Origin of the sequence: Azospirillum oleiclasticum (assembly GCF_013423485.1) — a bacterium.
Lineage (GTDB): Bacteria > Pseudomonadota > Alphaproteobacteria > Azospirillales > Azospirillaceae > Azospirillum > Azospirillum oleiclasticum.
The window spans coordinates 1-56,350 of sequence record NZ_JABFFR010000009.1; the positions used below are offsets into that span (position 1 = coordinate 1).

The 56,350-nt window shown below is 69.3% G+C and carries 49 protein-coding genes, 3 tRNA genes and 1 pseudogene (1 of these 53 cut by a window edge); 27 read left to right on the forward strand and 26 right to left on the reverse strand.

The window, feature by feature from the left end; all coding sequences use genetic code 11:
• The 3 genes from HL658_RS11995 to HL658_RS12005 all read right to left on the reverse strand — a co-directional run.
• Positions 1–348: GTP-binding protein (locus HL658_RS11995; protein WP_180282216.1), on the reverse strand; the 348-nt coding region annotated here is incomplete at its 3' end.
• Positions 349–430: 82 nt separating this feature from the next.
• Positions 431–504: transfer RNA gene (locus HL658_RS12000), tRNA-Gly, on the reverse strand.
• A gap of 60 nt (positions 505–564) precedes the next feature.
• A tRNA-Tyr gene (locus HL658_RS12005) sits at positions 565–650 on the reverse strand.
• Positions 651–789: 139 nt separating this feature from the next.
• Here HL658_RS12005 and rlmB point away from each other — a divergent pair.
• Both rlmB and HL658_RS12015 read left to right on the forward strand, forming a co-directional pair.
• A complete protein-coding gene (gene rlmB, locus HL658_RS12010; RefSeq protein WP_180282217.1) occupies positions 790–1,656 on the forward strand; it encodes a 23S rRNA (guanosine(2251)-2'-O)-methyltransferase RlmB in 867 nt (288 codons plus the stop codon).
• A 79-nt stretch (positions 1,657–1,735) separates the two neighbouring features.
• Entirely contained in the window at positions 1,736–2,755 is a 1,020-nt protein-coding gene (locus HL658_RS12015; RefSeq protein ID WP_180282218.1) for an extracellular catalytic domain type 1 short-chain-length polyhydroxyalkanoate depolymerase, read from the forward strand.
• Between the two features lie 15 nt (positions 2,756–2,770).
• On the opposite strand, the gene HL658_RS12020 is transcribed toward HL658_RS12015, so the two are convergent.
• The 3 genes from HL658_RS12020 to HL658_RS12030 form a co-directional block, all read right to left on the reverse strand.
• Positions 2,771–4,648: a potassium transporter Kup gene (locus HL658_RS12020; RefSeq protein ID WP_343055074.1), complete on the reverse strand. Its 1,878-nt coding sequence runs from the start codon at positions 4,646–4,648 to the stop codon at positions 2,771–2,773.
• 148 nt (positions 4,649–4,796) lie between these two features.
• Positions 4,797–5,204, reverse strand: a complete 408-nt coding sequence (locus HL658_RS12025; protein ID WP_180282219.1) for a PIN domain-containing protein — start codon at positions 5,202–5,204, stop codon at positions 4,797–4,799.
• Complete coding sequence (locus HL658_RS12030) at positions 5,194–5,424, reverse strand: AbrB/MazE/SpoVT family DNA-binding domain-containing protein (RefSeq protein WP_180282220.1); 231 nt, start codon at positions 5,422–5,424, stop codon at positions 5,194–5,196. The genes HL658_RS12025 and HL658_RS12030 overlap by 11 nt, the downstream gene beginning before the upstream one ends.
• A gap of 770 nt (positions 5,425–6,194) precedes the next feature.
• On the opposite strand from HL658_RS12030, the gene HL658_RS12035 reads away from it, so the two are divergent.
• A complete protein-coding gene (locus HL658_RS12035; RefSeq protein WP_180282221.1) occupies positions 6,195–6,383 on the forward strand; it encodes a hypothetical protein in 189 nt (62 codons plus the stop codon).
• Between the two features lie 374 nt (positions 6,384–6,757).
• The gene (locus HL658_RS12040) at positions 6,758–7,072 is read left to right on the forward strand and encodes a hypothetical protein (protein ID WP_180282222.1); all 315 of its coding nucleotides are present in this window, start codon (positions 6,758–6,760) and stop codon (positions 7,070–7,072) included.
• Between the two features lie 28 nt (positions 7,073–7,100).
• Here the strand turns inward: HL658_RS12040 and HL658_RS12045 are convergent, their stop codons facing one another.
• The 3 genes from HL658_RS12045 to HL658_RS12055 form a co-directional block, all read right to left on the reverse strand.
• A complete protein-coding gene (locus HL658_RS12045) occupies positions 7,101–7,451 on the reverse strand; it encodes a hypothetical protein (RefSeq protein ID WP_180282223.1) in 351 nt (116 codons plus the stop codon).
• On the reverse strand, positions 7,448–9,646 hold the full coding sequence (locus HL658_RS12050; RefSeq protein ID WP_180282224.1) for a DotA/TraY family protein: 2,199 nt from the start codon (positions 9,644–9,646) through the stop codon (positions 7,448–7,450). Before HL658_RS12050 ends, HL658_RS12045 begins: the two co-directional genes overlap by 4 nt.
• 322 nt (positions 9,647–9,968) lie before the next feature.
• Positions 9,969–10,280 carry a hypothetical protein gene (locus HL658_RS12055; RefSeq protein WP_180282225.1) on the reverse strand — a complete coding sequence of 104 codons (312 nt, stop codon included), beginning with the start codon at positions 10,278–10,280 and terminating at the stop codon, positions 9,969–9,971.
• A gap of 253 nt (positions 10,281–10,533) precedes the next feature.
• Here HL658_RS12055 and HL658_RS12060 point away from each other — a divergent pair, with 253 nt between their 5' ends.
• Together HL658_RS12060 and HL658_RS12065 are read left to right on the forward strand one after the other, a co-directional pair.
• The gene (locus HL658_RS12060; protein WP_180282226.1) at positions 10,534–12,216 is read left to right on the forward strand and encodes a MobA/MobL family protein; all 1,683 of its coding nucleotides are present in this window, start codon (positions 10,534–10,536) and stop codon (positions 12,214–12,216) included.
• 321 nt (positions 12,217–12,537) lie between these two features.
• Positions 12,538–14,877 carry a replication endonuclease gene (locus HL658_RS12065; protein WP_180282227.1) on the forward strand — a complete coding sequence of 780 codons (2,340 nt, stop codon included), beginning with the start codon at positions 12,538–12,540 and terminating at the stop codon, positions 14,875–14,877.
• A 544-nt stretch (positions 14,878–15,421) separates the two neighbouring features.
• Here the strand turns inward: HL658_RS12065 and HL658_RS37990 are convergent.
• The 6 genes and pseudogenes from HL658_RS37990 to HL658_RS12100 all read right to left on the reverse strand — a co-directional run bounded on the left by HL658_RS37990 (position 15,422) and on the right by HL658_RS12100 (position 22,858).
• Positions 15,422–17,023, reverse strand: coding sequence for a DUF6538 domain-containing protein (locus tag HL658_RS37990; protein ID WP_343055075.1), 1,602 nt, complete (start codon positions 17,021–17,023; stop codon positions 15,422–15,424).
• Between the two features lie 107 nt (positions 17,024–17,130).
• Positions 17,131–17,206: transfer RNA gene (locus HL658_RS12075), tRNA-Ile, on the reverse strand.
• A gap of 94 nt (positions 17,207–17,300) precedes the next feature.
• Complete coding sequence (gene rpoD / locus HL658_RS12080) at positions 17,301–19,268, reverse strand: RNA polymerase sigma factor RpoD (protein WP_180282229.1); 1,968 nt, start codon at positions 19,266–19,268, stop codon at positions 17,301–17,303.
• A 167-nt stretch (positions 19,269–19,435) separates the two neighbouring features.
• The gene (gene dnaG / locus HL658_RS12085; RefSeq protein WP_425485333.1) at positions 19,436–21,631 is read right to left on the reverse strand and encodes a DNA primase; all 2,196 of its coding nucleotides are present in this window, start codon (positions 21,629–21,631) and stop codon (positions 19,436–19,438) included.
• A 495-nt stretch (positions 21,632–22,126) separates the two neighbouring features.
• Positions 22,127–22,303, reverse strand: a pseudogene (locus HL658_RS38145) (CHC2 zinc finger domain-containing protein); the annotation flags it as partial.
• A 93-nt stretch (positions 22,304–22,396) separates the two neighbouring features.
• Positions 22,397–22,858 carry a GatB/YqeY domain-containing protein gene (locus HL658_RS12100; protein WP_180282230.1) on the reverse strand — a complete coding sequence of 154 codons (462 nt, stop codon included), beginning with the start codon at positions 22,856–22,858 and terminating at the stop codon, positions 22,397–22,399.
• 301 nt (positions 22,859–23,159) lie between these two features.
• On the opposite strand from HL658_RS12100, the gene carA reads away from it, so the two are divergent.
• Positions 23,160–24,347, forward strand: coding sequence for a glutamine-hydrolyzing carbamoyl-phosphate synthase small subunit (gene carA / locus HL658_RS12105; RefSeq protein WP_180282231.1), 1,188 nt, complete (start codon positions 23,160–23,162; stop codon positions 24,345–24,347).
• Positions 24,348–24,366: 19 nt separating this feature from the next.
• Here the strand turns inward: carA and HL658_RS12110 are convergent, their stop codons facing one another.
• Positions 24,367–24,669: a hypothetical protein gene (locus HL658_RS12110; RefSeq protein ID WP_180282232.1), complete on the reverse strand. Its 303-nt coding sequence runs from the start codon at positions 24,667–24,669 to the stop codon at positions 24,367–24,369.
• Between the two features lie 131 nt (positions 24,670–24,800).
• Between HL658_RS12110 and HL658_RS12115 the strand changes: the two genes are divergently transcribed.
• Positions 24,801–25,052 (forward strand): HNH endonuclease, encoded by a 252-nt coding sequence (locus HL658_RS12115; protein ID WP_343055076.1) that lies wholly within the window; start codon positions 24,801–24,803, stop codon positions 25,050–25,052.
• A 30-nt stretch (positions 25,053–25,082) separates the two neighbouring features.
• On the opposite strand, the gene HL658_RS12120 is transcribed toward HL658_RS12115, so the two are convergent.
• Entirely contained in the window at positions 25,083–25,883 is an 801-nt protein-coding gene (locus HL658_RS12120) for a hypothetical protein (RefSeq protein ID WP_180282234.1), read from the reverse strand.
• Between the two features lie 458 nt (positions 25,884–26,341).
• Here HL658_RS12120 and moaA point away from each other — a divergent pair, with 458 nt between their 5' ends.
• From moaA to HL658_RS12135, 3 genes are all read left to right on the forward strand, one after another.
• Positions 26,342–27,421: a GTP 3',8-cyclase MoaA gene (gene moaA / locus HL658_RS12125; RefSeq protein ID WP_180282235.1), complete on the forward strand. Its 1,080-nt coding sequence runs from the start codon at positions 26,342–26,344 to the stop codon at positions 27,419–27,421.
• A gap of 86 nt (positions 27,422–27,507) precedes the next feature.
• Complete coding sequence (locus HL658_RS12130) at positions 27,508–28,605, forward strand: Rpn family recombination-promoting nuclease/putative transposase (protein WP_180282236.1); 1,098 nt, start codon at positions 27,508–27,510, stop codon at positions 28,603–28,605.
• 55 nt (positions 28,606–28,660) lie between these two features.
• Positions 28,661–29,467 carry an NAD kinase gene (locus tag HL658_RS12135; protein WP_180282237.1) on the forward strand — a complete coding sequence of 269 codons (807 nt, stop codon included), beginning with the start codon at positions 28,661–28,663 and terminating at the stop codon, positions 29,465–29,467.
• A 7-nt stretch (positions 29,468–29,474) separates the two neighbouring features.
• On the opposite strand, the gene HL658_RS12140 is transcribed toward HL658_RS12135, so the two are convergent.
• Entirely contained in the window at positions 29,475–30,338 is an 864-nt protein-coding gene (locus tag HL658_RS12140; protein ID WP_180282238.1) for an N-formylglutamate amidohydrolase, read from the reverse strand.
• Between the two features lie 342 nt (positions 30,339–30,680).
• Here HL658_RS12140 and HL658_RS12145 point away from each other — a divergent pair, with 342 nt between their 5' ends.
• Both HL658_RS12145 and HL658_RS12150 read left to right on the forward strand, forming a co-directional pair.
• Complete coding sequence (locus HL658_RS12145) at positions 30,681–31,550, forward strand: M14 family metallopeptidase (RefSeq protein WP_343055077.1); 870 nt, start codon at positions 30,681–30,683, stop codon at positions 31,548–31,550.
• Entirely contained in the window at positions 31,547–32,638 is a 1,092-nt protein-coding gene (locus HL658_RS12150; protein WP_180282240.1) for an AbrB family transcriptional regulator, read from the forward strand. The genes HL658_RS12145 and HL658_RS12150 overlap by 4 nt, the downstream gene beginning before the upstream one ends.
• Before the next feature lie 33 nt (positions 32,639–32,671).
• Here HL658_RS12150 and HL658_RS12155 read toward each other — a convergent pair whose 3' ends face one another.
• Complete coding sequence (locus tag HL658_RS12155) at positions 32,672–33,187, reverse strand: CreA family protein (protein ID WP_180282241.1); 516 nt, start codon at positions 33,185–33,187, stop codon at positions 32,672–32,674.
• A gap of 99 nt (positions 33,188–33,286) precedes the next feature.
• On the opposite strand from HL658_RS12155, the gene HL658_RS12160 reads away from it, so the two are divergent.
• The 3 genes from HL658_RS12160 to HL658_RS12170 all read left to right on the forward strand — a co-directional run bounded on the left by HL658_RS12160 (position 33,287) and on the right by HL658_RS12170 (position 35,952).
• Positions 33,287–34,411, forward strand: a complete 1,125-nt coding sequence (locus HL658_RS12160) for an AI-2E family transporter (RefSeq protein WP_180282242.1) — start codon at positions 33,287–33,289, stop codon at positions 34,409–34,411.
• Between the two features lie 66 nt (positions 34,412–34,477).
• Positions 34,478–35,479, forward strand: a complete 1,002-nt coding sequence (locus HL658_RS12165; RefSeq protein WP_180282243.1) for an SPFH domain-containing protein — start codon at positions 34,478–34,480, stop codon at positions 35,477–35,479.
• A gap of 17 nt (positions 35,480–35,496) precedes the next feature.
• Positions 35,497–35,952, forward strand: a complete 456-nt coding sequence (locus HL658_RS12170; RefSeq protein WP_180282244.1) for an NfeD family protein — start codon at positions 35,497–35,499, stop codon at positions 35,950–35,952.
• A 7-nt stretch (positions 35,953–35,959) separates the two neighbouring features.
• Here the strand turns inward: HL658_RS12170 and HL658_RS12175 are convergent, their stop codons facing one another.
• Both HL658_RS12175 and HL658_RS12180 read right to left on the reverse strand, forming a co-directional pair.
• On the reverse strand, positions 35,960–36,376 hold the full coding sequence (locus HL658_RS12175) for an HRDC domain-containing protein (protein WP_180282245.1): 417 nt from the start codon (positions 36,374–36,376) through the stop codon (positions 35,960–35,962).
• Positions 36,377–36,463: 87 nt separating this feature from the next.
• On the reverse strand, positions 36,464–36,781 hold the full coding sequence (locus HL658_RS12180) for a hypothetical protein (RefSeq protein WP_180282246.1): 318 nt from the start codon (positions 36,779–36,781) through the stop codon (positions 36,464–36,466).
• A gap of 255 nt (positions 36,782–37,036) precedes the next feature.
• On the opposite strand from HL658_RS12180, the gene HL658_RS12185 reads away from it, so the two are divergent.
• From HL658_RS12185 to HL658_RS12195, 3 genes are all read left to right on the forward strand, one after another.
• Positions 37,037–37,342: an STAS domain-containing protein gene (locus tag HL658_RS12185; protein WP_180282247.1), complete on the forward strand. Its 306-nt coding sequence runs from the start codon at positions 37,037–37,039 to the stop codon at positions 37,340–37,342.
• Between the two features lie 12 nt (positions 37,343–37,354).
• On the forward strand, positions 37,355–38,554 hold the full coding sequence (locus HL658_RS12190) for a PP2C family protein-serine/threonine phosphatase (RefSeq protein WP_180282248.1): 1,200 nt from the start codon (positions 37,355–37,357) through the stop codon (positions 38,552–38,554).
• Between the two features lie 96 nt (positions 38,555–38,650).
• Positions 38,651–38,863 carry a hypothetical protein gene (locus HL658_RS12195; RefSeq protein WP_180282249.1) on the forward strand — a complete coding sequence of 71 codons (213 nt, stop codon included), beginning with the start codon at positions 38,651–38,653 and terminating at the stop codon, positions 38,861–38,863.
• Between the two features lie 71 nt (positions 38,864–38,934).
• Here HL658_RS12195 and hrpB read toward each other — a convergent pair whose 3' ends face one another.
• On the reverse strand, positions 38,935–41,484 hold the full coding sequence (gene hrpB, locus HL658_RS12200) for an ATP-dependent helicase HrpB (RefSeq protein ID WP_180282250.1): 2,550 nt from the start codon (positions 41,482–41,484) through the stop codon (positions 38,935–38,937).
• A gap of 120 nt (positions 41,485–41,604) precedes the next feature.
• Here hrpB and HL658_RS12205 point away from each other — a divergent pair, with 120 nt between their 5' ends.
• Genes HL658_RS12205 through HL658_RS12215 form a run of 3 tightly spaced genes read left to right on the forward strand, consistent with a single transcriptional unit; the run spans position 41,605 to position 43,923 of the window.
• Positions 41,605–42,222, forward strand: coding sequence for a glutathione S-transferase family protein (locus HL658_RS12205; protein WP_180282251.1), 618 nt, complete (start codon positions 41,605–41,607; stop codon positions 42,220–42,222).
• 42 nt (positions 42,223–42,264) lie between these two features.
• Positions 42,265–43,440 (forward strand): M20 aminoacylase family protein, encoded by a 1,176-nt coding sequence (locus HL658_RS12210; RefSeq protein ID WP_180282252.1) that lies wholly within the window; start codon positions 42,265–42,267, stop codon positions 43,438–43,440.
• A gap of 6 nt (positions 43,441–43,446) precedes the next feature.
• Complete coding sequence (locus HL658_RS12215) at positions 43,447–43,923, forward strand: protease complex subunit PrcB family protein (protein WP_180282253.1); 477 nt, start codon at positions 43,447–43,449, stop codon at positions 43,921–43,923.
• Between the two features lie 29 nt (positions 43,924–43,952).
• Here the strand turns inward: HL658_RS12215 and HL658_RS12220 are convergent, their stop codons facing one another.
• The 3 genes from HL658_RS12220 to HL658_RS12230 are packed head-to-tail and all read right to left on the reverse strand — an operon-like array spanning position 43,953 to position 47,497.
• Positions 43,953–44,831, reverse strand: a complete 879-nt coding sequence (locus HL658_RS12220) for an ABC transporter permease (RefSeq protein WP_180282254.1) — start codon at positions 44,829–44,831, stop codon at positions 43,953–43,955.
• Between the two features lie 10 nt (positions 44,832–44,841).
• The gene (locus tag HL658_RS12225; protein ID WP_180282255.1) at positions 44,842–45,807 is read right to left on the reverse strand and encodes an ABC transporter permease; all 966 of its coding nucleotides are present in this window, start codon (positions 45,805–45,807) and stop codon (positions 44,842–44,844) included.
• Between the two features lie 16 nt (positions 45,808–45,823).
• Positions 45,824–47,497 carry a peptide ABC transporter substrate-binding protein gene (locus HL658_RS12230; RefSeq protein WP_343055078.1) on the reverse strand — a complete coding sequence of 558 codons (1,674 nt, stop codon included), beginning with the start codon at positions 47,495–47,497 and terminating at the stop codon, positions 45,824–45,826.
• 167 nt (positions 47,498–47,664) lie between these two features.
• On the opposite strand from HL658_RS12230, the gene HL658_RS12235 reads away from it, so the two are divergent.
• The 3 genes from HL658_RS12235 (at position 47,665) to HL658_RS12245 (ending at position 51,958) form a co-directional block, all read left to right on the forward strand.
• Positions 47,665–49,110 (forward strand): DHA2 family efflux MFS transporter permease subunit, encoded by a 1,446-nt coding sequence (locus HL658_RS12235; RefSeq protein WP_180282256.1) that lies wholly within the window; start codon positions 47,665–47,667, stop codon positions 49,108–49,110.
• A 101-nt stretch (positions 49,111–49,211) separates the two neighbouring features.
• On the forward strand, positions 49,212–50,894 hold the full coding sequence (locus HL658_RS12240) for a thiamine pyrophosphate-binding protein (RefSeq protein WP_180282257.1): 1,683 nt from the start codon (positions 49,212–49,214) through the stop codon (positions 50,892–50,894).
• Positions 50,895–51,067: 173 nt separating this feature from the next.
• Positions 51,068–51,958, forward strand: a complete 891-nt coding sequence (locus HL658_RS12245; protein ID WP_180282258.1) for a LysR family transcriptional regulator — start codon at positions 51,068–51,070, stop codon at positions 51,956–51,958.
• 367 nt (positions 51,959–52,325) lie between these two features.
• Here the strand turns inward: HL658_RS12245 and HL658_RS12250 are convergent, their stop codons facing one another.
• Complete coding sequence (locus HL658_RS12250) at positions 52,326–52,499, reverse strand: hypothetical protein (protein WP_180282259.1); 174 nt, start codon at positions 52,497–52,499, stop codon at positions 52,326–52,328.
• 173 nt (positions 52,500–52,672) lie between these two features.
• Here HL658_RS12250 and HL658_RS12255 point away from each other — a divergent pair, with 173 nt between their 5' ends.
• Both HL658_RS12255 and HL658_RS12260 read left to right on the forward strand, forming a co-directional pair.
• The gene (locus HL658_RS12255; protein WP_180282260.1) at positions 52,673–53,314 is read left to right on the forward strand and encodes a hypothetical protein; all 642 of its coding nucleotides are present in this window, start codon (positions 52,673–52,675) and stop codon (positions 53,312–53,314) included.
• A 253-nt stretch (positions 53,315–53,567) separates the two neighbouring features.
• A protein-coding gene (locus HL658_RS12260; protein WP_180282261.1) for an autotransporter domain-containing protein crosses the window boundary here: on the forward strand, positions 53,568–56,350 show its 5' portion. It continues 133 nt past the right edge of the window; the window shows 2,783 of its 2,916 coding nt (coding positions 1–2,783); it begins with the start codon at positions 53,568–53,570; its stop codon lies beyond the right edge, outside the window.

Consider the following 56,350-nt stretch of genomic DNA (forward strand, 5'->3'; position numbering starts at 1 on the left):
CGTCTGCGGCATCGGGCCGTCCGCCGCCGACACAACCAGGATCGCGCCGTCCATCTGCGCCGCACCCGTGATCATGTTCTTCACGTAGTCGGCGTGGCCGGGGCAATCCACGTGCGCGTAGTGACGGTTCTTCGTCTCGTACTCGACGTGCGCCGTCGAGATCGTGATCCCGCGCGCCTTCTCTTCCGGCGCCTTGTCGATCTGGTCGTACGCCGTGAAGGTCGCCCCGCCCGTCTCCGCCAGAATCTTCGTGATCGCAGCCGTCAGAGACGTCTTACCGTGGTCAACGTGACCGATGGTGCCGATGTTGCAGTGCGGCTTGTTCCGCTCGAACTTTGCCTTCGCCATTGCAGTATCTTTCGTCCCCGGCGTTCGCAACGCACAATTAGGGCCGGACGGGAGACGTCTCGACCCAGGGGCGCGCGCGGGATGGAGCGGGTGAAGGGAATCGAACCCTCGTCATAAGCTTGGAAGGCTTCTGCTCTACCATTGAGCTACACCCGCCTCGCTCGTCCCGCCGGCGCGGCCACCCGGATCAGACGATCCCGGCAAGCCGACAGATGATGGTGGAAGGGGTAGGATTCGAACCTACGTACTCCGGAGAGGGCAGATTTACAGTCTGCTGCCATTAACCACTCGGCCACCCTTCCAAGGTGCCGCGCCGTGTTTCCCCGGCGCGGAGTTCGGCACTATGAGAATTTTTCGCCCCTTGTCAACGCCCCTGATGTGGGCTTGAACATTTTTCGGCGGCACCCGCCGCAGCCCCCCTCCCCCACCCGTCCGGACCCCATGGCACAGCCCCTGAAGCGCCCCCATCCTCCCGCCCGCCAAGGCCGGGATTCCGCCCCTCCGGCACGGGAGGGGGGGCGTGGCGACGGCGGCCGGCGCGGCGGCCAGGGTGGCGGCGGGGCGGCGCCGGGGATGCTCTACGGCGTGCACCCGGTGACCGCGGCGTGGCTGAATCCGGAGCGTCGATGCCGCCGGCTTCTGGTGACGGCGGCCGGCCGCGAATCGGTGGCCGGCGCCCTGGCCGAGGCGCGCAGCCGCGGTTTGGACCGGCCGCAACCCACCCCCGTCGAGCGCGCGGATCTCGACCGGCTGCTGCCGCCGGGGGCGGTGCACCAGGGCGTGGCGCTGGACGCCGCGCCGCTGCCCGAGCTCGGAGTCGACGATGTGATCCGGGTCGCCGAGTCGGCCGCCCTGCCCGCCTGCGTGGTCGTGCTGGACCAGGTGACGGACCCGCACAACGTCGGCGCCATCCTGCGCTCCGCCTCCGCCTTCGGCGCCCTGGCCGTGGTGGTGACGGAGCGGCACGCGCCGGAGGTGACCGGCGTGCTCGCCAAGAGCGCCTCGGGCGCGCTGGAGTCGGTGCCGCTGTTGCGGGTCACCAACCTCGCCCGCGCGCTGGAGGAGTTGCAGCAGGGCGGCTTCTGGTGCGTTGGGTTCGACGAATCGGGGGCGCGGCGGGTGGCGGAGCTGGACCTGTCCGGCCGCACGGCGCTGGTCATGGGGGCGGAGGGCGCGGGGCTGCGGCGGCTGACGCGCGAGCGCTGCGACGAGATCGTCCGGCTGCCCACCGGCGGCCCGGTCGGCAGCCTGAACGTGTCCAACGCCGCGGCCGTGGCGCTCTACGAGGTGGCCCGGCGACGGGACTGACGGCTGCTTTGACCGTTGTCTTTTCGCGGTTGCGGGACGACACTCCGGCGCGTCGAATTCGGCTTTTTGGAGGCGGATCATGCGCGCTGTGGTGGTTGGTCTGTGCGCGGCGTTCGCCGCGACCTGGAGCGGTGGCGCCGCAGCGCAGAGCCTGACCGCGGTGCCCGACTTCGGACGGGCCTGGGGCGAGAATCCCGGCAATCTGCTGATGCACGAGTATGTGCCGCCCGACGCGGCCGGGGCGGTGCCGGTGGTGGTGGTCCTCCACGGCTGCAAGCAGAACGCCCGGCTCTACGCCGAGGGCAGCGGCTGGCTGGCGCTCGCCGCCGCCGGAAAGTTCGCGCTGGTGGCGCCGGAGCAGAAGGCCGTCAACAACAGCAGCCTCTGCTTCAACTGGTTCTATTCGGGCGACAACGGCATCCTGCCGGGGGAGCAGACCTCGATCGCCAACATGGTCGAGCATCTCGGCCGACGCGTGCCCATCGACCGCAAGCGGCTGTACGTCACCGGCCTATCGGCGGGCGGCGGCATGGCGGCGGTCATGCTGGCCGTGTACCCGAACTGGTTCGCTGGCGGGTCGCTGGTCGCCGGCGTGCCCTACCGCTGCGCGGCGGGTGCGACCTCGTTGTTTCCCGGCGGCGACGTGACCAACGCCTTCGCCTGCATGCAGGGCCGGGTCAACCGCAAGCCGCAGGACTGGGGCAAGCTGGTGCGCGACATCGCCGCCCAGCGGCTGCGCCACAGCTACGACGGTCCCTGGCCGACGGTGGCGATCTGGCATGGCACGACCGACCCGACCGTCGCCCCCACGGTCTCCGGCGAGCTGACCGAGCAGTGGACGAATGTGCATGGGGTGCCGGCCAAGCCGGTCCGGGTGGAGCCGGTGCCGGCGGGCACGGTGCCGTTGACGCGCGAGACCTACGCCGGGACCGACGGGCGCGCCGTCGTGGTGCGCTACCTGCTGGAAGGCTTCCCCCACGCCACCCCGATCGACCCGGCGCCGTCGGCCGCCCGCTGCGGCACCCCCAGCGAGCACATCCGCGACGCCGACCTCTGCGCCGCGCTGGTCACCGCGAAGGACTGGGGGCTGGTGCCGTAACCGGCACCGCCTCCCTCAAATCTCGACGTTCGCCCCCAGCTCCACCACCCGGTTCATCGGCAGGTGGAAGAAGTCGGTCGAGGTGGCGGCGTTGGTGACCATCCAGGCGAACAGCTCCTCCCGCCAGGGCGCCATGCCCGAGCGGCCGGTCGGCCGCGCGATCACCCGGGTGACGAAGTAGGAGGTGCGCATCGGCTCGTAGAAGAAGCCCAGCGCCTGCTCCTTGGCGTTCGCCAGGGCGCGCGGGATGTCCGGCGCCTCCATGAAGCCGTAGCGCAGCACCACCCGCACCACCCCGTCGCGCACCGGCCAGGAGGCGGCGCGCTCGGCGACCGGCACCACCGGGTCGTTCTCCACCGACACGGTCAGCAGCACCAGCCGCTCGTGCAGGATCTGGTTGTGCTTCAGGTTGTGCAGCAGAGCCACCGGCGTGCCGCGGGCGTTGCCCGACAGGAACACCGCGGTCCCGCGCGCCCGCGGCAGCGAATCCGCGCTGTCCAGCACCGTTTCGATGGGGATGGCGTCGTGCTCCATCGCCTCGCGCAGGCGCTGCCGGCCGCGCTTCCAGGTGGTGAGCACCGCGAACAGCACGGCCCCCATCACCAGCGGGAACCAGCCGCCATGCGGGATCTTCACCGCGTTGGCCAGGAAGAAGGCCAGGTCCACCACCAGGAAGACGCTGACCAGCCCCCACACCAGCCGGCTGTTCCAGCCCCACAGCCGGCGCATGACGATGCCGGCCATCACCGCGGTGATCACCATGGTGCCGGTGACCGCGATTCCGTAGGCGGCGGCGAGGTTGCTGGATGTGCCGAAGCCCGCAACCAGCAGAACCACCGCCACCGCCAGCGCCCAGTTGACGAAGGGAAGGTAGATCTGGCCGCGCTCGCTTTCCGAGGTGTGCAGGACGTGCAGCCGCGGCAGGTAGCCGAGTTGCACCGCCTGGTGCGTCACCGAGAAGGCGCCGGAGATCACCGCCTGCGACGCGATGACGGTGGCGAAGGTGGCGAGCACCACCATGGGCATGGCGGTCCAGGCGGGAGCCATCAGGAAGAGCGGGTTCTCCACCGCCGCCGGCTGGGCCAGCAGCAGCGCCCCCTGGCCGAAGTAGTTCATCAGCAGCGCGGGCCAGACGATCAGGCTCCAGGCGAGACGGATCGGTCCGCGCCCGAAATGCCCCATGTCGGCGTAGAGCGCCTCCGCCCCCGTCACCGCCAGCACCACCGAGCCCAGCGCCAGGAAGCCGTTCACCTTCTCCGCCATGAAGAACCGCACCGCGTGGTGCGGGCTGATCGCCCACAGCACCGACGGGTCCTGCGCGATCTGCCGCACCCCCAGCACGGCCAGCACCACGAACCAGACCACCATCACCGGCCCGAAGACGGTGCCGACCGCCGCCGTGCCCGACCGCTGGATGGCGAACAGCACGACCAGGATCACCAGCGTCAGCGGCCCGATCAGGAAGGCGTAGTCGGGGGCGGCCACCTGCAACCCCTCCATCGCCGACAGCACGGAGATGGCCGGGGTGATCACGCTGTCGCCGTAGAACAGCGCCGCCGCCGCCAGCCCCAGCGACCCCGCCACGGCCGCCGTCCGCGACCCAGGCGGCAGGGCCCGGTTGAGCAGCGCCAGCAGCGACAGGCTGCCGCCCTCCCCGTGGTTGTCGGCCCGCATGATGATGACGACGTATTTGGCCGCGACGATCAGCGCCAGCGCCCAGAACACCAGCGACAGCACGCCCAGCACATGCAACCGGTCGATCGGCAGCGGATGGTGCCCGCCGAACGTCTCCTTGATGCAATAGAGGGGGCTGGTCCCGATGTCCCCGAACACCACGCCGATGGCGGCGACGAACAGGGCCGCCGAGGACCCCTTGCTTGCGGGTTGCGACACGGTGACCGGCGTGGGTTGTCGGAGGGGATAGTGCGAACAGCCTACATCACGGAACGGCCGCGGGTGTCAATGCGGCGTTTGGCACGGGATGGCGTAACGCCGGTCACCGTCGCGAACAGTTCCCTCGACGGTGGGCCACGCTTGATGATCACGTCACGGTGCGGAACGGATTGACGATGCGCAGCCCGCCATCAATCTCCAGGCCATGCTGCATGTCTTCCGACCACAATGTATCGCACTCCGCCTGAAGGGCAGCGGCCACGATCATCGCGTCGTAAATGGACAAGCCGTAACGTTCAGCGAGCGCCAGACCGAGTTCGTGCGTGGCCAAGGTCAGAGGATGTACCGTGAGCAAAGCGCGGATAAGCGAAAGAAGGGTACCGGTATCCTGCCAGGACAGGCGCATCTTGCGGCGAGCAACATTGGCAAGTTCGTTCAGCACCTGCACGCTGATGGTGCCACCCTGATTGACAATATGCTCGGCCCGATCAGCCTTTTCCGGATCGCCCGACGCGAGGTAGACGAGAATGTTGGTGTCGAGGAAACTACCGGGCATTCGCCTCGTCCCGATCGAACGTGAAATCGGCCGGGAGACGTCCTCGAAACGCTTGCAGCCGCCTCAGCAGTTCCGAGCGGCCGGGCTTGCGTGCGACAGCAAATTCCCGCGCATCGGCGATGCGGATCTCGATTTCATCGCCTTCCCGGAGTTCGAGTGCCTCCACGACCGCAGCGGGAAGACGGATGGCCAAGCTGTTGCCCCATTTGGAAACCTGCATGCGGCACCTCGCGGATATACAATGCTCAGTATGTATATCCCGGAGCAGCCGGGTCAAGGAGACCGCCTTGTCAAGCCCGGGGCGCCGACGACCCGCCGGAACCCTGAAAACCATGGTGGGCCCGGCCGGAGGGCAACCTTTGGCGGACTTTCCATTATTTTTCAACGACTTATCCGAGACAGGCGCACGTTTTGTGTGGTGCGTTTGTGTGGGGCTCAGCGGCCGTAGGACATCCGGCGGATTCCCGTATCAGACCGTTGACGGGAGTCGGTCGCGGCCTACCGTCAGCGTCTCCCTGATTCAGCCTCCCCCGCCCGGAATGGTGCGCGCTCCGCCCCCAGGGGCTCCGCCGCGTCCCGGCGGCTGGCGGGCCGCCGTGACGTTCGCAGCCGCGAACCGTCAACGTCTTCTCGCGCCCGGATTTGAGGAAACGATTTCCCAACGTGCCGGCCCACCCGACGCCGTCCCCATGATCCACCGGCATACGGCCTGCGGCCTGCACGCCACGCCGCCAGCGCTCTGAGGCGCGCGGCATGGCGCGCATGCCCGTGGATCACGGGGACGGCGGAGCGCCCACAGAGGAGACTCATTTACGGAAACGATAACGGACAACCTGTGTAAAGCGGATATCGTTTTCGTATCCGCAAATGAAAAACCAAATATTGAGAAGACAAGAGACTCACAATATACAAGTACAGGCGAATTTTTTATTGACAGCATGTTTTATCATCGCCAGAATTATATGCATCAACGCAAACATGGAGGTGCAAATGACCAGCATTGAGATCGATACCGCAGTGACTCTGGTCACGCTCGACGCGGTGCTTGACGTCGTTGAGGCCGCGCTCGACGCCCCCGATCGTGCCGCCGTTATTGCGGCAGTCGGCGATGCGATTGCTGCGCTGGAGGCGCTGCAATCGCGGCTTCTGGCCGGGGCAGAGTACGCCGGCTCCGCCTGACCTCACGACCGAGGCGCCGGGCGATCTCTGAATCCCGCGCCACTACGGAGACGACGATGGACATACACATATTGGAGGTCACCCATGACTGACGTTCTGGTCCGGGCGTGGGGAGACTGGCACCGCTGCGACGCCAGTGTCAGAGGCTCCGTCCCCGTCGGCGTGCCTTGCGTGCTGCCGACCGGCGAATGGGCTGCCGGGGGTAGGCTCGGCGCAGAGCACCATCAGGCGGGCGCCCTCGCCGCCGCGGATTACGCGCTCGGGAATACGGACGGATTCGTGCGGATTGGCACCGTCTTCGCGCCGACGCGTTGGTACGGCGGGCGCGAGACGCTGCCCTGCCCTCTGACACAGCCGGCAGCCGGGAGGGCAGTATGACGAGGTCGACCTACACCATGGACGCCGCCGCTTTCGAGCGGCGGGTCGACGAGGCGAAGGCGTTTGCGCTCGCCAGCACAGGCCGCCTCACTCCTGCGGCAGCGGCGCGTGTTCTGCTGCGAACTGCGACGCTCGTCGAACGCGTCGCCGCCGGCTATGACGAGCCGGTCGCCGACTGCGACAGGGCGCCGCACATGCTCTGCGTCGCAGCCACCGCATGCGGCCTGCTCGGCCCCGGCGAGCCAATGACGCCGTTTGCGGTCGGGCTGAGGGTTGCTGCTGCGGAGGCGAGGCGGCAGGGAGGAGGGTAGCCCGTCCCACGCAAGCCGTGACCGTGAGTCACGGTCGCGGCGGCTGGCGATCCCGAAGGCTGAGCAGATAGACCCGACGAGCGCGGAGCGCGATCAGGCGATCCGCCGCGCTCGGGGAGGGCAACCGCTCCCAGGCGGCAATTTCCCTTTCGACGCGGGCAAGCGCCGCCGCCACCTCCTCGCCTCTCCCCTCCTCCCACGCTCGCGCGGCCTGAATGTCTGCGCGCTGGTCCACCTCCCTGCGCCAGCGCCCAAGGCCGGCCAGGACGCGGGCGCAAACAGGACCGCCAGGGCGCGGAACAGGCCCCAGCATCTCGGACGGCCAACCGTCGCGGTCCAGACGCTCAGCCAGGGGCAGAGTATCCTCATCATCGGTCATTTCGCACCTCCAGGCGGGGGAACATGCTGCGTCATCGACCCCGTTCCGCCGTTCGCCTCGGCGCCGGCCGGCGGTCTTGCACCACGCGGCAGGGGAGAATTCTGCGGCAGCGCGCGGCCGGGCGCCGTCGCGGGTGCCAGAACGACGGCGGCCCGATCATGGTCCATGCCCCCGCCCGCCATGGTACCGCCGATCCACGCAAGCGACCGTTCCGGGACGCTGTTGATCATTCCGAAAACGGCGTAAGTGGCCGCGACCATGACGGCCGCGTACATGACGACATAGCCTGTCATCATGACGAGGCCGACGAGGGAGTCGGGCGACACCAACGAAATCCCCGCGAGCAACGCATCGCCGACGTAGCGTGTGAGCGGCGTCAGGAGCAGGACGGCAGCGAAAAATGCCAGCACCATCAGGAGCGGGCGCAATAAAACGTTGAGGGCCAGCAGGTAGCCGTGCCCGCCATGCGCGCCCTCGATTCCCTCACCCTCCAGGCTGATATGCCCCATGAGCCAGAGCGGCGCGCCGGCCAGCGCCTCGGCGATGGACAGACCCCAGCCCATGACACCCCACAGCCACAGGACGAGCGGCATCGTCGGCACCACCACGCCGAGCGTCATGCCTGCGCCGACGAGCAGCAGGGAGGGGACGTAGACTAGGCCCATCGCGGCCAAAACGCCATTGCCGGCAATGGGAACCGCCGCCGCGACCGCGACAGCGAGGGCGGTCCCGCTTCCCGCCGCGACCAAAACGCCGCCGATTTTGCCCAGGCTGCCCACTGGGTCTGCCCCCAGGGTCAGGGAGGAGAGCAGGCCTCGAATGCGGTCGCCCACATAGCCGACGATTTCCCCCTCCAGCGCCGTGCCCGTCGTCGCCGCGCCCGCCGCGCCACCCGCCCGAGCCTGCACCGTCTGAATGGACTGCCCGACCACAGCCGGATCAGGCGCGCCGGCCGGACGGGAGGCGGCATACGCAGCGTCCACACCTCGCACCGCACGGCCGACCAGACCCATAGCCTCAGGCGGTAGCCCAGCGTACGACGGCGGAGACGGGCGGCCCGGCTGACGCTGAGCGAGAGCAACCACCTGAGATTGCAGAACGGACATAGACCGGAACCATAACCCGGCGTGGGTCCAACCGGCCCTTTTCGCCTCATCTCGCCATTCCCGTTCCGCGTCGGGGGAGGCGCGGTTGACGGCATTCTGCAATTCTAGAGTGTATCTAGCCTGAAACCCGGCGACGATCCGAGAGATTTCCGCCGATGACACCCCCTCCCCTGTCCCACCCAGAGCCGGCGGCAGGACTGCTGCCGCACCCTGAGCGCCGAGGGAGGAAAGGTCGCTCACCAGGGAGGAGATGGCGGAGGAGAATGCGCGCGCCCCCTCAGCGTCGAGCCGCGCGAGCGCCTGCTGTCCGGGGGTGGCCGCGCGCCCGATGGCGCTGGACCATGAGACCGACCCGCAGGCGTCCGGAGCAATGCCGGAGAGACCATTTTTGCCGCCCCATCGCATCACCGTAGTCGTACCGGTGGTGGCGCCCACGGTCGTGGCGCGCTCTTCGACATCAAGGGTGACGTAGGCGCTGCCCAGCGCCGCATTCGCCGTCGCGGCACAGGTGGCGGCCGACAGGACCGCCCGCACCATCGCATCCGGGATAACGACCATCTCCGGCGTCACCGTCGTCGTTCCGGCGTGCAGCCGGTCGAGGGTGCCTCCCCAGGCGGCGTCTCCCAGGGAGTCCGCCAGACGCGCGACGCCGAGGATGACGGCCTGCGAGCCGGAAAGGCCACCGGGCAGCGGGACGAGCAGGGCGAGAGCGACGACACACCGAATTGGTGCGAGCCATGGCACACCGTCGCCCAGGGCGCGGCCCTGCCCGGCGGCAATGACGACGCCACGGACGATCACGTACCCCAGGAGCACGCCGGCCAGCGCGAGGACGGTCGCATTGAGGCGTTCCAGAACGACCGTCACCGCCGTACTGCCGCCACCACCGCCGCCGAGCGTGGGATGGTCGCCCACGAGCGAGCGGAGCCATTGCAGCGGCAGCGTATCGGCGGCAGCATCTCCGCCCAACGCCTCCGCAAATGCGACGCCAACTCCGAGGGAGCCGAGGATGATAATGGCGAGGAGGAGGAGGTAGACCACCGCGAGGTGTGGGCCGTGCCTGCCCGTCGCGACGCGGGCGGCCGTCATGAAAACCGCGCCCGGCCGCGCGGCAGGGACCGGGAAACCCCAGCGCAGGACGCCTCTAATGAGACCCCGGCGAGGCCGAGGCGGGTCGCTGTCTACCCGCATCTACGACTCCTCCGCCGTGCAAGCACCAGCGCCAGGGCGACAGCGCAGAGCGTCCAGCCGCCGTAGGCTGCGCAGAGGGTGGAAACGGTCACGGACGGCCCGCTCGCCAGCAGACGGACGACCGGGACGGCGAGGAGGAGCGCGACGGATGCCGACGCCTGCGCGCAGAGCAGAGCCAGCAGCGGGAGGCCGGCAGAGCAGAGCGAAGCCGGAGCCGGCATCATGGCGCCGCTCCGTCGGCCGCGCGTGGCGGCAGACCGAGCAATGCCCGGTCACGCGGGGCAACGATTTCCGCATTGAGGACGCGATAGAGGACCGCGCGGATTTCCTGATCACGACGGGCAGCCGCCATCAGCGCACCGCCCAGGACGATTTTTCGGCGGGTGTCAATTTTGCGGCTGTCCGCAGACAGCCGGGCGAGCGTTTGCTCCGCCCGCGCCCGCCGCTGCTCTGCTGCCCGGCGACGGTCAGCGAGGTCGCCGTCCGTCAGACTGTCGAGCCAGCCCGCAATGCCTGAATCCGAAATCGTCACGGTGCCCCTCCCCACGCTCGTCGTTGTCCTCACATGCTGAGCATGTGAGGCCATTCAGGGACGGTGGAAGAGGACCGGCGGAGAGGCCGGAAATTTCGGCCACCGGCCAAGCGACAGCGAAGGGAACATCCCCGAAGGGCGCACTTATGGAAAATGCCAAGGCATTTTCCGCGCGCCCTTGCGGGGGCAGCCTGCGGCGGCTGTCAGTCTGCGACGGCCGCCGCCGGAGCGGCAGAGAGAAAATGGAGACTGCATGGCGACGCTGGACACGCAATACCACTGCACCGTCAAATCAGTCGGCCGCGCCGCAGGACGCTCAGCCGTGGCCGCCGCTGCATACCGAGCCGGCGCGAGGCTGGAGGATCCGCGCACTGGGGAAACCCACGACTACCGCCGTCGCGGCGGAGTCGTGCACGCCGAAATCATCGCGCCACCCGGCTGTGAATGGGCGCAGGACCGACAGGCGCTCTGGGGCGCCGTCGAGACGGCCGCGACGAGGAAAAATTCCAGGCTCGCGACAGAGGTGGAGGTGGCGCTCCCCGCCGCGCTCACCGATGCGCAGCGTCTCGCCCTCGTACGGTCATTCACCCGCGCCCTAGCAGCCGAGGGAGTGGGGGTCGATTTCGCCATCCACGCTCCGCCCAGGCGACAGCCGGGCACAGCGGAAGACCTCCCCGGCGGGAGCGGCCTCAATTGGCATGCCCACATTTTATGCACGCACAGCATGCTGACGCCGGACGGCCCGAGCAAAACCGTGTCCCGGCTGGCTGACGGCGCCGACGCCGTGACAGCACTCCGCGCGCGCTGGGCCGAGCACATCAATGCCGCCCTCTCCGCCGCGGGACTCAGTAAACGGCAAGACCACCGTTCCTACCGCGACCAGGGCGTAGACCAAGCGCCGACGCGGCATCTCGGGCCGACCATCATCCAGATGGAGCGGCGTCAGCGAACCGAACGCGGCAACATCCACCGGGCCAGAACCGAGCACCGCCGTGCCGGACTGGCCGTCGCCGCCCTCACCGAGGAGGAGCAGAGGCGCGCCCGCCACCCACTGCCCACCGCGCGGGAGGCAGGGCCGCCGCTGACGCCGGAGCAACGCCGTCGCCGTGCCGAGGGGTACAAACTGCGTCTTCTCCGCAGCCGGTACGGCCCCCTGGACGACCTCCCCGCACTGGCCGCCCAGGTCCGCAGCCTGGATCTGCAGCACGATGCCGGCCCGCGCGTCCGACTCCACGACGGCGCCACCGTCGCCGATCACGGCGACCGTCTGACCGTCGCCGGAGCGTGGCGCGGACGGGGCCAGGGCCGGGCGGAGCCGTCCGATGCGGCCATTGCCGCGCTGGTGACGCTCGCCAGGGCCAGGGGGTGGCAGGGCGTCACCCTGGACAGCGGCAGCGCGGCATTCCGGGAGCGGGCGGCTCGGGCAGCGGCACGGGCCGGGCTGGTGGTGGGCAATGACGACCTCGCCCGCACCGTCGAGGACGAGCGGAGGCGTATGCAGGAGGAGGAGCGGCAACGGGTAAACAGTGACCCGCCCGCCGCTCTGCAGCGGCCGGTGCCTCTCGCAGCAGAGGCAGCGCGGGCGCTGGCCGACGCCGAGCGGAGGGGCGAGGAGGACGCGGTGAGAGCCGCGCGGCGGACGCTGGACGGTGCAGCGCGGGTGCTGGACGACCGGGACCGCCGCCGGGTTGGCTACCGCCTGGAGCGGGAGACGGCAGCCGGGAGGCTCTGGACCGAGGCGTGCGCAACCGCCGACGCGGAGCGGGCTGTTGCAGAGCGGCGGGTAACGGACGGCCCGCATCAGCCCGTTAGGAAGACGATTCAACATCAATCATATGTAAATCATGGATACAGCGATGACGAATTCACACCATCGCTCGCCCCGCCGGGTCCCGGAGGCGTAAACTCGTTTACCAGCGGCAGAGGAGTGAAATAGTCGGATGCTCCGACTTCGAACGAAATATACAAAACCGCTCTTGGTGTCAAGTTTCGCCGATCCGACGGTTCTGCGAGAATAGTCGACGCCGCGAATGCAAAGAGCCCAGCGCGGCATGCCGCGCTGGGCTCTTTGCTTTTCGGTTCCAATCAACCTTGCTGGCGAGCGGGGCGATGACCGGACGACGACTGTGACGATGGAATCAATTATAGGGTAACACGGACTCGGCGACAACGTTATTTAGACGCCCGCCCCCGAAATCCTCTCTCCACCGCCGCCGCAGTCGTCTCCGAGCATCGCTCCCATTGGGGAGCGTAGATCATGCCGTTTGATGGCGATATTCAGGACCCCGAAACGCGGCTGGACCGTGCGTGGCGGCTGACGCTGCGGCCGTCGTTGGAGGCCCTGCTGGAGCGCATAGACTCCGCCACGACCGTACACCACGACGAGACAGGGCGCCTTCGCTGGGTGTGCTGCGAGAGTGTAGACCCCAACGAGTACGCGCACCTCCTACCTGCCGAGCGGCTGGTGCTCGACGTCATGGGCGGTCTCAACGGCCAGGAGACGGCGGCGTTTCTCTCCCGGTGCGGGCACGCTCGCAGCGCCCCCCAGGCATGGGAGCAGGCTGCGCAGCGGCTGGCGCTCGACATCATTGCGCCGATGGCCGCCGTCGTCGCGGAGGAGTCCGAGGGGGAGGCTGCGCCAGAGCAGACCCGCGACGCGCTGCTGTCGGTGCTTCGGGCACGACACGATCCGCACGCCATGGACGCCCTCGCCGCTGCTGCAGCCATGGGGGCACGACTGACGCAGGACGACACGGCGCGGGCTGCTGCGGCGCGGGGACTACCCCGCTCCAGCGCCTCACCAGAGGAACGCCTCGTCGCTGACGAGGCGTTCCACAGACGGCGGTTGAGGAAATGGGCGCGTCGGCTTCACATCCATGTCGGCGACGTGTTGCGCCTCGTAGACCCTCGCCGTTCCAGGTACCTAGCCCCGGCGGCGAGGAGGTGGGTGGCGCACACTGAGGCTGCAACCTATGCGTTCCTGTCCAGCGCCTACGCTGCCAATGCGAGCGGAACCACTGTGCCGCTGCACGGGCTGGCCGCGTCGGCGCGGCGCCGCCGGCATGCGACTCTGCGTGCGGTCATCCACGCGATGGACGAGCGGAGGCAGAGCGACCCGGACGTTGTGCCCGTGTTCGTCACCCTCATTCCGGAGGGCGAGGCCACGCCACACGCCGTATTCGAGGCGGGCAGAACTTCGGAGTTTGACCCCCATAAGTGGCACCTCGTCCAGCGTCGGCGGCACCTGAGCGAGGCGTGGCACGGCGGCGTACTCACACCACTGCGGGCATACCTGCAGCGGCGCGGCCGAGACACGATGGGGATCTGGTGCCAGGAGGGTACCAGGGGTGGAGTGCTGCACAGGCACATCCTGCTGTGGCTACACCGCGACGACGTGGATGTGCTCTGCCGCTACCTCACCGGGGGAGGGTGGCCGACGCTGGAAACGCACCGCCAGGACACGGCGGAGGACCGCGCCCGATGCCGCGCCATGAGGGTGGTGCGCACCGTCGACAGGCGCACTGGGGTACCCCGCGAGGACGACTGGACGATGGGACCACAGCGGGCCGATGCGACGGAGACAGCAGCATTTTCAGACTACCGCGTGAACGTGCGAGTCCTGCGGGAGAAAAACGGCGATAGCACAATGTCATCGATCGTCAACTACGTCACAAAATACGTGACGAAATGCGTTGATGAGAACGAGGGAGTCTCGGACGAATCTCGTTTTACCCGCGCTCATGAGGCGAGGTCCTATGGCCTGCTCGGGCTACCGCGCGGCATCATGGGTATCTGGGAGGGAATTGCCACCGCACGGGACGCCCCAGAGGGGACGCTCATGCACCGGCTCAGGACTCTGATCCTCAGCCGCCGCGACGCGGAGGCCCTGGACATCCTCATCCGCCATGCCGAGGCGTGGCGCGAGGCGGATGCCGCCGGCCGGCGGCTGATGCGAATCGAAGCGTCCGAGGCGGCGATTGCTGCTGCGCCAGCGCATCTTACGCCATTCATAGAGCAGAGGCGCAGGGCCGCCCGGCAGCGGGCCGAGTCGGCGATTGCTGCTGCGCCAGACTCCCGCCTCGCGACCGTCCGGAGGCCACGAGTCACCCGATTGGGTGCGCTGTACCGCGCCACCACCGGCATCGCTGAGATGGATGGGCGGAGGGTACGCACCCTGCTGCGTGAGGGGCGGCGGGCGGCTGAGGCCGGTGGGGAGGCCGTGCGTCACTCCACAGCGAGCGGGGAGACATGGGCGGTGACAACACATCCTGCGGTGCGGCTCGCCCACAGCCTGCCAGCGGGGCCGGCTGACGAGGTGGACGAGCGGGCCCAGGACGCAGCACGCGCCGCCGCCGTTGACGCGGTACGGCAGGCCATCGCTCACCGCGCGGCACGTCGCCTGCTGGACGGCGGCCGACAGGTGACGCAGCCGGTGCGCGCGCGGCTGATGGTCACCGGTCTGGCAATGGCCGCTGCGCACCTGCGGGAGGTGGCAGCGATAGAGGCGAGGGTGCCGCTCGGCGAGTGGACCACCGTTGCTGTTACTCCAGACGATCACAAGGGGGGAACCCCGGGTAGGCCGCCGCCGCCCGGCTGACGCCGAGCGGCGGGTAAGAAAATTTCAAGATCGGACGATAACGGTGCCCTGGAAACGCGGCGACCGGTGGCGGCTGCCCGACATCGGCGCTCATGTCTCGAATGGCCCTACACCTCCGGCATCTAATGTCTCAACGCGCGCAGGAGAGCCATCCGAAACACGGGAAACATGGGCTCGGCTGTCTCGTGACATCGTCTCGCCAGGGTATACCATACAAGACGGCGCAGTTACTTTCGTCCGGGACCATCAGGCGACCCATCACCCCCATCCGCCGGCTTACTCTCCTCAGCCTTGAGACGGCGCCGCCTGTTCAGATTTTCCGCGACAGTCTCAAGAGCAGCGAGGCGATTAGACAGGAATTTGTCGGCCGCTGTTTCGTCTGGGCCACTACCAGGAATTGGGCGATTTCTATCATCCAAAATCCACCATCCTTCCTCCACCAAATATTTCGCTGCCTGTTCAGCAGACAAATAAGCCTTTCTCATGATGAACCCATTATCAGAAAACCCGAGGACCAGAGGCTACCGCCCGCGCATACCGCTCGTCAATCCGCGCCATGGTCATCAACCTCCCGCTGCCATTCCGAGAGGTCCGCTTCCTGCAACCTCTTGATTTGTCCTAGGTCAATCTTGTCAATCTCGCGCTGTAGTTTCTGGACGAAATGGCCGGAGCCGTAGTCGCGACCGATTCCCCCGCCGGAATGCCCCATGATGGCATCGCGCATCTCCTCGTCCCGTGTGTTGACGCGCAGCCAATCCTTGAAAGCATGCCGGATCGAATGCACGCATTTCCTATCGCCGTGGGCGCCCGCCAGCAGCAGCGTCCGATTCCAGCGCTTGGAGGCGGGGTCTGTGTGCGGCGCCATCACGCCATCCACCTCGCGCCAGTACCGAGGCCAGAGGGGGCCATCCGGCCGGCTTTGTACCCAGGCGATGAAATCGGCGCGGATATCACGGTGCAGCGGTACGGCACGGACGGAGCCACCGTTTTTGACTCGCCGACCTCCGTCGTCGTGGATGAGGATGCAGGGCACACCGCCCCTCACCGCGACATCCGCCTTGCGCATCTGGGCAATCTCACCCAGCCGCGCGCCGGTGTACACCAGCAGCCACCAGAGCCAGTAATCCCGATCTTCTCGCGAAACCTGCACCGCTTCGATTTCTGAGATCAGGAGCGGCATCCGCTTCCGCCCCACTCCCCCCTTGTCCTTGATCCGTATCGTCAGTTTTGCTGCCGGGTTGGGTTCGGCGAGGTGCCCATGATTGATTGAGACCTCAAGAATCGAGCGGATCGCGCTCAGCAGTTTGTTGACCGTCGCCGGGCTGCGCGGCGTGCCCTTTGCTGTGACATGCGACCGCAGGCTGTCCTTGTAAGCGATCATCGCTGCCTTGGTGATGTCCTTCACCTGCATATCACCGTGGAGTTCTGTGAATTCCTTCACGGCCGTCTCCCATTCCCGCCGCGTGCGCGGCGACAGGTCGGGAGTCTCAGCGAGATACAGCGCATGCGCGTCGGTAATCGTGACCCCTACAGACGCCGAGGGCGACGCAGGAACGACCCTCCCTTCCACGCGATCCAGATCGGTTATCACCTCGTCGGGCGCTACCACGGCACCAGACGCCAGCGCAGCAATGGGCCGCTTCGGCTGCCCCGGCAGGAGGGCCGGGAGACGGTGGGCGTAGAGCGCGCGCGTCCGTAGCGCCTCCACCTCGCCATCTGACAAACCGTCCACCCAGGCGCGAGCCGAGGCACGCTCGCGTTCAAGGCGCTCCTCGTAGGCCGTATCAGCGTCAGCCGCGATCTGCGACTCCAGGCTCAACGCCTCCCGCAGCCGGCGGATGGAGTCGGGCGTAGCCGGTCCAGTCAGCCCGTAGCGCTCCAGCACCGGGCGGTACGCGTCAGGAGTCGGGAGGGTCCGGGCTTCCGCGAAAGCCGCCTCCCATTCCGGGAGCAGCCGGTTCCGCGCCCTCCGAGCCGCGACCACATCCGACGTACCGAGCGCGCGCTCCAGATGGGAGCGCCCGCCGAAATGGCTCTGCACATCAGCCGGCACCCGGAGGCGCAGATATAGCCTGCCGCCCCGTTCCACGATGTGTCGCCAATCGCCCGACTTGGGCCTCCCTGCCGCCCTCTTCCGCCCCGCCACGACCCGCCCCCGAATGCGCTGTGTGTGGAGGCATTGTGTGGAGGCTCACACGCAAAATCCAGAGGATTTCCAACGGGTGTAGGCAGGCCAAGGTTTCTAGGAGATCATGGTGGGCCCGGCCGGATTCGAACCGACGACAACACCGTTATGAGCGGCGCGTTCTAACCGCTGAACTACAGGCCCACGGACGGGCGACTTTGGCGGGAAAATCGGCGGACGGCAACACGAAAACGGGGGCCCGAAGGCCCCCGTTCCGTTTCAACCGATGCCGCTCCGCTCAGGTGTCGAGGAAGCTGCGCAGCTTGCGGCTCCGCGAGGGGTGCTTGAGCTTGCGCAGGGCCTTCGCCTCGATCTGGCGGATGCGCTCGCGCGTCACGTTGAACTGCTGGCCGACCTCTTCCAGCGTGTGGTCCGTGTTCATGCCGATGCCGAAGCGCATGCGCAGCACCCGCTCCTCGCGCGGGGTCAGCGAGGCCAGCACGCGGGTGGTCGTCTCGCGCAGGTTCGCCTGGATGGCGGCGTCGAGCGGCAGAACCGCGTTCTTGTCCTCGATGAAGTCGCCGAGATGCGAATCCTCCTCGTCGCCGATCGGCGTTTCGAGGGAGATCGGCTCCTTGGCGATCTTCAGCACCTTGCGGACCTTCTCCAGCGGCATCATCAGCCGCTCCGCCAGCTCCTCCGGGGTCGGCTCGCGGCCGATCTCGTGCAGCATCTGGCGGCTGGTGCGGACCAGCTTGTTGATCGTCTCGATCATGTGGACCGGGATGCGGATGGTCCGCGCCTGGTCCGCGATCGAGCGGGTGATCGCCTGCCGGATCCACCACGTCGCGTAGGTCGAGAACTTGTAGCCGCGCCGGTACTCGAACTTGTCCACCGCCTTCATCAGGCCGATGTTGCCCTCCTGGATCAGGTCCAGGAACTGCAGGCCGCGGTTCGTGTATTTCTTGGCGATGGATATGACGAGGCGCAGGTTGGCCTCCACCATCTCCTTCTTCGCCCGGCTGGCTTCCTTCTCGCCCTTCTGCACGGTGGAGACGATGCGGCGGAACTCGCCGATCGGCAGCTTCGCCTCGTCGGAGACGCCGCTGATCGACTCGCGGGTGCGCACCACCTCGGTGCCGTGCTTCTCGACGAACTTGCCCCAGGTCTTGGGGTTCAGGCCGCGGATGCGGTCCACCCAGTTCGGGTCCAGCTCATGCCCGAAATACTGGTTCAGGAAGTCCTCGCGCTTGACCCTGCAGTCCGTCGCCATGCGCAGCAGCTTGCCCTCGTAACCGGTCAGCCGGCGGTTCAGGGCGTAGAGCTGCTCGACGAGCTGCTCGATGCGCTGGTTGTTCAGGCGGACGGTGTTCATCAGCTCGACCATCTCGGTCTTGAGCTTCTCGTACTTCTTGTCCGTCTGCTTGGCCACGTCCTCGCCACGCTGCATGGCGCCGATGCGCGCCTCGTGCAGCTTGTGCAGCTTGTCGTAGGTCGCCTTGATCTTCTCGAAGGTCTCGATGACCTGCGGCTTGAGGGCGGCTTCCATGGCGGACAGGGAGAGGTTGTTCTCCTCGTCGCCCTCGCCTTCACCCTCCATGCCCTCGATCGGCTCCTCGCGCTCGGCCGTCTCCGGCTCCGCCTCGGTAGCTTCCGGAGCGCCCGCGGCGATGGCCTCCGGCGGCACGCCCTCACCGTCCGGACCACCGCCATAGGTGGCGTCCAGATCGATGATGTCGCGCAGCAGCATCTTGCCTTCCATCAGGGCGTCGTGCCACTCGATGATGGCGCGGATGGTCATGGGCGATTCGCAGATCGCCCCAATCATCATCTCCCGCCCGGCCTCGATGCGCTTGGCGATGGCGATCTCGCCCTCGCGGGACAGCAGCTCCACCGAGCCCATCTCGCGCAGATACATGCGCACGGGGTCGTCGGTGCGGCCGATGTCGTCGTCGTCCAGATTGCCCGCCGAGCGGCCCTCGCCGTCGGAGCGCTCCTCGGCGTTGGCGGCGTCGTCCGGCTCCTCGGACTCCACGATGTTGATGCCCATCTCGGACAGCATCGCCATCGTGTCCTCGATCTGCTCGGAGGACGACTGGTCCGGTGGCAGCGCGGAGTTCAGCTCGTCATAGGTGACGTAGCCCCGCTCCTTGCCGCGGGCGATCATCTTCTTGACCGCCAAGCCCATCCCGTCCATGAGCGGGCCGTCGCCGGTCTCATCCCGCGTTTCGGACACTTCGACGCTGTTCGCTGCTTTCGTGGCCATCAGATCGCTGCCCCCGCAGTAACCTTAGAAGAAGATATGGCGGTCAACGGCTGCGACTTACCGCGCCGTCGAACGCCGATGCATCGGTCCCATACCGCCCCGAACCGTCGTTCCGGCCCCTACGTTCCCATTTCTTGTTTTTTTTGCCGACGGACACGCCGCGACTGTCACCCGAAAGCCGCACCACCGTCGTCGTCATCGTCGCCGCCCAGGCCGGCTTCCAACACCTCCCGGCGCAACGCAACGACCCGCGCAAGATTGGTCTCGCTCGTGTCCTTCACAAGGGCCAATTCGGCTTCCCGAAGTTCAGCCCGAAGATGTTTCCCGTGCAGATGCCGCCACGTCAGCCACCACCCCCGCCGCGCGTCCTCAAGCGACGCGTCGGCACGGGCGAAGGCGGCATGATCGAGTACGGCCTTGCTCAGTAGATTGCTCAAAATGGGTTCGTATCCGGTTGACGACAAGTGGCGACAAAGCGCGGCGGCGTCAAGTCCCGAGTCGACCAGCGCATCATCAGCGAAGCAGGCCAGCAACACCTGCCGCATATCTTCGAGCGGTCCTTCGGCGAACGGCACCATGCCCAGCGCCTCGCCCACCTCGTCGAACAACCCCGGATGGTTGATGAGGGTGACGAGCACCAGCTTCTCCTGGATCATCGCCCGCCCCAGCCGCATGGGTGAGGTGCGCGTGTGCCCCGGCGGCGGCGAGGTCAGGGCCCCCGGCACCCCCGGCACATGCCGGCGCGGCGGCCCGGCGCCGAAGCGCCCGCCGGGCCGCGCCGGCTGCCAGGGCCGCCCGGCGCCACCGGTCATGCGGGGCGGTTGGAAGGCCTCGTCCAGGCGGCGGCGCATCTCCGTGCGGTAATAGCCCTGCACCGTGCGGTCGGCGATCGCGTCCACCCGCGCCTCCAGCGCCGCCTTGACGGCGGCCTTGGCCTCGGGCGTGTCGGTGCGGCGCCCCTCCGTCTCCATGCGCCAGAGCGCCTCGGCCAGCGGGATGGCGTCGTCCAGCACCGCCTGCATGGCCTTCGGCCCGCCACCGCGGAGCAGGCTGTCGGGGTCCTCCCCCTCCGGCAGGAAGGCGACGCGGGCCGACTGGCCGGGGGCGAGGTGGGGCAGGATGCGCTCCACCGCCCGCCACGCCGCGCGCCGGCCGGCATTGTCGCCGTCGAAGCAGAGCAGCGGCTCCTTCTCCGCCGACGGGATCAGCTTCCACAGCTCCTGCACCTGGGTCTCGGTGAGCGCGGTGCCGAGCGGCGCCACGGCACCGGTGAAACCGGCGCGCACCAGCGCGATCACGTCCATGTAGCCTTCGGCGACGATCACCGGCTGCCCGTCCGCCGCCGCCCCCCGGGCGCGCGACAGGCCGTAGAGCAGCGTGCCCTTGTGGAAGAGCGGGGTGTCGCCGGTGTTGATGTATTTCGGCCCGTCGCCCTCCAGGATGCGGCCGCCGAAGGCGACCACGGTGCCGCGCCGGTCGGTGACCGGGAAGATCACCCGGTGCCGGAAGAAGGCGAAGGGGCTGCGGCCGTCGTCCGGCCGCTTCAGCACGCCGGCGGTGACCATGTCCTCCTCGGCGAAGCCCTGCTTCAGCAGATGCTGCCGCAGCGCCCCGGAATCCGGCGGCGCGTAGCCCAGCCGGAAGCGGGCGATGGCGTCGCCGTCGAGCCCACGCCGCTCCAGATACTCCAGCGCCGTCCGCCCGGCGTGGGTGCGCAACTGCTGCTCGAACCACAGGCAGGTCTGCTCGACCAGATCGCCCAGCGTCTTGCGCCGCTCGTACCGCTGCCGGTCCTCGTCGCTGGCCCGCGGCACCGGCAACCCGGCCTCCGCCGCCAACTGCTCGACCGCCTCGGGGAAGCCGAGATTGTCGTGGCGCATGACGAAGCCGATGATGTCGCCATGGGCGCCGCAACCGAAACAGTTTCCCGTGAGGATGTTGTCTTCAAGGGCGAAGGCGTGCTCGCCCGGAACCTCGGCGCAATACACCTCCTCCTCACGGCCGCTGTCTTCGACACCGACGACCGTCCAGCGGAGTCGTTCGAACGATTTCTCCGACGCTTCGAAACGCTGGCGGGCGACCTCTCCCAGGAACATCGCCGCGTTCAGTGTCGACGGGACGAAATGGATCCGGTGCAGGTCGCACGCTTCGGCGGCGAGCCCCTGACGGGTTGCCGTCGTGATGCCATAGGTCCCGATACCGACCCGCAGGGCGGCCACCCGCACCCATTCGAGATGCTCCCGCCGGGCGCTGTTCAGCATCACCGTGCCGTCCTTGGCCACATGACCGTCGGCCGCGAGGTAGCCGGCAAGGAAGCCCAGCAGATAGGCGTCGCTCTCCTCGAGCGACGGCAGCGCCTTCATATGCCCGAACGACCGGCCGCCATAGACTCGGAGGTCGGGCTTGCCCAGCTCCGTGTGCCGCGTCACCGGCGTCTGGTCCGGGAACCATCCGGCCAGGATACGGTCCTTCTCGCCGTGAAGGTGTACGTGCCCGTACCCCTTTGCCACCGACCCGTCACCGAACACGATCCCGTGCGCGACACCCGCCGGATCCAGGGTCCAGTCCGTCCGGCGTTCCGGCAGCACCGCCTCCAGGCGATGGCCGGGCCGCAGCCCGGCGGTGGTGAGTTCCCCCGTCACACCGCGGGCGAACCAGCGGTGTCCGTCGGTCGCGTACAGGGTCTTGGACAGCCCGTTGCGGGACAGGGTGATCCGGTACAGTTTCTGGACGCCGTACGCCTTGAACGCGGCCGGAACCCACCGGCCGCCACGGGTCAGGACGGTCTGCGTCGTGCCCGCCAGGGAGCCGATGGGGTGCACGCCGTCCCGCAGGATGACCCCGGTTTCGGCCGCCAGACAATGAAAGAACCCCTTCTGGTCGTTGACGTAGAAGCTGGGGGTCTTCTCGTTGTGGAAGGGGCACGGGGCCTTGTACTCGCGGCCGGCGCGGATCAGGCGCATCCGCTTCGACACCACGTCCGACAACGCCAGCCGGACGCGCAACTCCTCGAGAAACTGCGGCGGGAAGGCCATGGGCGGCGGTTACCGTGACGGGATCGGTCGTCCGCTATAGCAGATCGGACGCCCGCCCGCCAACGGGGCGTCCGGCATCACCCGGACCGCGCCTCAGCCGCCCGCCAGCTTCTGCTTCACCAGGACACCGGCCTTGGCGAAGTCCATGCGGCCGGCGTAGCGGGCGCGCAGCTCGGCCATGGTGCGGCCCATGTCCTTCACGCTGGCGGCGCCGATCTCGGCGATCAGGTCGGTGATGGCCTGCCCGGCCTCGGCTTCGGTGAGCTGCTTGGGCAGGAAAGTCTCGATCACCACGATCTCCTCCCGCTCCTGCTCGGCCAGCTCGCAGCGCCCGCCCTGCTCGTAGAGCCGGATGGATTCCTGGCGCTGTTTGATCATGGTCTGCAGCATCGCCATGATCTCGGTCTCATCGATGCCGTCGGTCACGCCGCGACCGCGCGCCGCGATGTCCCGGTCCTTCAGCGCGGCCAGGATCAGACGCACGGTGGACACCGCGCGCTGGTTCTTGGACCGCATCGCTTCCTTCAAGGCCTCGTTGAGCCGCGTGCGCAGCATCGTCGTTCTCCGTACCCTCGCTCAGAGGCGGATATGACCAGAATCGGCCATGCTCCGCCACATCAATCGCTGCCCAAGCCTGCGGTTCGCCGGTACGGGTGGGTTTCGGGGGTGGATTGCGCGCCGTGAAGCGCCCATATCGGCTTGACCGCCCATCCCCGACCGTCTAAAGGATCGCCGTTTTGCGCGCCGTCCGGGACGACCGGGCCGGCGGCTCGACGCGCGGGCCCTCCATGGCCGCCGCCGCCCGCAGCGTCCGGACCTGTCACCGGCGACGGCTTCATGTAAGGTCCCGATCGGAATGCCCGAGATCACGCCCCCCGACGCGTCGTCCACTGACGACACCCGCCCGCTGACCGGAGTCCTGGTGCTCGCGGACGGAACCGTCTTCCGCGGGCGCGGCATCGGCGCCGTCGGCGATTCCGTCGGCGAGGTGTGCTTCAACACCTCGATGACCGGCTACCAGGAGATCCTGACCGATCCCAGCTACGCCGGCCAGATCATCACCTTCACCTTCCCGCATGTCGGCAATGTCGGCACCAACCCGGAGGACATCGAGACGGTGACCCCGGCGACCCGCGGCCTGATCCTGCGCGCCGACATCACCGAACCGTCCAACTGGCGCGCCACCCGGCATCTGGACGACTGGCTGAAGAGCTACGGGCTGGTCGGGCTGGCCGGCATCGACACCCGGCGGCTGACCCGCCGCATCCGCGACCTCGGCGCCCCCAACGGGGTGGTGGCGCACAGCCCCGACGGCGTCTTCGACCTCGACGCGCTGCGCGCCAAGGCCGCCGGCTGGCCGGGGCTGGAGGGGATGGACCTCGCCAAGGAGGTGTCCTGCCGCCAGATGTACGGCTGGACCGAGGCCGACTGGACCATCGGCAAGGGCTACGCCACCCAGGACAACCCGACGAAGCATGTGGTGGCGCTGGACTTCGGCGCCAAGCGCAACATCCTGCGCTGCCTCGCCGCCGCCGGCTGCAAGGTGACGGTGGTCCCCGCCGACGCGTCGGTGGAAGACGTGATGCGCCACAAGCCGGACGGCGTGTTCCTGTCCAACGGCCCCGGCGACCCGGCGGCGACCGGCACCTACGCCGTGCCGACCATCCGCGGCCTGATGGACACCGGCGTGCCGATGTTCGGCATCTGCCTGGGCCACCAGATGCTGGCCCTGGCGCTGGGCGGGCGCACCGAGAAGATGCCGCGCGGCCACCGCGGCGCCAACCACCCGGTCAAGGACCTGGCCACCGGCAAGGTCGAGATCACCAGCCAGAACCACGGCTTCGTCGTGGTGCCGGAGAGCCTGCCGGCCGAGGTGGAGGTGACCCACGTCAGCCTGTTCGACGGCTCCAACGAGGGCATCCGCCTGAAGGACCGGCCGGTCTTCTCCGTCCAGTACCACCCGGAGGCGTCGCCCGGCCCGCAGGACAGCCACTATCTGTTCAAGCGCTTCGTGGACCTGATGGAGGGCCGCCCGCTGCCCTGAGCGGCGGCGGCCACCACCATCAAAGCGCCAGGGCCGCGAGCGCGATCAGCACGAACACGGCCAGCAGCGCCAGCATCCAGGAGCCGCCGAACGTCCAGCCGCGCGGCGCGTTGGACGGGTTGGCGTGCGGGGTGACAACGGGGACGTCGTCCTCCGCCGCCAGTCCGGCGCCCGGCTCGCCCGCCCGCTGGTACAGGCCGAAGGGGGCGGGGTCGCGCAAGGCGGCGTCCCGGACCTCCACCGGGCTTCCACCGGGTGGCGGCATCGGCGGCGCGTGACGGCCGGGATCCTGGTCCGCGGCTTTCCGGTCGGGCATCGCCATGATGGATCTCCTGCATGGGCGGCTGATGGGGCGGCGTGATGCGAGAGCCAACAGGACGTGATCCCGCCGGTTCCCCGCCCTCCGGTCCCCAGCCCATCCGTCCCCCCTGCCCCCTCTGCGGCCGGCCGCTGGTGCCCGGTCCCAGCGTCAACGAGCATCACCTGGTGCCGCGCACCCATGGCGGGCGGGAGACGGTGACGCTGCACCGCATCTGCCACGCCAAGGTCCACGCCGTGCTGACCGAGGCGGAGCTGCGCGATCACTTCCACACAGCCGAGCGGCTGCGGGAGCACCCGGAAATCGCCGCCTTCCTGCGCTGGGTCCGCCGCAAGCCCGCGGAGTTCATGGACGGCCACCACGGGCCGCGACCACGCCGGCGGTAGTTCTCCCGCTGGCGGCGGTCCCGGCTGCGGTCACGGAACCTTGTGCTGCTTGAGCCAGGCGTTCAGCTTGTCCTGCACATCCTTCATGTCGTCGATGGTGAAGTTGTAGTTGCGGCCGTCGATGTCGAAGCTGATGGAATGGTGATTGTAATCGATCTTGTAGACGATCAACTCGGCGAAGTGATCGGCGCTGCAATAGGCCTTGACCGTCACACGCAGCGCGGTATGCCCCTTCAACAGCGCTTCGATCACCGCCATGTAGGTGTTGGCCCCGTAGCTCGCCGCCACAAGGTTGTCGGCAGCGGTGGGGCCGCCCAGGCTGTCGGCGATCAGGTGGCACCATTCGGGCTTCTGCTTCGGATCCTTGGTCTTCTTGCTGATGAGGAGATCCGGCCATTTGCCGACGGAGCTTGCGTAATGGGCAGCGGAGACCTTGCCCTTGCCGTTGATGGCGATCCCCATGACATCGCAGCATGGTTCACGACCCGCAACGCCGGTGATCAGTTGCGACCTCTCCTTGGTCATCGCCTGATTGAAGGCGATCAGGTTGATCATCCGGCACGTCATCCGGAACAGCCCGGTCGTCAACCTCATGTTGATGTTGTAGGATCTGGCCGGCGGCTCCCAGGTGTCGTCGTCAAGATCCTCCATCGGCTCTTCTTCGACCATCCCGACATCGGCGGGATCGGTCATGAAGAACTTTGCGTAGGATACCTTCTTTTTCTTCCGACCAAGCCCCATGCGTCGGAGCTTCAGGCGTTCCGCCAGACGACTCTCCAGATCAACCTCGTCCTTGTAGAGTTGATCCTTTTTACGGCGGGTGACGATCACAAGATTGTTGTTGCTCTTGCATCGTGGACAGGTCCATCGCTTGAACAGGGCGCTTCCGAAATTTTTTCCACAGTTTGGGCATTTGAAATGATGCATGCCGAACCCCAGGCCGTTGCGAACATCGCAATTGACAAAAGAAGGAACACCACTTTCCACTGATGGAAGTCATATCTTCGTACATATCCCTCAATAGTAGATTAACTCACCGGCAGCCGGCTGAGAAGCGCGAAGCGTCGAGACCGTGGGTCGGCCCGGAACCCGCGTGCCGCCGGCGCCGACCGACGAACCGCCGCCACCCTTGATCCCGGTCAAGGGCGGGCTTTCCGACCTGCGGAAGAATCCGCGCGAGCCAGGGGGCGACAGGACGGCGGCCCGCACTTATATTGTCAGCACAGCGAACGGCGCGCCCTGTGCCAGCCGACGATGCGCCGACGCCCCAGGGAGGCATCAGCAGGACCATGACCGACACCGCCGCACATCCCAGCACGGGGGCCAGCACGGGGGCCAGCACGGGGGCCAGCACGGGCACCGGCAGCACGGCGCCGCTCATCGACCCGTTCGGCCGGGCGGTGAACTATCTGCGCGTCTCCGTCACCGACCGCTGCGACTTCCGCTGCGTCTACTGCATGGCGGAGGACATGAACTTCCTGCCCAAGGCGGAGGTGCTGTCGCTGGAGGAGATCGACCGCGTCGCCTCGGCCTTCGTGGCGCTCGGCACCCGCAAGCTGCGGCTGACCGGCGGCGAACCGCTGGTCCGCCGCAACATCATGGACCTGATCCGCTCGCTCGGCCGCCACATCCGCTCGGGCGATCTGGACGAGCTGACGCTGACCACCAACGGCTCCATGCTGTTCAAGCACGCCCAGGGCTTGGCGGAGGCCGGGGTGCGCCGCATCAACGTGTCGCTGGACACGCTGGACGCGCCCAAGTTCCAGGCGATCACCCGCTGGGGCCGGCTGGACAAGGTGATGGGCGGGCTGGAGGCGGCGAAGGCGGCCGGGCTCGCCGTCAAGATCAACTGCGTGGCGCTCAAGGGCGTCAACGACGACGAGTTCCACCGGATGGTGGAATGGTGCGGCGAGATGGGCTTCGACCTCGTCTTCATCGAGGTGATGCCGATGGGCGAGATGGGCGACGTCTCCCGCCTCGACCAGTACCTGCCGCTATCCATGGTGCGTGCCGAACTCCGCAAGCGCTGGACGCTGGACGAGATCGACTACCGCACCGGCGGGCCGGCGCGCTACACCTTGGTGCGTGAGACCGGTCGCCGCGTCGGCTTCATCACGCCGCTGACCCACAATTTCTGCGAAAGCTGCAACCGCGTGCGGCTGACCTGCACCGGCACCCTCTACATGTGCCTGGGCCAGGAGGACGCCGCCGATCTCCGCACACCTCTGCGCCTCAGCGACGACGACGATCTGCTCGTGACCGCCATCCGCGAGGCGATCACCCGCAAGCCCAAGGGTCACGATTTCATCATCGACCGACGCCGGCACGCGGCGGCTGTACCGCGCCACATGAGCGTCACCGGCGGCTGATAGAAACAGAAATTCGTCATGCTCCGGTTGTCCGGCATCGTTGCGCACGCTATCGTGTGCGTCAACCATGCTGCCGACGACCCGTCATGACCGATGCCGACTCGCTCTATCATCGCCTGTTCTCCCTGCCGGTCATGGTGGAGGAACTGGTCAAGATCTTCGTACCGCTTCCGTTGCAGGCGGGCTTCGGATTTGATGGCATGGAGCGGGTGAACGCCAAGCACCACGCCGCACGTTCCGGATTGCGACGTGAAAGTGACGTGATCTGGCGGCTCCGCTCGAGCACCGGTGCCGATCTGTTCCTGTATCTGATGCTGGAGTTCCAGTCGCGCCCCGACCGCTGGATGGCGCTGAGGGCCACTGTGTACCAGGGGCTGCTGTGGCAGCAGATCATCGCCGAGCGCGGGCTGAAAGCGGGTGACCGGCTCCCTCCGGTTCTGATGGTCGTGCTCCACAACGGCGAGACGCGCTGGAACGCGCCGACCGAGCTCGCCGAGCTCATCGGCCTTCCGGACCACTCGCCCCTCTGGCTTTGGCAACCGCAAGGCCGTTATCATCTTCTGGACATGGGTTCATTCGATCGCGACATACTTTCGGGATTCGACAGCCCGGCTGCCCTTCTGGTGCGCCTGGAACAAGGCCACGACGATCCCGCCGCGATGGAGCTCCTGGTGGAGCAGGCGATCGCGTGGTTCCAGCGTCACCCCGACTGCGCACCGTTGAGGGCTTTGTTCAGTGAACTCATGATGCAGGCGATCCGCGATTTTGGTTCATCCACGGCCGCGAGCGACATGACGGAGGTCAGGACGATGCTGGCAACACAGGCCCAACGCTGGATGGAAAAGTGGAAGTCTCAAGGCTTGGCAGAAGGCAGGGCTGAAGGTATCGCTGAAGGCAGAGCTGAAGGCAGAGCTAAAGGCAGGGCTGAAGGCAGGGCTGAAGGCAGAGTCGAAGGTATCGCTGAGGGCAGGGTCGAAGGGACGATCGAAGGCAGGAGCCAGGGCAGGATGGAGGGGAAGATCGAAGCGATCATCGCCGCCATCGATACCCGGTTCGGAGCCTCATCCTCCACCATCGACGCGCGGGTCCGCGCGACCGCACCGGATGAGCTGGACAACCTGCTTCGCCGTGTGCTGACCGCTGAAAGCCTCGACGCCGCGCTGGACCTGCCAGCACAACACTGACCGTCACCGCTCGGCACTGTCGCGCGGCGGCGTCCTGGGCTATGGTCGGCCGGCCATGACCGACGCATCCGCCACGCTCACCGCCGACCAGCCGAGGCTGGCCTTCGTCTGCGCCGACACGGACGAGGCGCGGGCGGCCCGCACCCGGCTGGTGCACCGGTACGGCAACGCGCCGATGGATCAGGCCGACGTGGTGGTGGCGCTGGGCGGCGACGGCTTCCTGCTGGAGACGTTGCACCGGTCCATCGCCCGGAACCGGGAGTCGCCGCTGCCCGTCTATGGCATGAACCGCGGTTCCGTTGGCTTTCTGCTGAACGTCTACAAAGAGAGCGAGCTGGCCGAGCGCGTGGCGCGGGCGCAACGGGTCACCCTGCACCCGCTGGCGATGCGGGCGGAGCGCGTGAACGGCGAGGTGGTGGAGGCGCTCGGCATCAACGAGGTGTCGCTGCTGCGCGAGACGCGGCAGGCGGCGAAGCTGCGCATCACCGTGGACGGCGTCGTCCGTCTGCCGGAGCTGATCTGCGACGGGGCGCTGGTCGCCACGCCCGCGGGCAGCACCGCCTACAACCTGTCCGCCCACGGCCCCATCGTGCCGCTGAACGCCGGCGTGCTGGCGCTGACGCCGATCAGCGCGTTCCGGCCGCGACGTTGGCGCGGCGCGCTGCTGCCGCACGCCGCCACCATCACCTTCGAGGTTCTGGAGGACCGCAAGCGCCCGGTCAGCGCCGTCGCCGACTTCACCGAAGTGCGCGAGGTGGTCCGGGTGGACGTGCGGGAATCGCGAGAGCTGAGCCTGACGCTGCTCTTCGATCCGGAACTGAACTTCGAGGAGCGCATCCTCAAGGAACAGTTCACGCCTTGAGCGGGGACTACTCCGCCGCCTTCGGCAACGTGCGCGCCTCGACGTGGACGGCGATGCGGCGGATCAGCGCGGTCAGATCGGCCTGCAGCCGATCGAAACCGGCGTTCTTCTGCAGCGTCTGCTCGTTCATATAAAGGCGGCGGTTGACCTCGAGCTGGATCGAGTGCCGCCCGCGCGCCGGGTTGGCGTAGCGGGCGATCAGTTCCACCCCCTTGTAGGGGTTGTTGAGCGCCACCGAATAGCCCATCACCTCCAGCGTGTCGGCGACCAACGCCACGAAGCCCGGCTCGCAGGTGGTGCCGTCGCGGTCGCCGATGACGAAATCGGCCAGCGGACCGCCGGACATCCCGCCGGCCGCGGACGGCATGGAATGGCAGTCGATGTGCCACACGGCGCCGAAGCGGGCAGCGTGGTCATCCATCACACTCGCCACCTGGAAATGATAGGGCCGGTAATAACGGTCGATCCGCTCGGCCACCGCCCAGACCGGCAGTTTGCCGTCGTAGAGCGGCAGGCCGGGCCGGCAGAGCGCGCGGATCAGCCCCATGCCCAGCGCACTCTTTTCCGTCGGCCGCAGCGGCAACGGCCAGGAGCCGTCGAGCAGGCCGGGGTCGATGTCGTCGATGGCGCGGTTGACGTCGATGTAGCTGCGCGGGAAGAGAGCGCACAGCAGGGTCGCGCCGAATTCGGGCGCCGCGGCGAACAGCTCGTCCACATAGGTGTCTTCGGCGTGCCGCAAGGTTGGCAGCGGGCAGCAGAACTGGAAGTCCGCCGGATAGACGGCACCCGAATGGGGGGAATCGAACAGGAGGGGCAGCACGCGCCCGACCGGGTCGTTGCGAACGAGAACGTCCTCGATCACGAAGCTCATGGCTTTCCCCGGAGTCGCACGACCACAAGCGACCGGAATGCAGCGCCCGTTGGGCGGTGCATCATGGGCCGCGCATGCGATTGCGTATATCCGAGCCGCCGCCGCCCGTCGACTCAAAACCGTCACAGTTCCACCCGGAGCCGTCCCGCACGGCGCAGGGCGGAACTGCACGGGGCATGGGTGGCGCGGCGGCGCACGCTCCTCCATAGTGGGACGAGGAAGGCGCCGTGCGCCGGCACACCGCAACCCAGCGATCGCCCGTTGAACGAGCAGGCCCCACCCGTCCAGTTGGTCCCGCCGGACATCGCGCCCTACCGGTGCGGCAACACCGGTGTTGACTATGTGACCACGCTTGTTTCGGGCCAGCCGGGTCCGCATGTGGTGCTGAACGCCCTGATGCACGGGAACGAGCTGTGCGGCGCCATCGCGCTCGACGCGCTGTTGCGGATGGGCGTGCGTCCCCGGCGCGGATCGCTCACCTTCGCCTTCGCCAACGTCGCGGCCTACCGTGCCTTCGATGCCGAGCGCCCCTACGTGTCACGCTACATCGACGAGGACATGAACCGCCTGTGGGCTACCGAGGTGCTGGAGTCCCGCCGCTCCAGCGTCGAGCTGCGCCGTGCCCGCGCGCTGCTCCCCATCTTCGGGATGGCCGACGTGCTGCTCGACCTGCATTCGATGACCAACGACTCGGCCCCGCTGACCCTGTGCGGCCGGACGGAGCGTGCGGCGGCGCTGGCCCATAGGCTCGGTCATCCCGGCTGGATCGTCGCCGACGCCGGCCACGCCGCCGGCCTGCGCCTCATCGACCATCCCCGCTTCGCCGCCGGCGGGGCCGGCACCGCGCTGCTGGTGGAATGCGGGCAGCACTGGCAGGCCGCGACCGCCGCGGTGGCGCTGGAGGTCTGCCTGCGCCTGCTGACGGTGCTGGAGGTCATCGACCCCGCGGTCGCCGCCGCCGGTCGGATCCCGGTCCGCGACGGGCCGCCCCGCCAGGTGGAGGTGACCCACGCCGTAACCGCCACAACCGACGAATTCACCTTCACCGAAACCTACACCGGGCTGGAGGTGATCCCCCGCGCCGGCACCGTCATCGCCCGCGACGGAGCCACCCTGGTGACCACCCCCTATGACGGCTGCGTGCTGATCATGCCCGGGCGGCGGCTGCGGCCGGGCCAGACGGCCGTCCGCCTGGGCCGGATCGTCGGATGAACGCGCCCCCGCCCGCCGCCACCTCCGCCCGCGGGCTTCTTCCGCTGATCACCGCGCTGGGCATCGGAAGCGTCGGCGGGGCGCTGTTCGCGGCGATGAATCTGCCGCTGGCCTGGATGATCGGGGCGATGACCTTCACCACCGCCGCCGCCATCGGCGGCGTGCCGATGCGCGTGCCACGGCTGCTGCGCGGCGGCATGATCATGGTGCTGGGGGTGATGCTGGGCAGCGGCTTCGAGCCGGAGATCGTCGATCGCATCGGCGGCTGGTCGGTGTCGCTGTCCGGCCTTGCCGTCTATCTCGCCATCGCCACGCTGGTGGGTGTGCTGTATCTGCGGCGGGTGGCGCGGCTGGACCGGGTGACGTCCTACTTCACCGCCACCCCCGGCGGGCTGAACGAGATGGTCCTGGCCGGCAGCCAGATGGGCGGCGACGACCGGGTCATCTCGCTGGTCCACGCCATCCGCGTGATGTTGGTGGTGCTCACCATCCCCTTCGCCTTCCAGGCGCTCGGCGTCTACCAGCCCGGCAGCCGCGGCTCGCTGGGACCGCCGCTGATGGCGGTCGCGTGGCAGGACATGCTGCTGCTGGGGGCCTGCGTCGCCGGCTATCCGGTGGCGAAGCTTCTGCGCGTTCCGGCCGCCCAGCTGGTCGGCCCGATGGTGCTGTCGGCGGTGATCCACCTGCTGGGGATCACCGAGGGCAAGCCGCCCGGCGCGCTGGTGGCGGCGGCGCAGGTGGTGATCGGCGCGTCGCTGGGCACCCGCTTCGCCGGGCTGAGCTGGAGCCTGCTCGGCCGCAACGCCTGGATGGCGCTGGGGCTGACGGTCATCATGCTGGCCATCACCGTGGCCGCCGCCGCCCTGCTCGACCGCGCCACCGGGCTGGGCGTGGCCGCGCTGATCCTGGCCTTCGCGCCGGGCGGGCTGGCCGAGATGAGCCTGATCGCGCTGGCGCTCCACACCGACGTGGCGCTGGTGGCGACCCACCACATCGTGCGCATCGTGCTGATCGTCACGCTGGCCCCGGCGGTGTTCCTGCTGTGGCGCCGCTTCGCGGACGGCCGGGGTTCCGCGCCGGGGGACTGAGCGCGAGGGACTGACGCGGCGGATTGGACCGCGTCACTTCGCCGCGGGCTTGCCCTTCGTCCATTCGGCGTTGGCGGCGAACAGCGGCACGGTGGAGATCGACATCTTGGCCGATGCGTCGGTCACCTGCCGGCTGTAGACGACATAGACCAGCGTGTCGTTGGCCCGGTCGTAGATGCGGCGGATCGCGATCGACTTGAACACCAGGCTCTTGCGTTCGGAGAAGACCTCCTCCCCCTTCTGCGAGAGCTCGATGTCGCCGACCACGACGGGGCCGGTCTGGCGGCAGGCGATGGACGCGTTGGACGGGTCCTCGAACCAGTTCCCCTTGGACAGACGGTCGATCAGGCTGCGGTCGAAATCGACGAGGTGGCAGGTCACGCCCTGCACCTTCGGATCGGCGACGGCCTCCACCTCCAGCCCGTTGCCGGTCCAGTCGTTGGAGAAGCGGCCGACGCGGTCGGCCAGCGCATCCGAAAGGGGGAGCGCCGACGCGCCGAGAACCATCAGCGCGGCAATGGCGTTAACGGTGCGGGCATGGCCGCGCATGGGTGGAGACTCCTTCTGCAAGCGCGGCAGTAGATCGTCACGCGGCGCCCGCCCGTCAAGCGCCGCGCGGATTCGGATGTCACGCCGGGAACGCCATCCATGATCGACCAGACCGCATCCGCCGTGCCGCACGCCGCCGCCGACACGGACGGGCCGGAACCGGTCACCGCCCCGTTGCCGGAGGCGGTGCATCCCCGCGATCCCGCGCGGGTGGCGCTGTTCGGCATCCTCGCCATCGGCGTGCTGTTCGCCGTCTATTTCGGGCGCGACGTCCTGCTGCCCATCGCGCTCGCCATGCTGCTGAACCTGCTGCTGCGCCCGGTGGTGCGGGGACTGTACCGCTGGGGCATCCCGGACGGGCTCGGTGCCGCGGTCGTGGTCGCCGGGGTGACGGCGCTGCTCGTCTTCGGCGTATACACGCTGGCGGCCCCGGCGGCCGACTGGCTGCAGCGCATGCCGCGGGTGGTGACCGAGCTGGAGTTCAAGATGGGCGAGGTCCGCGAGGGCATCCAGCGCGCCCGCGAGGCCTCGCGCCAGATCGAGCAGATGGCACAGGACGCCGACGCGCAGGAGGTGGTGGTGCGCGGCCCCTCGCTGGTGCAGCAGGTGATGGACCGCACCCAGGCGCTGCTCGCCAACGTCGTCATCACGCTGGTGCTGCTCTATTTCTTCCTGGCCCGCGGGCGCCCGACGATGGAGGCGCTGATCGGCACCATGCGGTCCATCGACGACCGCGTGCATTACGCCATGGTGGCCGCCACCGTGCAGCAGCACATCGCCACCTATCTGGCGACGGTCACCATCATCAACATCGCGCTGGGCTGCGCCACCGCGGGTGCGATGTGGCTGATCGGGCTGCCCAACGCCGGGCTGTGGGGCACCGTGGCGGGGGTGCTGAACTTCATCCCCTTCCTCGGGCCCGGCATCACAGCCGTGCTGATCTTCCTGGTCTCCGTCCTCACCTTCGACACGCTGGCGGCAATGCTGGTGCCGCCAGCGGTCTTCATCGGCCTGACAACGCTGGAGGGCAATTTCCTGACACCGATGATCGTCGGCCGGCGGCTGTCGCTCAACCCCATCGCCGTCTTCGTGTCGATCCTGTTCTGGGGCTGGATGTGGGGCATGCCGGGGGCGCTGCTGGCGGTTCCGATCCTGGCCATCATGAAGATCCTGTGCGACGCGCACGAGCCGCTGCGACCAGCCGGCGCGCTGTTGGGATCCTAAGTCGCTTTCCCTTCCCCGCTCCGCCGTGGCATGGTCCGCCGCGGGTCGGATCGAAGGGGAAAACCGATGGATTTCGGCGGCTTCACGTTGTTCGTGATCGCGCTGGTGGTGTTCGCCCTGGCGCTCGTGGTGCTGGGCGTGAAGACCGTGCCGCAGGGATGGGAGTGGACGGTCGAACGGTTCGGCCGCTACACCCGGACGCTGCCGCCGGGCCTGCATCTGGTCATTCCGGTGATCGACGCCATCGGCAAACGGCAAGCCATGATGGAGACCGTCCTGGATGTCCCCCAGCAGGAGGTCATCACCAAGGACAACGCCATGGTCACGGTCGATGGCGTGGTCTTCTATCAGGTGATCGACGCGGCCAAGGCCAGCTACGAGGTCAACGACCTGCAATCGGCGATCATGAACCTGACCGTCACCAACACCCGCACGGTCATGGGCTCGATGGATCTGGACGAGCTGCTGTCGCAGCGTGACAAGATCAACGCCCAGCTCCTGGCCGTGGTGGACGACGCGACCACCCCCTGGGGCGTCAAGCTGACCCGCATCGAGATCCGGAACATCCAGCCGCCGCGCGACCTGGTGGACGCCATGGGCCGGCAGATGAAGGCCGAGCGCGAACGCCGCGCCGCCATCCTGGAGGCGGAGGGTCTGCGGCAGGCGGCCATCCTGCGCGCCGAGGGCGAGAAGCAAGCCGCCATCCTGCAGGCCGAGGGGCGCCGCGAGGCGGCCTTCCGCGACGCCGAGGCGCGCGAGCGCGAGGCCAAGGCGGAGGCCGAGGCGACCCGCATGGTGTCGGAGGCCATCGCCGCCGGCAACGTGCAGGCCATCAACTATTTCGTCGCCCAGCGCTACGTCGAGTCGCTGACGAAGCTCGCCTCCGCCCCCAACCAGAAGGTGATGTTCCTGCCGCTGGAAGCGACGGGGGTGATCGGAGCCATCGGCGGCATTGCCGAGATCGCGCGGGACGCCATGGCGAAGCCGGCCCCGGTCGCACCCGCTGCGCCCGCGGCCGAACCGCCACCGGACGACACGCCGCCCGCGGCCAAGGGCCCGTGGGGCTGACGGGAGCACGGACGACGATGGTCGAGTTCTGGCATTGGTTCGTGGTGGCGCTGGCGCTCGGCGTCGTCGAGATCTTCGCGCCCACCGCCTTCATCATCTGGCTGGCGGGTGCGGCGGCGGCGGTGGGTGTGGCGCTGCTGGTCTGGCCCACGATGGGTGGGGAGTACCAGTTCCTCATCTTCGCGATGATCTCCATCGCCGGGGTGGTGATCGCGCGCTTCCTGTTCCGCCGGCAGGAGCACGCTGCCGACGGCCTGCACCTCAACCGGCGGGCCGAGCAATACATCGGCACCCTGCACACGCTGGAGACCGACATCGTCAACGGTCACGGCCGCGCGCAGGTCGGCGACTCGCATTGGGCGGTCGAAGGCCCGGACATGCCGTCCGGCACCCGCGTGCGGGTGGTGGGCGTGAACGGCGTGGTGCTGAGGGTGGAACGCGCCCCTCTCCCGCAAGACGCGGGAGAGGGTTAGAATCGGCTCAATCCACCAGCGCTTCCAGCGTGTTGCGGACGACCGCGGCGATCTCCTGGGCCATCGGCCCCACGTCGATGTCGCGGCTGCCGAGGATGACGGACAGCTCGCGCTCGGTGGTGGGGGCGAAGCGGGCGATCTCCGGCAGCAGGTCGTCGGGCAGCAGCGCCTCGCGTGCCACGCCGCCGCGGGCCGCGGCCTTGTCGCGCCAGGCGCTCAGCTCCGCAACGATCGCCGACTCGATCTGCTTCGACTCCTCCTTGCGCCGCAGGTCCTGATACAGGACCAGGATCCGCCAGCCACCGTCGGCATAGGCGGTGTCGATGCGTTCGACCTCCACCGTACGCAGGAAAGCGGACAGCGTCTCCTGCGCGTCCTCCCGATCGGTGTCGGGAATCTGGAAGGTTCTGATCTCGGTGGTCATGGTGGCCTCACCTGCGCGACTCGACACCTTGGGGTGTAGCGCGTCCACCTTACGCGTTTATTGACGGCCGAAAAAAACGCCGGAAATTCAGAAGGGCGCCGCACCGTCGGCGATCGCCGCCGCCTGCACCAGATTGCAGCCACAGGTCGGGCATGGCAGGGACGCCAGCACCATGCGCCGCTGATCCGGCGTGAGGTCGGTGCCAAGGCCGGCCGCCGCTTCGGCGAGCGCGCGGCGGTGATAGGCGGTGGAGCCGCAGCCCTCGTCCAGCACCGCGCGCAGGTCGTTGCCGTCCACCACGCGGAACGCCGCCGCCGGTCGAGCCAGCCCGGTCGCCGCGGCACCGGCGAGAAGCGCACCGAAGGCACGAAGGGCGCCGCGCCGCCCGGCCCGATCCTTGTCCATTCCATCCTCCGTGACCCTTGGGTCAGGCGGCCAGCATGCCACGGGCCATTCATTCCGCAAAGCCGCAAGAACGCCACGGCTGCCCTGTTCCCTCCAGCATTGCCGGATGTCCGGCAAGCAAAGCCCTACGGCATAGCCTTGTCATGGAAACGACATCTTTGCGTGCATAGCACAATTTCGCCAACCGTGCTAAGGTGACCGCCGCCGACAACCCGTCCTGGTGCGGTCGGATGCCGAACAACGGAAGAGCGTGTCATGGAGTTCACGGTCAAGGACAGCCCGAACGCGACCGAACTTTTCCTGAGCGGCCGCATGACTTTCGCCGATCATGACAAGTTCCGGACTCTGATCGCCACCTTCGACCGCCCGGCGGGTCATGGCATGGTGTTCGATCTGTCGGGGGTGGAGTTCGTGGACTCCTCCGGCCTCGGGATGTTCATCATCGCCCGCGACACGGCGCAGAAGAAGAACCTGGAGTTCACCATCCGTGGGGCGCGCGACGAGGTGAAGCGGCTGTTCACCATCGCGAAGTTCAACAAGATGTTCAACATCGTGGATTGACATGGCCTCCGGATGACCGGCGCCTCCCCTCCCAACAGCCTCTACGGGATCGATCTCGGAATCCCGCTGGATGAACGCCGTGTCGTCATCGCCGATGAAAGCGCCTTCAACCGCAAGACCCTCGCCCGCTTCCTGCAGTGGGCGGGCATCCGCCGGGTGGAGTTCGCGGCCGACGCCGATGCCGTTCTGGGCACACTGGAGCGGTTCGACGCCGACCTGCTGATCCTCGACACCACCTTCGGGGGGCATGACGGCATTCCGTTATGCCGCCGCATCCGGCAGGACCCGCGCTTCCGCGACATGCCGATCGTCATGCAGAGCGCGCTGAACTCCGACCATCTGCGCACCGTCTGCTTCCAGGCGGGGGCGACCGACGTGATCTCCAAGCCGGTCAATCCCGGCGAATGCATCGCGCGCGTCCGCTACCATCTGGAGCGCCGAGCGCTGGTGCAGGAGCTGCGGTCCTTCCGCGAGCGCATCGAGCGCGACCTGCGCCAGGCCCGCGCCATGCAGCTGGCCCTGGTGCCGGAGCCGGCCGCCGTGGCGGCGCTGGCGGAACGGCGCGGGCTGGCCGTGGACGCGGTCTTCCGCAGCTCCGACGAGGTGGGCGGCGACTTCTGGACGATCGTCGAGCTGGACGACGGGCGCGTCGGGCTGTTCGCGGCCGACCTGTCCGGCCACGGCATCGCCGCGGCGATCAACGCCTTCCGGCTCCACACGCTGCTCGCCCGCGTGCCCGAGGGGGCGCTGGCCGATCCCGCCCTACTTCTGCACGACCTGAACGGGCGGCTGAACGAGATCCTGCCCGTCGGGCAATTCGCCACCGCCTTCTACGGCGTCTTCGACACCGCGGCCGATCAGCTGCTCTACGCCGCGGCGGGAACCACCAGCCCGATCCTGGGAAACGCGGCGGGGCTGCGCGCCATCGACAGCGCCGGCCCGCTGCTCGGCCCTTTCGCCGGGGCGGAGTACGAGAACCGCGTGGAGCCCTTCCGGCCCGGCGATCACCTGCTCGTCTATTCCGACGGCGTGACGGAGGCCCGCGACGCCTTCGACCGCATGCTGGGCGAGGCCGGTTTGCTGGACCTGATGGCGCGCGCACTGGCTGCGGCACCGGAGCGCCCGCTGCATCGCCTGATGGCCGATTTCGATGCCGACCACGGCCAGCGGCTGCGCGACGACCTGACCGCGATCTGGGTGGCGCGGCGCTGATCACGGTCGCATGCGACCCTTCGACGCGTGGCGGAGGGCGGCGCTTTACGACTTAATGCCGCAATGCAAACAAACCATCCGGACAGGGGTGACAGCATGGCTTCCATCATGATCAAGGTCGCGCGCGAAGGCCTTGTCAGCAAGGCTCTGAAGACCGCCGACGTCGGCCCGACCAGCGGCGATTCCATCGTTTACGAGATCCAGAACGTGCCCGACGGCGTGACCGTCGACGACGTCATCGCCGCCTTCAAGGGCTACAAGCCCGCCGACAAGGTGTACGAGCTGGACTGGGCGGCGCTGAAGGGTTGAGCTGACGGCGTTTCCGCGCCGGGCCGCCACCCAACCCTCCCCCATCTGATGACGGGGGAGGGCTTTTCTCCTCACCGCCGCGGCTTCGCGCGCGCGGTCGGCTCGGCCTCCAGCGGGTTGTCGGGCCAGTAATGCTTTGGGTACTGGCCTTTCAGGTCGGCCTTCACCTCGCGGTAGGCGTTGGCCCAGAAGCTTGCCAGATCGCGGGTGACCTGCACCGGACGGCGCGCCGGCGACAGCAGGTGCAGCAGCAGCGGCACCCGGCCGCGCGCCACGCGCGGCGTCTCCGCCAACCCGAACATCTCCTGCAACCGCACCGCCAGCACCGGCGTCTCCCCCTCGTAGTCGATGGGCACGCGCGAGCCGCTGGGCACCGTGACGTGGGTCGGCGCCTCCTCCTCCAGCCGCTTCTGCATGGCCCAGGGCAGCAGGGCGCGCAGCGCGCTGCCGAGGTCGAGACGCTCCAGGTGGGCGCGGCGCGTGAGGCCATCGAGATGCGGGACCAGCCAGTCGTCCAGCGTGTCCATCAGGGTGGCGTCGGACAGGTCCGGCCACTCCTCCCCCTCCATCCGACGCAGGAAGGCCACCCGCTCCCGCCAACGGCGCAGCTCGTCGGTCCAGGGCAGGCAGGCGAGCCCCATCTGGCGCACGCCTTCGGCCATCGCGCGCGCCACCGCGTCGGCGGGCGGCTTCGCCAGCCGGGTCTCCTTCAGCACCAGCGCGAACAGCGTGCGGCGGCGGCGGGCTTGCACCACCTCCTCCCGCGCGTCCCAGGTCACCTCCTCGGTCTCGGTGATCGCCTCGGCGAAGGCCTCCTCCAGCTCAGGCTGGGTCACGGGGGCGGCCAGGAAGACACGCGACTCGCGCACCGCGCCGTCGAGATCGGCGACCGCCAGCCAGTCCTCGGCCGACAGCGGCTCGGCCTGGGCGAAGAAAGCGCCGCGTCCGTTGGACAGGCGGTAGCTCGCCGCCTGCCCCCCTGCCCCGCCGCCCACTCCACCGCCCGGCCGCCGCTGGCCGATGCGGTCGGGATAGGCGAGCGCCACCAGCAGACCGGTCGCCCCGACGCTCCCCTCCCCCGCCCGCGCGCCGAGTTGCCGGCGCCAGATGCGGGCCTGCTTCAACGCCTGCTGCGCGCCGCCGCGGTCGATGTCGGCGAGGCGCCCCCGCCCCCCACCGTCTGCGGGCCCGTCCAGGGCACGCAGCGCCTCAACGCGAACGCGCAGGTCGGCGTCGCGCTGGCCGGGCCGGGCGCGCAGGATGTCGCGCTCCCCCAGCAGGGCCGCCAGTTCGCAGGCCAGCCCGCCCAGCCCCAGCTCCCGGCCCCGCAGCATCATGTGGGCGAGACGCGGGTGCACGCCGAAGCCGGCCATGCGACGCCCGTGCGGAGTGACGGCGTTGCGCCCGTCGAGCGCCCCCAGCTCCCGCAGCAGCTCGCGCGCCTGCGCCATGGCCGCGGCCGGGGGCGGGTCGAGCCAGGACAGCGACTCCGGCTCCGCCACCCCCCACTGGGCCAGCTCCAGCGCCAGCGGGGCAAGATCGGCGTCGAGGATCTCCGGCGTGCCGAAGGGGGCGAGCGCCCTTTGCTGCGCCTCCGGCCACAGGCGGTAGCAGACGCCCGGCTCCAGCCGCCCGGCACGGCCGCGCCGCTGCTCGGCCGCGGCCTGGGAGACCCGGACGGTGGCCAGCCGGGTCATGGCGCTGCGCGGGTCGAAGCGCGGCACCCGCATCAGGCCGGAATCCACCACGATGCGGATGCCCTCGATGGTCAGGCTGGTCTCGGCGATGGCGGTGGACAGCACCACCTTGCGCCGGCCGGGCGTGGTCGGGCCGATGGCGCGGTCCTGCGCGTCCGCCGACAGGTCGCCGTAGAGCGGCGCGATGTCGGTCTGCGGGCCGAGCTCCGCCGCCTCCAGCAGCGCCTGCACCCGCCGGATCTCCCCCACACCGGGCAGGAAGACCAGCGCGTTGCCCGGCTCCTCGCGCAGCGCCCGGCGCACCGCCGACGCCACCGCGTCCTCGATCCGCGCGCCGGGCGGCGGGGCGTCGAGATGGCGGGTCTCCACCGGGAAGGCGCGGCCCTCGCTGGTCACCATCGGGGCACCGCCGAGCAGGGCAGCCACCGGGGCCGCGTCCAGCGTCGCCGACATGACGCAGAGCCGCAGGTCGTCGCGGAGCGCTCCCCGCGATTCCAGGCAGAGGGCCAGCGCCGTATCGCCGTCGATGCCGCGCTCGTGGAACTCGTCGAACAGCACGGCACCCACCTCCGCCAGCTCCGGATCCTCCTGGAGCCGGCGCAGGAACAGGCCGTCCGTCACCACCTCGATGCGGGTGTCCGGGCCGACGCGGGTGTCGAGCCGCACGCGGTAGCCGACGGTGCGCCCGACCTCCTCCCCCAGCATCGACGCCATGCGGCGGGCGGCGGCGCGGGCGGCCAGCCGCCGCGGCTCCAGCACCACGACCTTGCGGCCGGCCAGCCAGGGCCGGTCGAGCAGGGCCAGCGGCACCCGCGTCGTCTTGCCGGCCCCCGGCGGGGCCTGGAGCACCGCGAGGCCGGGGCCGTCGAGCGCGTCCAGAAGCTCGGGCAGAACCGGATTGATGGGAAGGGAGGGGATCGCCATGGCCGCCTTGGTGGCGCGAAAGCCGCCTTCGCGTCAACCTCTGCCGCTGGCGTTGCACGCGCAAATGGGGGACACTGCGCACCGGCGCGCCGGGCGCCGGTCAAGGACGGGTCCTTCGTCATGCTGACGCTCTACACCTTCCCCACCCCCAACGGGCACAAGGCGTCCATCCTGCTGGAGGAGCTGGGCCTGTCCTACAAGGTCCACAAGCTCGACCTGATGGCGGGGGAGCACAAGAAGCCCGACTACCTGGCGATCAGCCCGATCGGCAAGATCCCCGCGGTGGTGGAGGAGCTGCCGGGCGGGGTGAAGCGCAAGCTGTTCGGATCGGGCGCCATCCTGCTGCATTTCGCCGAGCGCACCGGCCGGCTGATGCCACAGGGGGTGGAGGCGCGGGCCGACGCGCTGAGCTGGCTGATGCTGGGGATCAGCGACCTGGGCCCGACGGCGGTGGACATGTTCCGCTTCTCCGTCCGCGCGCCAGAGAAGATCCCCTACGCCATCGATCTGTTCAAGGGCGAGCTGATCCGCTGCTACGACGCCATGGAGGGCCGACTGGCGGAGCGGGAGTATCTGGCCGACGAGTATTCGATCGCCGACATCGCCTGCTTCCCCTTCATCGCCGTGGCCGCCGTGGCCAACGCCGCGCTGCTGGAACGCTACCCCAACATCAAGCGCTGGCACGACACGCTGTCCGCCCGCCCGGCCGTGCAGCGCGGCATGGCCGTGCCCGAGTGACCGCAGCGCCCGACTGAAAGCAGCCCAGGAAGCCGCCGCCGCATGCCCGTCGTGAACCGCATCGCCGACTTCCACGCCGATATGACGGCGTGGCGCCGCGACCTGCACGCCCACCCCGAGCTCGCCTACGAGGAGCACCGCACCGCCGACATGGTGGCCTCGAAACTGGCGGAGTTCGGCATCGGGGTGCGGCGCGGGCTGGGCGGCACCGGGGTGGTCGGCACGCTGCGCGGCAGCGGCGGCGGCGGCCGCGCCATCGGCCTGCGCGCCGACATGGACGCCCTGCCGATCCAGGAGGCGAACGACGTTCCCCACGTGTCGCGCAATCCCGGCCGCATGCACGCCTGCGGCCACGACGGGCACACCACCATGCTGCTGGGTGCCGCCCGCTATCTTGCGGAAACCCGGAATTTCGACGGCACCGTGCACTTCATCTTCCAGCCGGCGGAGGAGGGACGCGCCGGCGCCCGCGCCATGATGGCGGACGGGCTGTTCCGCGAGTTCCCGGTGGAGGCCGTCTACGGCCTGCACAACTGGCCGGAGCTGGAGCCGGGCACCATGACGGTGCATGACGGCCCGGTCATGGCCGCCGCCGACCAGATCGAGATCACCGTCACCGGGCAAGGCGCCCACGCCGCCATGCCACATCTGGGCGTCGATCCCATCGCCGTGGCGGCGCAGATCGTGACCGCCGCGCAGACGCTGGTCAGCCGGAGCACGGACCCGCTGGACGCCGCGGTCCTGTCCATCACCACCATCAACGCCGGCAGCACCTTCAACGTCATCCCGGCCGAGGCCCGCTTGACCGGCACCGTGCGCAGCTTCCGCCCGGAGACCCAGGACCGGTTGGAGGCGCAGTTGCGCCGCCTCGTCACCGGCATCGCCGCGGCGATGGGCGCCACGGCCGATCTCGTCTACCGCCGCGGCTACCCGGTCACCCGCAACAGCGCGGCGGAGACGGAGGTCGCCGCCGGTGTCGCCGCCCGGCTGGTCGGCGCGGAGCGGCTGCGCCGCGATCTGCCCCCGTCCATGGGAGCGGAGGATTTCGGCTTCATGCTGGCGGAAATCCCCGGCTGCTACGCCTGGATCGGCCAGGGCGGGTCGGCGCTCGGCTGCACGCTGCACAACCCCCGCTACGACTTCAACGACGACATCCTGCCGCTGGGCGCCAGCTACTGGGCCACGCTCGTCGAAACCACCCTGCCGCGGAGCCCCTGACCGCCCATGCGCCGCCCTGCCTTGCGCCACCTTGTCATTCCCGCGCTCCTGCTGTCTCTGGCGCTGGCCGGCTGCGCCTCGTCCGGCGACGGCGGCTCCGCCGACCGCCCGCTGGTCCCCGCCGACGCCGAGCCCGGCACCTACTGGCAGGGGGAGCGCAGCCAGTCCGCCGAGCGCGCCCAGCTCGTCGCCCGCAGCGACCGCGAGTGGACGGAGCTGTGGGCCCGCGTCGGCCAGGAACCGCCCAGCCGCGGCCTGCCCGGCGGGCGCATGGCGGTGGGCATCTTCCTCGGCTACCGCGACACCGGCGGCTATGGCGTGACCATCGAGCAAGTCGCGGTGAAGGACGGCGCGCTGGTGGTGAACTACCGCGAGCGCGTGCCGGGTCCGACAGCGGCGGTGGTGCAGGCGATCACATCGCCCTTCGCCGTGCGGCTGGTGCCGGCGGCGGAGGGGACGGCGAAGTTCGTAAGGGTGCGGTGAGGTCGTCGGCCTGAGCCCCCACCCAACCCTCACGTCCCCGCCCGCGGGTCCAGCGCGTCCTGCAGGCCGTCGCCCAGCAGGTTGACGGCGATCACCGTCAGGAAGATCAGCAGCCCCGGCCACACCGCCAGCATCGGCGCCGACACCACCAGATCCTGCGCGCCGGTCAGCATGTTGCCCCAGGAGGGCAGCGGCGGCTGGATGCCGAGGCCGAGGAAGCTCAGCACCGATTCCAGCAGGATGGTGTTGCCCACCGTCAGCGTCGTCGCCACCACCGCGGGGGCGGCGACGTTGGGCAGGATGTGGGCCAGCATGATGCGCCGGCTGTCCGCCCCCAGCGCGGTCGCGGCCCGCACATAGTCGCGGCGCTTGGTCGCCAGGGTCGCCCCGCGCACGAGACGCGCTACGGTCGTCCAGCCGAACAGCGCCACCAGAACCACGATGCGCAGCAGGCTCGCCCCCTCCGCCCCCGCCACATCCGCCGGCACGCCGAGCCGGGTCAGATCCACCGCCGCCAGCACGATCAGCAGCGGCAGCAGCGGCAGGGCGATGAAGCCGTCGGTGACGCGCATCAGCAGCGCGTCGAAGCGCCCGCCGAAATAGCCGGCGACCAGCCCGACCGCGGTGCCGATCAGCCCCGCCGCCAACGCCGCCGCCACCCCCACCGCCAGCGACACCCGGCCGCCATGGAGCAGCCGCAGCAGCACGTCCCGCCCCAGTTCGTCGGTGCCCAACGGGTGCTCCGCCGAGGGCGGGGCGAAGCGGTCGAGCAGTCTGATGGCGGTGGGATCGATGCCCAGCGCCGATTCCACCAGCGGGGCCGCGATCACCGCGGTGGTGAGCAGCGCGAGCAGAACGGCACTCGCCACCGCCAGCCGGTGCCGCGCGAAACGCCGCAGGCCCCTCATCGCCGCCCCCTCATCGCGGCTCCGCCCGGAAGCTGATGCGCGGGTCGAGTGCGGCGTAGGCCACGTCGGCCAGCAAATTGCCCAGCAGCGTCATGGCGGTCGCCAGCAGCAGCGCCACCAGCGCCACGTTGTAGTCGTTGCCCATGATGCTGTCGTAGATCAGCTTGCCCATGCCGGGCCAGGCGAACATCGTCTCCGTCACCAAGGCACCGGAGAACAGCGCCCCGAACTCCAGCGCCATGATGGTGACCACGGGGATCAGCGCGTTGCGCAGCGCGTGCCGCCACACCACCCGCCGCTCGGTCATGCCCTTGGCGCGGGCGGTGCGGATGTAGTCCTGCCGCAGCTCCACCAGCATGGCCGAGCGGACATAGCGGGTGTAGCCGCCGACGCTGGCGATGGCCAGGGTCGCCACCGGCAGGGCGGCGTGGCGCAGCCCGTCCACCCAACTCCCGCCGCCCACCGGCGCCATGCCCGACGCCGGCAGCCATTGCAGCGTCACCGCGAACAGCAGGATCAGCAGCAGGGCCAGCCAGAAGGGCGGCACCGAGATGCCGGCGAAGCACAGCAGATTCACCGCGTCGTCGGCCAGCGACCAGGGCCGCCGCGCCGCCGCCACCCCCAGCGGCAGGGCCAGCGCCACCGCCAGCAGGAAGGCCGCCCCCAGCAGGATGCCGGTGTTGACCAGCCGCGGCCCGATCACCTCCGGCACCGGGCGGGAGAACAGCCGCGAATAACCGAAATCCCCCTGAACCGCACCGCCGAGCCAGTGCAGGTAACGCTCCACCGGCGGCCGGTCGACGCCGTACACCGCCCGCAGCCGCGCCGCGTCCGCCGGGGTGGCGTGCGGGTTGCCGGCCAGCATCAGGTCGACCGGGTCCCCCGGCATCAGCCCGATCAGCGCGGTCACCAGAAAGCTCATGACCAGCAGCACGACGATGGCCTGGAGCAGGCGGGACACGAGGAAGCGGGTCATGGAAAACCCTCTCCCGTCACTTCACCCGCCATGTCTCGACCCAGAAGGAGGAGAAGCCCTGGTGCCCGGTCGGCACGAGGTTGTCGAGCCAGGGCGGCAGCACATAGGCGTCGGAGCGGAAGAACAGCGGCAGGGCCGGAAGCTGCTCGGCGTAGATCTGCTGCAGGCGGGTCCGCAGCAGGCGGTTCGGCTCGGGCTCGCAGACGTATTCCAGCTTGTCGATGACCGCGTCCATCTCGGCGTCGCGGAAGCCGGTCATGTTCTGCCCGGCCCAGCCGTTGGCCGCCGTTGGGATCATGCTGGAATGCAGTGTGGTGCGCGGGATGTTCTCCGGCGAGCTGATCCAGGCGAACAGCGCCATGGCCTTGAAGCGCCGCTCCTTCAGCGTCTGGCCGAACAGCACGCGGGCCGGCTCGTTGACGATGCGCGCGTCGATGCCGGCCTGCTTCCACTGCGCCTGCATCACCTGTTGCAGAAGCTCGCGCGTGCGGTCGCCGGCGGTGGTCATGATCTCGACCTGCAACCGCTCGCCCGCGGCGTTGTGGCGGATGCCGCCGCGCTTGTCGGTCCAGCCCGCCTCGTCCAGCAGCCGCCCGGCGGCGGCGGGGTCGAACGGATAGGTGGGGTAGCCCGGCGCGTGCACCCGGTCGAGCGGGTTGGTCTGGTTGTGGGCGACCGGCTGCCGCCCCTCGAAGAGCTGCCTGGAGATGGCCTCGCGGTCGATGGCGTGCAGCAGCGCCTTGCGGACGCGCAGGTCCTTCAGGACGGGGTTGTCGAGGTTGAGGTCGATGTGCTCGTAGATCAGGCCCTGCTTGTAGAGGAAGCGGAAACGCTGCCCCTGCCGCTTCTCCAGCGCCAGCACCTGGTTGAGCGGCAGCCCGACCTCCCCCGCCACCATGTCCACCTGCCCGGCCAGCAGGTTGGCCTCCAGGGCCGCGCTGTTCTCCACCGCGCGCACGACGATGCGGCGGAAGGCGGGCTTCTGCCCCCACCAGTGCGGGTTCGGCTCCAGCACCACGTGCGAGCCGGACGCCACCTCCGTCATGCGGTAGGGGCCGGCGACGAGGCCGGGGTTGGTCGGGTCCGTCTCGAAGACGGAGCGGTTGCGGTAGGTGGCCGGATCCGCGTCGAACACCGGCCGCTCCAGATGCTCGGGCAGCAGGCGGAAATCATTGATGGCGGCGTAGTCGCACACCGGCTTGTCCCGGTGCATGGTGAAGGTCCGCTCGTCCTTCACATCGATGGAGACGATGTCGCGGCCGTAAAGGTCGAAGTTGGAGAAGCCGCTCTGCGGGTGCCTGCCCACCTCCCAGGTGAACAGCACGTCCCGCGTGGTGACCGGCTTGCCGTCGCCCCATCGCGCGTCCGGGTGGATGGTGAAGGTGACGGCGACGCCGCGCGACCCGTCGGCCCGCGTCTCGTACACCGCCGTACCCTTCTCCACCGACGGCAGCTCGGTGCAGAGCATGCAGACCAGCTTCCAATCGGCGTCGTAGACGGTGAAGGGCCGCCGCGTCATCCCCTCGATGTACGCCTTGGTCGCCATCGCCTCGATCGAGGGGTGCCAGTTCGCCGGAAACTGGTTGATGCCGATGACCAGCTCGTCCTTCGCCGCGGCGGCCGGCACCGCAGCCATGATTGCGGCCGTCAGCGCACCCGCCAGAAGCCCCTTCACCCAAGTCCTTCGCACGCGGCCGGTCCTCCCTGGCGATGCATGGCTGGACCTGAACTATGGGGCGGGCGGGGGCCGGGGTCCAGGGTGTGGCGCATGCCTGCCTTACCGTGCCGACGCTTTGCGCGCCCAAGCATCCGCCCTACGTCACGATCCGCAGACCCGTTTCCGAGGACACCCCCGCCATGCCACCCGATGCCGGCCGATCGGTTCCGGCGTTCGTGCCGTTCATCGTCGCCAGCGCGCTGTTCATGGAGAATCTCGACGCGTCGGTGATCGCCACCGCGCTGCCGGAGATCGCGCGTTCCTTCGGCGACGACCCGTTGCGGCTGAGCATGGCGGTGACCTCCTACATGCTGGCGCTGGCGGTGTTCCTGCCGGTCAGCGGCTGGGCGGCCGACCGGTTCGGGGCGCGTACGGTGTTCGCGTCGGCCATCGCCGTGTTCACGCTGGGCTCGGTGCTGTGCGGGCTGGCGGTGGACGTGTGGACGCTGGTGGGGGCCCGCGTGGTGCAGGGGCTGGGCGGCGCCATGATGGTGCCGGTCGGCCGGCTGATCGTGCTGAAGGCGGTGCCCAAGGACCGGCTGGTGACGGCGATGAGCCAGCTGACCATCCCCGCCCTGATCGGCCCGGCCATCGGGCCGCTGGTCGGCGGCTTCATCGCCACCTACGCGTCCTGGCGCTGGATCTTCCTGATCAACGTGCCGATCGGGGTGATCGGGCTGCTGCTGGTGCTGCGCTACGTCCCCAACCTGAAGGAGGAGGACGTCGATCCCTTCGACGCGCAGGGCTTCCTGCTGGGTGGGGTGGCGCTGGCCGGGCTGCTGTTCGGGCTGGAAAGCGTGGGGCGCGGCGTGGTGCCGCCGGGCGTGGCGGCCGGGGTGACGCTGGCCGCCCTGGTGGCGGCCGTGCTGTACCGCCGGCACACCAAGCGCATCCCGCACCCGGTGCTCGACCCCAGCCTGTTCCGGCTGCCCACCTACCGCGCGGCGGTGCTCGGCGGCACGCTGTTCCGGGTGGCGATCGGTGCCGTGCCCTTCCTGGTGCCCCTGCTGCTCCAGCTCGGATTCGGGCTGTCGCCCTTCGAATCGGGGGCGCTGACCTTTGTCGGCGCGGTCGGCGCCCTGACCATGAAGTTCGCGGCGCCGCGGCTGCTCCGCCGTTTCGGCTTCCGCCGGCTGCTGATGGCGAACGCCGTGGTGAACGGCGTGCTGCTGTCGAGCTACGCGCTGTTCGCGCCGGACACCCCGCATCTGGTCATACTGGCGCTGCTGCTGACCGGAGGCTTCCTGCGCTCGCTCCAGTTCACCGGATTGAACACGCTGGCCTACGCGGAGGTGCCGCAGCCGATGACCAGCCGCGCCAGCACGCTGGCCGCGGTGATGCAGCAGGTGTCGCTGACGCTGGGGGTGGCGGTGGGCGCCACCGTCCTGCATGTGAGCCAGGGCTGGCTCGGTGCGCCGGGTCTGGACGCGGCGGACTTCGCGCCGGCCTTCCTGCTGGTGGGGGCGTCGGCGGCGCTGTCGGTGGCCTTCCTGTGGCCGTTGCCGGCGGATGCGGGCGCCGAGATCAGCGGCCACCGGATGCCCGCACCCGCCGCACCGCGGGAGCAGCCGCAGCAGGCGGACTGAACTCGGCGGGCGTACGACCCGCCCGGCGTTGACAGACATCGCCGCGGGCGCCTTACTGGACGCCAAATCCAACCCGCCCACCGTCCGGGACCGCCCGCCGCATGACCGACCTTCCCGCCCGCACCGGCGCCCGGCTGCTTGTCGACGCGCTGCGCAACCATGGCGCCGATCTGGCCTTCAGTGTCGCCGGCGAGAGTTACCTCGACGTGCTCGACGCCTTCGTCGACACGCCCGAGATGCGGCTGGTCACCTGCCGGCAGGAGGGCGGGCTGTCCTTCATGGCGGAGGCGTACGGCAAGCTGACCGGGCGGCCCGGCATCGGCTTCGTCACCCGCGGACCCGGCGCCTGCAACGCCGCCATCGGCGTGCACACGGCGCAGCAGGACTCCTCGCCCATGATCCTGTTCGTCGGCCAGGTCGCCCGCGACCAGACCGACCGCGAGGCGTTCCAGGAGATCGACTACCGCCGCATGTTCGGCTCCGTCGCCAAATGGGCCGCACAGATCGACGACGCCGCGCGGGTGCCCGAGTATGTGGCGCACGCCTTCCACACGGCGACCTCCGGCCGCCCCGGCCCGGTGGTTCTGGCCCTGCCGGAGGACATGCTGGGCGACAAGGCCGCCGTACGCGACACCGGGGCGTACGCGCCCGTCACCGCGCACCCCGGCACGGACGACCTGCGCCGCCTGTCGGAGCTGCTGGCCAAGGCCGAGCGCCCGATGCTGCTGGTCGGCGGTCCCGGTTGGACCGACGAGGCCTGCGCCGACATCCGCGCCTTTGCCGAGGCGAACGCCCTGCCCGTCTGCTGCTCCTTCCGTCGGCAGGACATCCTGGACAACGAAAGCCCCGCCTACGTCGGCGATCTCGGCACCGGGGCCAACCCGGCGCTGCTGCGCCGTGTGGGCGAGGCCGACCTGCTGCTGGTGGTCGGCGCCCGGCTGGGCGAGATCACCACCCAGGGCTACGCCCTGCTCACCCCGCCCGAGCCCGGCCCGGTGCTGATCCACGCCCACCCCGCCGCCGAGGAGCCGGGGCGCGTCTACCGCCCGACGCTGGGCATACAGGCCGGCGTGGTCCCCATGGCCAAAGCGCTCGCCGCCCTGGCCCCGGTGGAGGACCCACCCTGGCGCGGCTGGGCGGAGGAGGCGCGCGCCGACTGGCTGGCGTGGCTGGAGCCCGGCCCCTGCGCCGGGGCGGTGGACATGGGCTGGATCTTCGGCTGGCTGCGCGACCGCCTGCCGGTCGACGCCATCGTCACCAACGACGCCGGCAACTTCTCCGGCTGGGCGCACCGGCACCTGCTGTACCGCCGGCCGGGGCGCCAGCTCGGCCCCACCAACGGCGCCATGGGCTACGGCGTGCCGGCCGCGGTGGCGGCGAAGCTGGTGCACCCCAAGCGCGTGGTGCTGGGCATCGCCGGCGACGGCGGCTTCCTGATGACAGGGCAGGAGCTGGCGACCGCCGTGCATACGGGGGCAGCGCCTATCCTGCTGGTGGTCAACAACGGCATGTACGGCACCATCCGCATGCACCAGGAGAAGCGCTTCCCCGGCCGAGTCAGCGCCACCGACCTGACCAACCCGGACTTCGCGGCGCTGGCGCAGAGCTACGGCGCGCACGGGATCGCGGTGGAGCGTACGCGCGACTTCGTGCCCGCCTTCTGGGACGCCATGTGGAGCCGCAAGCCGGCCGTGATCGAGCTTCGAGTCGACCCGGAACAGATCACCACCCGCACCACCCTGTCCGCCCTGCGGCAGTCCGCCACCCCCACCGGGGCGGGTTGACACCCTGCTGCATAGGCCGAAAGCACGGGCCTTGCCATACGTTCGTTGCAGTCCCATGTGGATGGGCGTGCGTCAGCCATGCGTTGCGGGTATAACGGAACAGCCTCGTCGGCGCTCACCAACCACACGACAGCGGGAGGCTCGCCGCGTCAAACGGCCGGGCAGAGGGAATGATGGACTGGGACAAGCTGCGGGTATTCCATGCCGTGGCCGAAGCCGGGAGCTTCACGCACGCGGGCGAGACGCTGAATCTCAGCCAATCGGCGGTCAGCCGCCAGATCAGCGCGCTGGAGGAGAGCCTGGGTGTGCCGCTGTTCCACCGCCACGCCCGCGGCCTGATCCTCACCGAGCAGGGTGAGCTGCTGCACCGGACGGCGCGCGAGGTCTTCGCCAAGCTGTCGATGACCGAGGCGATGCTGACCGAGAGCCGGGAGCACCCGAAGGGCCCGCTCAAGGTGACGACCACGGTCGCCTTCGGCTCCACCTGGCTGACCCCGCGCATCCAGGAGTTCCTGTCCATCTACCCGGACATCCAGCTCACCCTGCTGGTGGACGACAACGAGCTGGATCTGGCCATGCGGGAGGCGGACATCGCCATCCGCATGAACACCCCGCGCCAGCCGGACCTGATCCAGCGGCACCTGATGTCCATCCACTTCCACCTCTACGCCCACCAGAACTACGCCAAGCGCCGCGGCCTGCCCAAGACGGCGCAGGAACTGGACAGCCACGACCTGATCATCTGGCCGCCCGATGTGCGGGCGCCGGTGCCCAGCGTCAACTGGCCGCTCGATGTCGGCGAGCCGCCGGCGGGTGGTCGCCGCCCGGCCTTCCAGGTGAACAGCACATACGCCATCTACCGCGCCGTGGAGAGCGGGCTGGGCATCGCCGCCCTGCCGGACTTCCTGGTGGACGGCAACAAGGACCTCGTGCGCGTGCTGCCCGACGTGGCCGGCCCGAAGGTCGACGCCTACTTCGTGTATGCCGAGGAGCTGCGCCATTCCAAGCGCATCGCCGTGTTCCGCGACTTCCTCGTGAAGAAGGTGGCCGAAACCCCCTTCTGAGTCCGTTCGCGCAACAAATGGCACCGGAACAAGGGGTTGCTAGCCATGCGGCGGACGCATGGTAGGAACACTTTATTATGAATGGAAACCGGGCGCCATCATGATCAAATTTTGTGCGTCGACTGCTGCGACGCAACATTCCCCGCAGCAGCCGGCATTTCCTCCTCGGGCCTCCGGGCTCGGGAGTGGGTCTCCGGACCCAGCGTCTCCCAGACGTGAAGCCTCCCTGTTCAACTCGCCGCTAGGCCAATGGCTTAGCGGCGTTTTTTTTGCGGGATGGGATTCGAGGTCCACACCGGGGCCGCCCATGCTCCGGCGTCCCGCGAGTATCATGGTGCACGACCGTCCGGAGGTTCGATGCGCACCATCAGCCGTCCTCCGAACGGGTGGCCGTCGGACTGGCCGGCGCATCCGGCTCCAGCGCCCCCTGCGCCAGCGCCAGAATGTTGTCGAGCCGTATGACCAGCTCGTTCTCGCACAAAGCGGACCGGGCGGCCACCGTCTCGCGAATGATGGCCCGCAGAACCTCATCGTGCGTCATGCTGCCACTCCATCCCGATAGCGCCGAGGGAACATGCGCATGGGCGGACCTTCTGACAACCGGCTTCCAGGCGTCATACCGGGACCGTCGGCAGCCGGTTTCCCCGCAGCCCTCACACCACGCCGCGGGGCACGACCGCCGCTTTCGTTGACGGGAAACGCGGGACCGGTTCCATGATCCGGCAGAACCGTGTCACGCCCTTCGGCACCATCGTCGCCGACGCCGCCCGCGGCACGTTGCTGGGCAACCGCGGCATCCTGCATGACGCCGAAGGGAGCATCCGGCGGGCCTGGGCCGGGAAGGCCTGGATCTGTTGCGCGCTGGCCTTCAAGGGCCGCCGCATCCCGTTGGCCGGGCCGGGGCACTACACCGCCCTGTTCTTCCTGGACGAGGCGACGGCGCTGGCCGCCGGCCATCGGCCCTGCGCGGAATGCCGGCGGGCCGCCTTCACCGCCTTCCGAGACGCCTGGGCGCGCGGCACCGGGTGGCCGGCCGATGCGGCCCCACCGCGCGCCACGGAGATCGACGCGCGGCTGCACGCGGAACGTGTGCGGAGCCCCGGCCGCGTCAAGCTGGTCCACCGGGCCGCGCCGGGCGGTCTCCCCGATGGGACAATGGTGGTGACGGACGATGAACCCGCTCTGCCGCTGCTCGTGTGGTCCGGTGCCCTGCACCCCTGGTCGCCGGCCGGCTATGGCGAGCCACGGCCGCTGCTGGCGGCGCAGGACGTCAACGTCCTGACCCCACCCTCCACCGTTGCGGCGCTCTCGGCCGGCTATACGGTATCGGGGCCTGAAAAAACGTCCGGACTGTGACGGCGCGCACAGGTGTCGCAGGATTGCCTGGGCAGTGTTCGGGACGTGGCATTCGCCGCAGCCGCGGCAACCACTCTCTCTCCAAGGCAACTCGGCCGGACCTTGCGCGGTCCGGCCCTTTTTTTTGTGCGCAAAGATTTTGACGCGCAATGATTGCGCACTATACCTTCGCTAGAGTTACCTCTTGCGGAAAGGTTGTGTCGTGCGTGGGTTTCGTTTGACGGTTATGGGGACGGTCGCCACGGCGGCATTGATGGCTGGCTCCCCGGCGGGCGCACAGACGCTTCAGGACGCGGAGTATGTGGGCCAGGAAGGCCTGGAGTTGATCGGCGCCGGCGTGGCGCACACCCGCGGGATCACCGGGCGTGGCGTGATCGTCGGCGTCGTCGATTCGGGCACCGCCGCCACCCATCCGGAGTTCGCGGGCGCCATCCGCAGCCTGCACATGGCCGGTGCGGGCGTGTCGGACCAGGACACCAACGGGCATGGCAGCCACGTGGCGGGGATCATCCTGGCCCGCCGTGACGGCGCCGGGATCGAGGGCGTCGCCTACAACGCGAGCCTCGTCGGTTCGGGGATCAGCGGCGAACTCTTCGACTCGCCCGGCACCCTGCGTCCGGTGTCGGAGACCGACCCCATCGCCAACCGCCTGCTCAGCAGCGCCTTCGGCACGGCGGTGCGGGAGGGCGCGCAGGTCATCAACGCCAGCCTGGGGCTCAACCCGCACCCGTCCCTGCGCGGCCCCGACAATCCCCGGCGCACCGCGGTCGATGTGACGGCGGCGGAGTTCGCGGCCACCTTCCCCACGCTGCTCGCCACCTACCGGGCCGGCGTGGCGGCGGACCGCATCTTCGTCTTCGCCACCGGCAACGAGAGCGAGGCCGACCCCGACATCAACGCCGGTCTGCCCTACCGCTTCCCCGAGCTGCAGCGCACCTGGCTGGCGGTCGGCGCCACCGGCCTGCGCGGCGAGGAGACCGACTACACCAACCGCTGCGGCGTGGCGGCGGCGTGGTGCGTCTTCGCCCCCGGCGGCGGCGACGACCAGGACAACGAGGGCATCCGGTCGGTGCGGGCTTCCGGCGGCTACGTCCGCTTCTCCGGCACCTCGATGGCCGCACCGCACGTCACCGGTGTGGCGGCCCTGCTGATCGAGGCCTTCCCCAACCTGACGCCGGAGCAGATCGTCGACCTGATCCTTGTCAGCGCCGTCGACATGGGCCAGCCGGGCGTGGACGAGGCGTACGGCCACGGCTTCGTCAGCGTGGAGCGCGCGCTCCGTGGCCCGGTCACCACCGCCACCGACCCGCTGGCCGTCAACACCAACGCGTACGACGTGGCGTACGCGTTGGACTTCAGCGGCGATGGCGGGCTCACCAAGACCGGCGGCGGCACGCTGATGCTGAGCGGGCACAGCCGCTACACCGGCACCACAACGGTGAGCGCCGGCACGCTGTCCGTCACCGGTTCCTTGGCAAGCCCGGTGACGGTCGAGACCGGCGGCACCCTGCGCGGCACCGGCACCATCGGCGGCGCGACCACCGTGTACGGCACGCTGGCCCCCGGCAATTCCCCCGGCATGCTGACCTTCACCGCCCCGGTGACGCTCGCCGCCGGCTCCACCACCCGGATCGAGCTGGACGGCACCGGCAATGGTGCGGGCAATTACAGCCGCGTCGTGGTGACCACCGCCGCCGACGCCCTGACCGCACCCGGCCTCGCCGCGGGCGGCACGCTGGCGCCGGTGCTGCGCGACCTGTCGGCCCCGGCCACCAACGGCTTCACCCCGGTGCTGGGCGACCGCTTCACCATCATCGCCGCCGCCGGCGGGGTGAGCGGCGGCTTCGCCGGGATGACCCAGCCGACCGCCGGGCTGGCCGCCGGCACCCGCCTCGACACCGCCTACACCGCCACCACGGTGGAGCTGTTCGCCACCCCCACGGCCTACGCCGACCTGTCGCCGCTGGGCCTGTCGCAGACCGCCAACCAACGCGCCGTGGGTGCGGCCGTCGACGCGCTGCGCCCGGCGGCCGGCACCCGCGGCGGCGATGCGGTGAACGCCGCCTTCCTGTCGCTCTACGACCAGGACGCCACGGGCGTGCTGCGGGCGCTGGAGCAGGCGGGCGGCACGCTGCACGCGGACGCGCTGAGCGCCGGCCTGTCCGCCGGCCGGCTGTTCGGCCGCGCGGTCGAGAACCGGCTGTCCGGCGCCCGCGACAGCGCCGGGGCGACGCAGGCCGCTGGTTCGCTGATGGCGGTGCAGGTCGCCGACGCCCGGCGCGCCGGCGCCGGCATGGACGACACCGGGGCCGGTCTGGCCGGCCTGCAATTGGCATCGTCCGCAAGCGACAGCGGCTGGAGCGTGTGGACGCGGGTGATGGGTGGCTTCATGGACCGCTCGGGCGACGGCAACGCCGCCGGGGCCACGGCGCGCACCGGCGCCGGTCTGGTCGGTGCCGACCGGCTCGTCGCCCCCGATCTGCTGGTCGGCGGCGGGCTGGGCTACGCGCGCACGGTGGCCAAGGCGCGCAACGGCGGCGGCGACGCGGACATCGACCGCTACCAGGCTCTGGCCTACGCCGGCTGGACGCCGGGGCCGCTGGCGGTGGACGCGCAGCTCGGCTACGCCTTCACGCAGTACGACAGCAGCCGTCCCATCGACGCCACGGGGGCGCAGGCGCGCGGCGATGCGGACGGGCACGATCTTTCGGCAGCCCTCTCCATCGGCTACCGGATGCCGGTGCAGGGCGTGACGGTGGAGCCGAGGGCCGGCTTCCGCGTGGACCGCATCCACCGCGACGACCTGACGGAGACCGGGGCCGGCCTGTTCAATCTGTCGGTGGAGGACGAGACGCTGCTGTCCGCCCGCTCGCATCTCGGCGTCCGCGCCGCTTACGCCCTGTCGGCGGGGGAGACGAGGCTGCTGATCGACGGCCGGCTGGGCTGGGAGCACGAGTTCGCCGACACCGGCGCCCGCGTGACCGCTGCCATGGGGGGCGTCGGCTACAGCGTGGACGGCAGCCGCACCGGCCGCGA

What these genes read in the sequence shown, in the direction of transcription:
- HL658_RS12170 (WP_180282244.1), top strand. Translation starts at nt 35,497, where the DNA reads ATGGTCGAGTTCTGGCATTGGTTCGTGGTGGCGCTGGCGCTCGGCGTC.
- HL658_RS12100 (WP_180282230.1), bottom strand. Translation starts at nt 22,858, where the DNA reads ATGCTGCGCACGCGGCTCAACGAGGCCTTGAAGGAAGCGATGCGGTCC.
- HL658_RS12205 (WP_180282251.1), top strand. Translation starts at nt 41,605, where the DNA reads ATGCTGACGCTCTACACCTTCCCCACCCCCAACGGGCACAAGGCGTCC.
- HL658_RS12175 (WP_180282245.1), bottom strand. Translation starts at nt 36,376, where the DNA reads ATGACCACCGAGATCAGAACCTTCCAGATTCCCGACACCGATCGGGAG.
- HL658_RS12220 (WP_180282254.1), bottom strand. Translation starts at nt 44,831, where the DNA reads ATGAGGGGCCTGCGGCGTTTCGCGCGGCACCGGCTGGCGGTGGCGAGT.
- HL658_RS12195 (WP_180282249.1), top strand. Translation starts at nt 38,651, where the DNA reads ATGGCTTCCATCATGATCAAGGTCGCGCGCGAAGGCCTTGTCAGCAAG.
- HL658_RS12050 (WP_180282224.1), bottom strand. Translation starts at nt 9,646, where the DNA reads ATGACGGCCGCCCGCGTCGCGACGGGCAGGCACGGCCCACACCTCGCG.
- HL658_RS12155 (WP_180282241.1), bottom strand. Translation starts at nt 33,187, where the DNA reads ATGCGCGGCCATGCCCGCACCGTTAACGCCATTGCCGCGCTGATGGTT.
- HL658_RS12190 (WP_180282248.1), top strand. Translation starts at nt 37,355, where the DNA reads ATGACCGGCGCCTCCCCTCCCAACAGCCTCTACGGGATCGATCTCGGA.
- carA (WP_180282231.1), top strand. Translation starts at nt 23,160, where the DNA reads ATGCCCGAGATCACGCCCCCCGACGCGTCGTCCACTGACGACACCCGC.
- HL658_RS12110 (WP_180282232.1), bottom strand. Translation starts at nt 24,669, where the DNA reads ATGGCGATGCCCGACCGGAAAGCCGCGGACCAGGATCCCGGCCGTCAC.
- HL658_RS12135 (WP_180282237.1), top strand. Translation starts at nt 28,661, where the DNA reads ATGACCGACGCATCCGCCACGCTCACCGCCGACCAGCCGAGGCTGGCC.
- HL658_RS12255 (WP_180282260.1), top strand. Translation starts at nt 52,673, where the DNA reads ATGATCCGGCAGAACCGTGTCACGCCCTTCGGCACCATCGTCGCCGAC.
- HL658_RS12165 (WP_180282243.1), top strand. Translation starts at nt 34,478, where the DNA reads ATGGATTTCGGCGGCTTCACGTTGTTCGTGATCGCGCTGGTGGTGTTC.
- HL658_RS12235 (WP_180282256.1), top strand. Translation starts at nt 47,665, where the DNA reads ATGCCACCCGATGCCGGCCGATCGGTTCCGGCGTTCGTGCCGTTCATC.
- HL658_RS12150 (WP_180282240.1), top strand. Translation starts at nt 31,547, where the DNA reads ATGAACGCGCCCCCGCCCGCCGCCACCTCCGCCCGCGGGCTTCTTCCG.
- HL658_RS12185 (WP_180282247.1), top strand. Translation starts at nt 37,037, where the DNA reads ATGGAGTTCACGGTCAAGGACAGCCCGAACGCGACCGAACTTTTCCTG.
- HL658_RS12180 (WP_180282246.1), bottom strand. Translation starts at nt 36,781, where the DNA reads ATGGACAAGGATCGGGCCGGGCGGCGCGGCGCCCTTCGTGCCTTCGGT.
- HL658_RS12140 (WP_180282238.1), bottom strand. Translation starts at nt 30,338, where the DNA reads ATGAGCTTCGTGATCGAGGACGTTCTCGTTCGCAACGACCCGGTCGGG.
- hrpB (WP_180282250.1), bottom strand. Translation starts at nt 41,484, where the DNA reads ATGGCGATCCCCTCCCTTCCCATCAATCCGGTTCTGCCCGAGCTTCTG.
- dnaG (WP_425485333.1), bottom strand. Translation starts at nt 21,631, where the DNA reads ATGAAGGCGCTGCCGTCGCTCGAGGAGAGCGACGCCTATCTGCTGGGC.
- HL658_RS12040 (WP_180282222.1), top strand. Translation starts at nt 6,758, where the DNA reads ATGACGAGGTCGACCTACACCATGGACGCCGCCGCTTTCGAGCGGCGG.
- HL658_RS12210 (WP_180282252.1), top strand. Translation starts at nt 42,265, where the DNA reads ATGCCCGTCGTGAACCGCATCGCCGACTTCCACGCCGATATGACGGCG.
- HL658_RS12130 (WP_180282236.1), top strand. Translation starts at nt 27,508, where the DNA reads ATGACCGATGCCGACTCGCTCTATCATCGCCTGTTCTCCCTGCCGGTC.
- rlmB (WP_180282217.1), top strand. Translation starts at nt 790, where the DNA reads ATGGCACAGCCCCTGAAGCGCCCCCATCCTCCCGCCCGCCAAGGCCGG.
- moaA (WP_180282235.1), top strand. Translation starts at nt 26,342, where the DNA reads ATGACCGACACCGCCGCACATCCCAGCACGGGGGCCAGCACGGGGGCC.
- HL658_RS12245 (WP_180282258.1), top strand. Translation starts at nt 51,068, where the DNA reads ATGGACTGGGACAAGCTGCGGGTATTCCATGCCGTGGCCGAAGCCGGG.
- HL658_RS12045 (WP_180282223.1), bottom strand. Translation starts at nt 7,451, where the DNA reads ATGACCGATGATGAGGATACTCTGCCCCTGGCTGAGCGTCTGGACCGC.
- HL658_RS12160 (WP_180282242.1), top strand. Translation starts at nt 33,287, where the DNA reads ATGATCGACCAGACCGCATCCGCCGTGCCGCACGCCGCCGCCGACACG.
- HL658_RS12060 (WP_180282226.1), top strand. Translation starts at nt 10,534, where the DNA reads ATGGCGACGCTGGACACGCAATACCACTGCACCGTCAAATCAGTCGGC.
- HL658_RS12215 (WP_180282253.1), top strand. Translation starts at nt 43,447, where the DNA reads ATGCGCCGCCCTGCCTTGCGCCACCTTGTCATTCCCGCGCTCCTGCTG.
- HL658_RS12030 (WP_180282220.1), bottom strand. Translation starts at nt 5,424, where the DNA reads ATGCAGGTTTCCAAATGGGGCAACAGCTTGGCCATCCGTCTTCCCGCT.
- HL658_RS12065 (WP_180282227.1), top strand. Translation starts at nt 12,538, where the DNA reads ATGCCGTTTGATGGCGATATTCAGGACCCCGAAACGCGGCTGGACCGT.
- HL658_RS12225 (WP_180282255.1), bottom strand. Translation starts at nt 45,807, where the DNA reads ATGACCCGCTTCCTCGTGTCCCGCCTGCTCCAGGCCATCGTCGTGCTG.
- HL658_RS12025 (WP_180282219.1), bottom strand. Translation starts at nt 5,204, where the DNA reads ATGCCCGGTAGTTTCCTCGACACCAACATTCTCGTCTACCTCGCGTCG.
- HL658_RS12035 (WP_180282221.1), top strand. Translation starts at nt 6,195, where the DNA reads ATGACCAGCATTGAGATCGATACCGCAGTGACTCTGGTCACGCTCGAC.
- HL658_RS12240 (WP_180282257.1), top strand. Translation starts at nt 49,212, where the DNA reads ATGACCGACCTTCCCGCCCGCACCGGCGCCCGGCTGCTTGTCGACGCG.
- rpoD (WP_180282229.1), bottom strand. Translation starts at nt 19,268, where the DNA reads ATGGCCACGAAAGCAGCGAACAGCGTCGAAGTGTCCGAAACGCGGGAT.
- HL658_RS12250 (WP_180282259.1), bottom strand. Translation starts at nt 52,499, where the DNA reads ATGACGCACGATGAGGTTCTGCGGGCCATCATTCGCGAGACGGTGGCC.
- HL658_RS12015 (WP_180282218.1), top strand. Translation starts at nt 1,736, where the DNA reads ATGCGCGCTGTGGTGGTTGGTCTGTGCGCGGCGTTCGCCGCGACCTGG.